Source organism: Parviterribacter multiflagellatus, from assembly GCF_056863265.1.
This window is the reverse complement of the sequence record NZ_JBXPIZ010000012.1, coordinates 220,291-273,386: the sequence shown is the minus strand read 5'-3', so window position 1 is coordinate 273,386 and position 53,096 is coordinate 220,291. Positions and strand designations below refer to the sequence as shown.

General features: G+C 74.1%; 59 protein-coding genes (2 of these 59 only partly in view). 29 read left to right on the top strand and 30 right to left on the bottom strand.

From position 1 onward, the window contains the following. The 3 genes in view from AC1UE5_RS25020 to htpX are tightly spaced (at most 9 nt apart) and all read right to left on the bottom strand, a layout consistent with a single transcriptional unit that may run on beyond the window. Positions 1-233, bottom strand: partial view of a nucleotidyltransferase domain-containing protein gene (locus AC1UE5_RS25020; RefSeq protein WP_482928657.1) — the start only. It extends 520 nt beyond the left edge of the window; only the first 233 of its 753 coding nucleotides appear in the window; it begins with the start codon at positions 231-233; its stop codon lies off the left edge, out of view. Beyond that, complete coding sequence (gene pspAB, locus AC1UE5_RS25015) at positions 215-790, bottom strand: PspA-associated protein PspAB (protein WP_482928656.1); 576 nt, start codon at positions 788-790, stop codon at positions 215-217. Before pspAB ends, AC1UE5_RS25020 begins: the two co-directional genes overlap by 19 nt. A gap of 9 nt (positions 791-799) precedes the next feature. Further along, the gene (htpX, locus tag AC1UE5_RS25010; RefSeq protein WP_482928655.1) at positions 800-1,696 is read right to left on the bottom strand and encodes a zinc metalloprotease HtpX; all 897 of its coding nucleotides are present in this window, start codon (positions 1,694-1,696) and stop codon (positions 800-802) included. A 143-nt stretch (positions 1,697-1,839) separates the two neighbouring features. On the opposite strand from htpX, the gene AC1UE5_RS25005 reads away from it, so the two are divergent. Both AC1UE5_RS25005 and AC1UE5_RS25000 read left to right on the top strand, forming a co-directional pair. Further along, complete coding sequence (locus AC1UE5_RS25005) at positions 1,840-2,970, top strand: murein hydrolase activator EnvC family protein (protein WP_482928654.1); 1,131 nt, start codon at positions 1,840-1,842, stop codon at positions 2,968-2,970. A 25-nt stretch (positions 2,971-2,995) separates the two neighbouring features. Continuing rightward, positions 2,996-3,766, top strand: coding sequence for a prolipoprotein diacylglyceryl transferase (locus AC1UE5_RS25000; protein WP_482928653.1), 771 nt, complete (start codon positions 2,996-2,998; stop codon positions 3,764-3,766). Here the strand turns inward: AC1UE5_RS25000 and AC1UE5_RS24995 are convergent. From AC1UE5_RS24995 to AC1UE5_RS24985, 3 genes are read right to left on the bottom strand one after another with little or no spacing between them, the layout of a single operon-like run. Beyond that, positions 3,752-4,579 (bottom strand): metal ABC transporter permease, encoded by an 828-nt coding sequence (locus AC1UE5_RS24995; protein ID WP_482928652.1) that lies wholly within the window; start codon positions 4,577-4,579, stop codon positions 3,752-3,754. The genes AC1UE5_RS25000 and AC1UE5_RS24995 overlap by 15 nt on opposite strands. Then, positions 4,576-5,349, bottom strand: coding sequence for a metal ABC transporter ATP-binding protein (locus tag AC1UE5_RS24990; RefSeq protein ID WP_482928651.1), 774 nt, complete (start codon positions 5,347-5,349; stop codon positions 4,576-4,578). The genes AC1UE5_RS24995 and AC1UE5_RS24990 overlap by 4 nt, the downstream gene beginning before the upstream one ends. Beyond that, the gene (locus AC1UE5_RS24985; protein ID WP_482928650.1) at positions 5,346-6,125 is read right to left on the bottom strand and encodes a metal ABC transporter permease; all 780 of its coding nucleotides are present in this window, start codon (positions 6,123-6,125) and stop codon (positions 5,346-5,348) included. Before AC1UE5_RS24985 ends, AC1UE5_RS24990 begins: the two co-directional genes overlap by 4 nt. 125 nt (positions 6,126-6,250) lie before the next feature. Between AC1UE5_RS24985 and AC1UE5_RS24980 the strand changes: the two genes are divergently transcribed. Further along, positions 6,251-6,838: a transposase gene (locus AC1UE5_RS24980; RefSeq protein WP_482928649.1), complete on the top strand. Its 588-nt coding sequence runs from the start codon at positions 6,251-6,253 to the stop codon at positions 6,836-6,838. On the opposite strand, the gene AC1UE5_RS24975 is transcribed toward AC1UE5_RS24980, so the two are convergent. Next, a complete protein-coding gene (locus AC1UE5_RS24975; RefSeq protein ID WP_482928648.1) occupies positions 6,801-7,283 on the bottom strand; it encodes a GNAT family N-acetyltransferase in 483 nt (160 codons plus the stop codon). The two genes, AC1UE5_RS24980 and AC1UE5_RS24975, sit on opposite strands and share 38 nt — an antisense overlap. Positions 7,284-7,340: 57 nt before the next feature. Between AC1UE5_RS24975 and AC1UE5_RS24970 the strand changes: the two genes are divergently transcribed. Further along, positions 7,341-7,589 carry a hypothetical protein gene (locus tag AC1UE5_RS24970; RefSeq protein ID WP_482928647.1) on the top strand — a complete coding sequence of 83 codons (249 nt, stop codon included), beginning with the start codon at positions 7,341-7,343 and terminating at the stop codon, positions 7,587-7,589. Here AC1UE5_RS24970 and AC1UE5_RS24965 read toward each other — a convergent pair. After that, entirely contained in the window at positions 7,586-8,068 is a 483-nt protein-coding gene (locus AC1UE5_RS24965) for a universal stress protein (RefSeq protein ID WP_482928646.1), read from the bottom strand. The genes AC1UE5_RS24970 and AC1UE5_RS24965 overlap by 4 nt on opposite strands. Positions 8,069-8,092: 24 nt before the next feature. Beyond that, on the bottom strand, positions 8,093-8,797 hold the full coding sequence (locus AC1UE5_RS24960; RefSeq protein ID WP_482928645.1) for an alpha/beta hydrolase family protein: 705 nt from the start codon (positions 8,795-8,797) through the stop codon (positions 8,093-8,095). A gap of 25 nt (positions 8,798-8,822) precedes the next feature. Between AC1UE5_RS24960 and lysA the strand changes: the two genes are divergently transcribed. Genes lysA through thrC form a run of 3 tightly spaced genes read left to right on the top strand, consistent with a single transcriptional unit; the run spans position 8,823 to position 12,334 of the window. Continuing rightward, complete coding sequence (gene lysA, locus AC1UE5_RS24955) at positions 8,823-10,091, top strand: diaminopimelate decarboxylase (RefSeq protein ID WP_482928644.1); 1,269 nt, start codon at positions 8,823-8,825, stop codon at positions 10,089-10,091. Next, positions 10,088-11,314 (top strand): homoserine dehydrogenase, encoded by a 1,227-nt coding sequence (locus AC1UE5_RS24950; protein ID WP_482928643.1) that lies wholly within the window; start codon positions 10,088-10,090, stop codon positions 11,312-11,314. Before lysA ends, AC1UE5_RS24950 begins: the two co-directional genes overlap by 4 nt. A gap of 15 nt (positions 11,315-11,329) precedes the next feature. Next, entirely contained in the window at positions 11,330-12,334 is a 1,005-nt protein-coding gene (gene thrC, locus AC1UE5_RS24945) for a threonine synthase (RefSeq protein WP_482928677.1), read from the top strand. Here the strand turns inward: thrC and AC1UE5_RS24940 are convergent. Then, entirely contained in the window at positions 12,331-13,380 is a 1,050-nt protein-coding gene (locus tag AC1UE5_RS24940; RefSeq protein WP_482928642.1) for a WD40 repeat domain-containing protein, read from the bottom strand. The genes thrC and AC1UE5_RS24940 overlap by 4 nt on opposite strands. Before the next feature lie 5 nt (positions 13,381-13,385). Next, a complete protein-coding gene (locus AC1UE5_RS24935) occupies positions 13,386-14,459 on the bottom strand; it encodes a WD40 repeat domain-containing protein (RefSeq protein WP_482928641.1) in 1,074 nt (357 codons plus the stop codon). A 60-nt stretch (positions 14,460-14,519) separates the two neighbouring features. Between AC1UE5_RS24935 and thrB the strand changes: the two genes are divergently transcribed. Then, positions 14,520-15,371 (top strand): homoserine kinase, encoded by an 852-nt coding sequence (gene thrB / locus AC1UE5_RS24930; RefSeq protein WP_482928640.1) that lies wholly within the window; start codon positions 14,520-14,522, stop codon positions 15,369-15,371. A 10-nt stretch (positions 15,372-15,381) separates the two neighbouring features. On the opposite strand, the gene AC1UE5_RS24925 is transcribed toward thrB, so the two are convergent. Continuing rightward, positions 15,382-16,035 (bottom strand): hypothetical protein, encoded by a 654-nt coding sequence (locus tag AC1UE5_RS24925; RefSeq protein WP_482928639.1) that lies wholly within the window; start codon positions 16,033-16,035, stop codon positions 15,382-15,384. A gap of 129 nt (positions 16,036-16,164) precedes the next feature. On the opposite strand from AC1UE5_RS24925, the gene AC1UE5_RS24920 reads away from it, so the two are divergent. The 3 genes from AC1UE5_RS24920 (at position 16,165) to AC1UE5_RS24910 (ending at position 18,592) form a co-directional block, all read left to right on the top strand. Beyond that, a complete protein-coding gene (locus AC1UE5_RS24920) occupies positions 16,165-17,847 on the top strand; it encodes a hypothetical protein (protein WP_482928638.1) in 1,683 nt (560 codons plus the stop codon). 120 nt (positions 17,848-17,967) lie between these two features. After that, positions 17,968-18,255, top strand: a complete 288-nt coding sequence (locus AC1UE5_RS24915; protein ID WP_482928637.1) for a nuclear transport factor 2 family protein — start codon at positions 17,968-17,970, stop codon at positions 18,253-18,255. A 37-nt stretch (positions 18,256-18,292) separates the two neighbouring features. Next, positions 18,293-18,592: a DUF192 domain-containing protein gene (locus tag AC1UE5_RS24910; protein ID WP_482928636.1), complete on the top strand. Its 300-nt coding sequence runs from the start codon at positions 18,293-18,295 to the stop codon at positions 18,590-18,592. Here AC1UE5_RS24910 and AC1UE5_RS24905 read toward each other — a convergent pair. The 3 genes from AC1UE5_RS24905 to AC1UE5_RS24895 are packed head-to-tail and all read right to left on the bottom strand — an operon-like array spanning position 18,582 to position 20,832. Then, positions 18,582-19,415: a L,D-transpeptidase family protein gene (locus AC1UE5_RS24905; RefSeq protein ID WP_482928635.1), complete on the bottom strand. Its 834-nt coding sequence runs from the start codon at positions 19,413-19,415 to the stop codon at positions 18,582-18,584. The two genes, AC1UE5_RS24910 and AC1UE5_RS24905, sit on opposite strands and share 11 nt — an antisense overlap. Before the next feature lie 3 nt (positions 19,416-19,418). Next, positions 19,419-20,201: a ParA family protein gene (locus AC1UE5_RS24900; protein ID WP_482928634.1), complete on the bottom strand. Its 783-nt coding sequence runs from the start codon at positions 20,199-20,201 to the stop codon at positions 19,419-19,421. Positions 20,202-20,253: 52 nt separating this feature from the next. After that, positions 20,254-20,832, bottom strand: a complete 579-nt coding sequence (locus tag AC1UE5_RS24895) for an FHA domain-containing protein (RefSeq protein WP_482928633.1) — start codon at positions 20,830-20,832, stop codon at positions 20,254-20,256. Positions 20,833-20,993: 161 nt separating this feature from the next. On the opposite strand from AC1UE5_RS24895, the gene AC1UE5_RS24890 reads away from it, so the two are divergent. Genes AC1UE5_RS24890 through AC1UE5_RS24880 form a run of 3 tightly spaced genes read left to right on the top strand, consistent with a single transcriptional unit; the run spans position 20,994 to position 22,433 of the window. Further along, positions 20,994-21,254: a hypothetical protein gene (locus AC1UE5_RS24890; protein WP_482928632.1), complete on the top strand. Its 261-nt coding sequence runs from the start codon at positions 20,994-20,996 to the stop codon at positions 21,252-21,254. A gap of 50 nt (positions 21,255-21,304) precedes the next feature. Next, positions 21,305-21,832: an SRPBCC family protein gene (locus AC1UE5_RS24885; protein WP_482928631.1), complete on the top strand. Its 528-nt coding sequence runs from the start codon at positions 21,305-21,307 to the stop codon at positions 21,830-21,832. Between the two features lie 13 nt (positions 21,833-21,845). Next, on the top strand, positions 21,846-22,433 hold the full coding sequence (locus AC1UE5_RS24880; RefSeq protein ID WP_482928630.1) for a hypothetical protein: 588 nt from the start codon (positions 21,846-21,848) through the stop codon (positions 22,431-22,433). Here the strand turns inward: AC1UE5_RS24880 and AC1UE5_RS24875 are convergent. Continuing rightward, on the bottom strand, positions 22,417-24,084 hold the full coding sequence (locus AC1UE5_RS24875; RefSeq protein WP_482928629.1) for a penicillin-binding transpeptidase domain-containing protein: 1,668 nt from the start codon (positions 24,082-24,084) through the stop codon (positions 22,417-22,419). The genes AC1UE5_RS24880 and AC1UE5_RS24875 overlap by 17 nt on opposite strands. 58 nt (positions 24,085-24,142) lie before the next feature. Between AC1UE5_RS24875 and AC1UE5_RS24870 the strand changes: the two genes are divergently transcribed. Both AC1UE5_RS24870 and AC1UE5_RS24865 read left to right on the top strand, forming a co-directional pair. Next, positions 24,143-25,291 (top strand): MarP family serine protease, encoded by a 1,149-nt coding sequence (locus AC1UE5_RS24870; protein WP_482928628.1) that lies wholly within the window; start codon positions 24,143-24,145, stop codon positions 25,289-25,291. A gap of 49 nt (positions 25,292-25,340) precedes the next feature. Continuing rightward, positions 25,341-27,581 carry a type IA DNA topoisomerase gene (locus AC1UE5_RS24865; RefSeq protein WP_482928627.1) on the top strand — a complete coding sequence of 747 codons (2,241 nt, stop codon included), beginning with the start codon at positions 25,341-25,343 and terminating at the stop codon, positions 27,579-27,581. 9 nt (positions 27,582-27,590) lie between these two features. Here AC1UE5_RS24865 and AC1UE5_RS24860 read toward each other — a convergent pair whose 3' ends face one another. Next, the gene (locus tag AC1UE5_RS24860; RefSeq protein WP_482928626.1) at positions 27,591-28,082 is read right to left on the bottom strand and encodes a DUF4190 domain-containing protein; all 492 of its coding nucleotides are present in this window, start codon (positions 28,080-28,082) and stop codon (positions 27,591-27,593) included. A gap of 47 nt (positions 28,083-28,129) precedes the next feature. Continuing rightward, complete coding sequence (locus AC1UE5_RS24855) at positions 28,130-28,435, bottom strand: DUF4190 domain-containing protein (RefSeq protein WP_482928625.1); 306 nt, start codon at positions 28,433-28,435, stop codon at positions 28,130-28,132. Between the two features lie 71 nt (positions 28,436-28,506). Between AC1UE5_RS24855 and AC1UE5_RS24850 the strand changes: the two genes are divergently transcribed. Beyond that, positions 28,507-28,809: a DUF2752 domain-containing protein gene (locus AC1UE5_RS24850; protein ID WP_482928624.1), complete on the top strand. Its 303-nt coding sequence runs from the start codon at positions 28,507-28,509 to the stop codon at positions 28,807-28,809. Here the strand turns inward: AC1UE5_RS24850 and uvsE are convergent. Continuing rightward, positions 28,806-29,759 (bottom strand): UV DNA damage repair endonuclease UvsE, encoded by a 954-nt coding sequence (gene uvsE, locus AC1UE5_RS24845; protein WP_482928623.1) that lies wholly within the window; start codon positions 29,757-29,759, stop codon positions 28,806-28,808. The genes AC1UE5_RS24850 and uvsE overlap by 4 nt on opposite strands. Before the next feature lie 53 nt (positions 29,760-29,812). On the opposite strand from uvsE, the gene AC1UE5_RS24840 reads away from it, so the two are divergent. Both AC1UE5_RS24840 and AC1UE5_RS24835 read left to right on the top strand, forming a co-directional pair. Beyond that, positions 29,813-32,875 carry a PD-(D/E)XK nuclease family protein gene (locus tag AC1UE5_RS24840; protein WP_482928622.1) on the top strand — a complete coding sequence of 1,021 codons (3,063 nt, stop codon included), beginning with the start codon at positions 29,813-29,815 and terminating at the stop codon, positions 32,873-32,875. Beyond that, positions 32,872-36,489, top strand: coding sequence for a UvrD-helicase domain-containing protein (locus AC1UE5_RS24835; RefSeq protein ID WP_482928621.1), 3,618 nt, complete (start codon positions 32,872-32,874; stop codon positions 36,487-36,489). The genes AC1UE5_RS24840 and AC1UE5_RS24835 overlap by 4 nt, the downstream gene beginning before the upstream one ends. Here the strand turns inward: AC1UE5_RS24835 and AC1UE5_RS24830 are convergent. Then, positions 36,486-37,508, bottom strand: a complete 1,023-nt coding sequence (locus tag AC1UE5_RS24830) for a YihY/virulence factor BrkB family protein (RefSeq protein ID WP_482928620.1) — start codon at positions 37,506-37,508, stop codon at positions 36,486-36,488. The two genes, AC1UE5_RS24835 and AC1UE5_RS24830, sit on opposite strands and share 4 nt — an antisense overlap. A 21-nt stretch (positions 37,509-37,529) precedes the next feature. Then, the gene (locus AC1UE5_RS24825; protein WP_482928619.1) at positions 37,530-38,126 is read right to left on the bottom strand and encodes an ANTAR domain-containing response regulator; all 597 of its coding nucleotides are present in this window, start codon (positions 38,124-38,126) and stop codon (positions 37,530-37,532) included. 132 nt (positions 38,127-38,258) lie between these two features. Here AC1UE5_RS24825 and AC1UE5_RS24820 point away from each other — a divergent pair, with 132 nt between their 5' ends. Genes AC1UE5_RS24820 through AC1UE5_RS24805 form a run of 4 tightly spaced genes read left to right on the top strand, consistent with a single transcriptional unit; the run spans position 38,259 to position 40,137 of the window. Continuing rightward, the gene (locus tag AC1UE5_RS24820; protein WP_482928618.1) at positions 38,259-39,059 is read left to right on the top strand and encodes a SigB/SigF/SigG family RNA polymerase sigma factor; all 801 of its coding nucleotides are present in this window, start codon (positions 38,259-38,261) and stop codon (positions 39,057-39,059) included. Between the two features lie 29 nt (positions 39,060-39,088). Then, the gene (locus tag AC1UE5_RS24815) at positions 39,089-39,742 is read left to right on the top strand and encodes an HAD family hydrolase (RefSeq protein WP_482928617.1); all 654 of its coding nucleotides are present in this window, start codon (positions 39,089-39,091) and stop codon (positions 39,740-39,742) included. A gap of 9 nt (positions 39,743-39,751) precedes the next feature. After that, positions 39,752-39,940: a hypothetical protein gene (locus tag AC1UE5_RS24810; protein WP_482928616.1), complete on the top strand. Its 189-nt coding sequence runs from the start codon at positions 39,752-39,754 to the stop codon at positions 39,938-39,940. A gap of 2 nt (positions 39,941-39,942) precedes the next feature. Next, positions 39,943-40,137 (top strand): hypothetical protein, encoded by a 195-nt coding sequence (locus tag AC1UE5_RS24805; protein WP_482928615.1) that lies wholly within the window; start codon positions 39,943-39,945, stop codon positions 40,135-40,137. Positions 40,138-40,163: 26 nt separating this feature from the next. On the opposite strand, the gene AC1UE5_RS24800 is transcribed toward AC1UE5_RS24805, so the two are convergent. Continuing rightward, positions 40,164-40,682, bottom strand: coding sequence for a ferritin-like domain-containing protein (locus AC1UE5_RS24800; RefSeq protein ID WP_482928614.1), 519 nt, complete (start codon positions 40,680-40,682; stop codon positions 40,164-40,166). 88 nt (positions 40,683-40,770) lie between these two features. After that, positions 40,771-41,724, bottom strand: coding sequence for a GlxA family transcriptional regulator (locus AC1UE5_RS24795; RefSeq protein WP_482928613.1), 954 nt, complete (start codon positions 41,722-41,724; stop codon positions 40,771-40,773). 63 nt (positions 41,725-41,787) lie between these two features. On the opposite strand from AC1UE5_RS24795, the gene AC1UE5_RS24790 reads away from it, so the two are divergent. Together AC1UE5_RS24790 and AC1UE5_RS24785 are read left to right on the top strand one after the other, a co-directional pair. After that, positions 41,788-42,387, top strand: coding sequence for a DJ-1/PfpI family protein (locus AC1UE5_RS24790; RefSeq protein WP_482928612.1), 600 nt, complete (start codon positions 41,788-41,790; stop codon positions 42,385-42,387). Next, positions 42,380-42,988 carry a type 1 glutamine amidotransferase domain-containing protein gene (locus AC1UE5_RS24785; RefSeq protein ID WP_482928611.1) on the top strand — a complete coding sequence of 203 codons (609 nt, stop codon included), beginning with the start codon at positions 42,380-42,382 and terminating at the stop codon, positions 42,986-42,988. Before AC1UE5_RS24790 ends, AC1UE5_RS24785 begins: the two co-directional genes overlap by 8 nt. On the opposite strand, the gene AC1UE5_RS24780 is transcribed toward AC1UE5_RS24785, so the two are convergent. Further along, the gene (locus tag AC1UE5_RS24780) at positions 42,978-44,387 is read right to left on the bottom strand and encodes a calcium-binding protein (protein ID WP_482928610.1); all 1,410 of its coding nucleotides are present in this window, start codon (positions 44,385-44,387) and stop codon (positions 42,978-42,980) included. The genes AC1UE5_RS24785 and AC1UE5_RS24780 overlap by 11 nt on opposite strands. Further along, positions 44,384-45,790, bottom strand: coding sequence for a calcium-binding protein (locus tag AC1UE5_RS24775; protein WP_482928609.1), 1,407 nt, complete (start codon positions 45,788-45,790; stop codon positions 44,384-44,386). The genes AC1UE5_RS24780 and AC1UE5_RS24775 overlap by 4 nt, the downstream gene beginning before the upstream one ends. Before the next feature lie 83 nt (positions 45,791-45,873). Between AC1UE5_RS24775 and ku the strand changes: the two genes are divergently transcribed. The 3 genes from ku to AC1UE5_RS24760 all read left to right on the top strand — a co-directional run bounded on the left by ku (position 45,874) and on the right by AC1UE5_RS24760 (position 48,171). Beyond that, positions 45,874-46,740 (top strand): non-homologous end joining protein Ku, encoded by an 867-nt coding sequence (gene ku, locus AC1UE5_RS24770; protein WP_482928608.1) that lies wholly within the window; start codon positions 45,874-45,876, stop codon positions 46,738-46,740. A gap of 9 nt (positions 46,741-46,749) precedes the next feature. Then, entirely contained in the window at positions 46,750-47,826 is a 1,077-nt protein-coding gene (locus tag AC1UE5_RS24765; RefSeq protein WP_482928607.1) for a DNA topoisomerase IB, read from the top strand. Between the two features lie 87 nt (positions 47,827-47,913). Continuing rightward, positions 47,914-48,171 carry a hypothetical protein gene (locus tag AC1UE5_RS24760; protein WP_482928606.1) on the top strand — a complete coding sequence of 86 codons (258 nt, stop codon included), beginning with the start codon at positions 47,914-47,916 and terminating at the stop codon, positions 48,169-48,171. Here AC1UE5_RS24760 and AC1UE5_RS24755 read toward each other — a convergent pair. From AC1UE5_RS24755 to AC1UE5_RS24735, 5 genes are read right to left on the bottom strand one after another with little or no spacing between them, the layout of a single operon-like run. Continuing rightward, on the bottom strand, positions 48,168-48,800 hold the full coding sequence (locus tag AC1UE5_RS24755) for an FkbM family methyltransferase (protein ID WP_482928605.1): 633 nt from the start codon (positions 48,798-48,800) through the stop codon (positions 48,168-48,170). The two genes, AC1UE5_RS24760 and AC1UE5_RS24755, sit on opposite strands and share 4 nt — an antisense overlap. A 23-nt stretch (positions 48,801-48,823) precedes the next feature. Next, positions 48,824-49,186, bottom strand: a complete 363-nt coding sequence (locus AC1UE5_RS24750) for an STAS domain-containing protein (RefSeq protein ID WP_482928604.1) — start codon at positions 49,184-49,186, stop codon at positions 48,824-48,826. 9 nt (positions 49,187-49,195) lie between these two features. Further along, positions 49,196-49,615 carry a VOC family protein gene (locus AC1UE5_RS24745; RefSeq protein ID WP_482928603.1) on the bottom strand — a complete coding sequence of 140 codons (420 nt, stop codon included), beginning with the start codon at positions 49,613-49,615 and terminating at the stop codon, positions 49,196-49,198. Between the two features lie 13 nt (positions 49,616-49,628). Next, a complete protein-coding gene (locus tag AC1UE5_RS24740; RefSeq protein WP_482928602.1) occupies positions 49,629-50,030 on the bottom strand; it encodes a hypothetical protein in 402 nt (133 codons plus the stop codon). Further along, complete coding sequence (locus tag AC1UE5_RS24735) at positions 50,027-50,404, bottom strand: ATP-binding protein (protein ID WP_482928601.1); 378 nt, start codon at positions 50,402-50,404, stop codon at positions 50,027-50,029. Before AC1UE5_RS24735 ends, AC1UE5_RS24740 begins: the two co-directional genes overlap by 4 nt. 342 nt (positions 50,405-50,746) lie before the next feature. Between AC1UE5_RS24735 and gltB the strand changes: the two genes are divergently transcribed. Next, a protein-coding gene (gene gltB, locus AC1UE5_RS24730; protein WP_482928600.1) for a glutamate synthase large subunit crosses the window boundary here: on the top strand, positions 50,747-53,096 show its 5' portion. The gene runs 2,213 nt beyond the window's last position; only the first 2,350 of its 4,563 coding nucleotides appear in the window; the start codon lies at positions 50,747-50,749; its stop codon lies beyond the right edge, outside the window.

Sequence of the window (53,096 nt, the reverse complement as noted above, 5' to 3'; positions counted from 1 at the left end):
TGCGAGCACGTGTCGACGACCGCGTCCCAGTCGCTGACGGTCAGCGGCTTGTCGACGATCACGATCACGTCGAGGTCGCTGCGACCGGGCTCGTACGAGCCCATCGCGTAGGAGCCGATCACCGCGGCGCACATGAGCCGCTCGCCGAGGCTCTCGGCCAGCCGCTCGCCCAGCTCCTCGAGGTAGGCGGTCGCCTCGGGGTCGGTGGAAGGCGTTACAGCGGGACGCCCCACAGCGGGAACCAGCGCTCCAGCTCGGGCTCGATCGGCAGCTCGCCGCCCAGCTGGGCCTTGAGCTGCAGCTCGCGCTCGTTGTCGCGCGCCTGGTCGCCCGGCGCCGGCACGAACGGGTACCAGCTGCCGCGCTTGACGTTGTAGATGAAGTAGACCGACTTGCCGCGCTCGTCCTTGAAGCCGAACACGGCGGCGAGCACCCGGTCGCCGTAGCCGCTCGTGTCGAGCGCGTCCTTGACGGCGTTGATGCCGACCACGAGGTCCTCGACGTCCGGGTCCTGCAGGACCGCCCAGCGGTAGCCGAACTTGTCCTCGGTGGTCTCCACGAGCGTCCCGGTCTCCTCACCGGTCGCGCGCAGGACCTCCTCGGTGTCCTTGACGATCGCGTTGAAGTCGCTCGTCGCCAGCGGCTGGAAGACGATGCCCGCCTTGCCGGCGGTCGTGATCCCGTAGGCGGACTCGAGCGTGACGTACGCGGTCGAGATCGCGAACAGCCGGTCCTTCTTCGCCGGCTTGGCGGTGCGGCTGCGGCCGAGCAGCGAGTCGAGGAACCCCACGTCCCGAGCTTACGCCACGCCCTGCATCTGGCGCTCGAGCTTGGCCAGCTCGGCGATCCGCTTCTCCATCGGCGGGTGCGTCGCGAAGAGCGCGAAGAACGACTGCTTCGTCGGCGGCGCGATGTAGAAGGCGGCCAGCTCGGAGTGCGCGTGCTCGCGCAGGTCGCGCTGCGGGATGCGGTCCATCGTGCCGCTGATCTTCATCAGCGCGGACGCCAGCGCGGACGGGCGGCGCGTGATCTCGGCGGCGCCGCGGTCGGCCGCGAACTCGCGGTAGCGCGACAGCGCCTGCATGAGGAAGAACGAGACGACGTAGACCGCGAGCGACACGAGCAGGACGACCAGGAAGCCCGGGCCCTCGTCGTCGTCGCTCGACCCTCCGAAGAGGAAGCCGAACTGGAGGATCATCGACGCGATCGCGGCGAAGAACGACGCGATGGTCATGATCGCCACGTCGCGGTGGCGGATGTGCGCGAGCTCGTGCGCGATGACGCCCTCGAGCTCGGCGGGGGAGAGGATCTCCATGATCCCGGTCGTCACGCAGACCGTCGCGGACTTCTGGTTGCGGCCCATCGCGAACGCGTTCGGCATCGCGGTCTGGACGATGCCGACCTTCGGCTTGGGGATGTCCGCCTGCACGCAGAGCCGCTCGATCATCGCGTGCAGCTCGGGCGCCTCCTGCGGCGAGACCTCGTGCGCGCCCATCGCGCGCAGCCCGATCTTGTCCGACGCCAGGACCTGGACGACGAACATGATCGCGACGACGAAGATCAGCGGGTAGATCTTCGCGGCGACCAGCACGGCCACGAGCACGACGTAGACGAGGCCGAGCAGGAAGAAGGTCAGCAGCATGCGGGCCTGCAGACCCGCGGGCGCCTTGAGCGCGGAGGTGGACCGGGTGGCCATGGTCCTTCCCATTCTACGGGTCCGGCTGCACCTGTTTTTGCAGGGGAATTGATCTTCGCGTCGTACTCTGCGACGCCGCTGTGCGCCTTCGCGTCCTCCTCGCCTGCGCTGTTCTCCCGTTCGTCCTCTGGGCGCTCCTGCCCATGCCGTCGAACGGTCAGAGCGCGGGTGAGATCCAGCGCAAGATCGAGGCCACGCAGGGCAAGATCGGCAAGAAGAAGGGCACCGAGCGCGTCCTCTCGCGCGACATCGCGAAGTACACGAGCAAGATCCGCCGCCTCGAGGGCCGGATCGGGACGCTCCAGTCGCGGCAGGCCTCGCTCCAGGCCGACCTCGACGCCAAGCGCGCGGTGCTCGTCAAGACCCAGGCCGAGCTGCGCTCCGAGCGCGCCCGCCTGACCCGCCTGCGCGCCCGGCTCGTCACCGCGCGCCGCAAGCTCTCGCAGCGGCTGGTCGAGATGTACAAGGCCGACAAGCCCGATGCCCTGACCGTCGTGCTCAACTCCGACGGGTTCGCCGACCTGCTGGAGCGCGGCGAGTTCATCGCGCGCATCGCGGAGTCGGACCGCAAGATCGTCAAGGTCGTCAAGGACGCCAAGAAGGACGCGACCGAGACGGAGGCCAAGCTCGACCGGCTCGAGCAGCGCCAGCAGCGGGTCACCGCGCAGGTGCTCGCGCGGCGCAACGAGGTCGCGGCGGTCAAGGAGGAGCTGATCGGCACCCGCGTCGGCATGCAGAACACCAAGGCGGGCAAGGAGCGCGCGCTCTCCAAGGTGAAGGTCGACCGCAAGGAGCTGGAGGGCCACCTCGAGTCGCTCGAGGCCGAGCAGGCGAAGATCCAGGCGCGGCTCGCGCAGGTCTCGTCCGGCGGCGGCGCGGTGACGTCCGGCGGGCCGCCCCCGAAGGGCTCGGGTCAGCTGAACTGGCCGGCCAACGGCTCGATCTCCTCGCCGTTCGGCCAGCGCTGGGGCCGCCTGCACGCCGGCATCGACCTGCCGCTCCCGGTCGGCACCGCGCTCCACGCCGCGGACGGCGGGCGCGTCGCGCTCGCGGGCTGGACCGGTGGCTACGGCAACTACACCTGCATCCAGCACACCGGCTCGCTCTCCACGTGCTACGCGCACCAGTCGTCGATCGGCGTCTCGGTCGGCCAGAGCGTCTCGCAGGGCCAGGTCATCGGCCGCTCGGGCAACACGGGCAACTCCACGGGCCCGCACCTCCACTTCGAGGTGCGCGTCAACGGCAACCCCGTGGACCCCATGGGCTACCTGTAGCCCGCCCCCGAGTAGCCTGGCCGGCGTGCTCGAGTCGATCGACCTCTTCGGCCTGGACCTCAAGACGTTCGGCCTCTTCTTCGCGCTGAACTTCGTCGCCTGGGGCGCGATCGTGTCGGTGCGCCTGCGGGAGCTGGGCAAGCCCGTCGACTGGGCGTGGGAGATGGTGTTCGTCGGGCTGGCCGGCGGGTACGTCGGCGCGCGGCTGTACTGGGTGATCCAGAACGGCGGCGGGCTGAGCCTCGGCGACCTGTTCAGCGGCTCCGGCCTCATCTGGTACGGCGGCCTGCTGGGCGGGACACTCGCGATGGGCGTGTGGGCGAAGTGGCGCGGGTTCCTGTCGCCGCACCTGCTCGACCTCGCCGCCATCGGCCTGCCGATCGGGTACGCGATCGGGCGCATCGGCTGCCAGGTCTCCGGCGACGGCGACTACGGCGAGCCGTGGGACGGGCCGTGGGCGATGGCCTTCCCGGACGGCGTCGTGCCGACCGACCAGGACGTCCACCCGGCCCCGCTCTACGAGACGATGACGATGGGCACGGTGGGGCTCGTGCTGTGGCACCTGCGCGACCGCGTGCAGCCGGGCGGCCTCTTCCCGCTCTACCTCATCTGCGCGGGCATCGAGCGGTTCCTCGTCGAGTTCATCCGCCGCAACGAGGACGCGGCGCTCGGGCTCACCGCGGCGCAGCTGTGGAGCGTCGCGCTCGTCGCGATCGGCGTCGTGCTGATCGTCGTGTTCCAGCAGCGCGGCGGGCTGTTCAAGCCGCGCGCCGCGACCGCGTCAGCCGCCGCTTAGCGCCTCGATGGGGGAGCGCGCACGGCGCTGCTCCCCACCCGCGCTGCGCAGCACCACCGCCGCCAGCGCCGCGAGCGTCAGCACGAGCGCGACCGAGGCGCCCGCCGCGAGCGAGAGGCGGTCGGAGACCACGACGCCCAGCGCGCCGCCCGCCGCGCCGGTGAGCGAGGCGACGACGAGCTGCGGGCCCAGCCGCCCGGCCAGCCGCTGCGCGACGACCGGCGGCGCCACGAGTACCGCGACGACGAGCAGGTTCCCCAGCCCCTGCACCGCGACGACCATCGCGGCCGCGAGCGCGACGAGCAGGAGCGCCTGCACGCGTGCGGGGTTCGTGCCGAGCGCGCGGGCGGCGGCGGGGTCGTGGACGGCGGCGACGAGCCCGCGGTGGCCGGCGGCCAGGCCGAGGACGACGACGGCCGTGAGGACCGCGGCCGCGATGAGGTCCGCGTCGGTGACGCCGAGCAGGTCGCCGAACAGCAGGTCGGCGAGCTTCGGCGGCGCCTCGGGCGTGCTCGCCAGCAGGACGCCGGCGCCGAAGACGGTCGTGACGGTGACCGCGACCGCGAGGTCCGCGCCGATGCGCCGGTCGCGCGCGGCGAGCGCGATGACGACCGCCGCGACGACGATGCCGCCCGCCGCGCCGAGCAGCAGCGGCGCGCCCGCGATGGCCGCGAGCGCGAGGCCGGGGAGCATCGCGTGCGAGAGCGACTCGGCCGCGTAGGACTGGCGGAACGCGAGGATCCACAGGCCGAGCGGCCCGCACGCGGCGCCGATCAGGACGGCCTCCAGGAGCGCGCGCTGGAAGATCGTCATGCGTGGTCGTGCTCGCCGCAGTCGTGGTGCGGGGCGCAGATCGTCTCCGCCTCGCCCTCGCCGTCGCCGATCACGACGAGCTCCGCGCCGTACGTCTCGCGCAGGATCGGCGCGGTGAGCGTCGTCGCCGGCGGCCCGAACGCGACCTGGCGCCCGTTGAGGCACAGCACGCGGTCCCACCGCCGGGCCTGCTCGACGTCGTGCGTGGCGATGAGCAGCGCGCGACCCTCGCCGACCAGCTCGTCGAGGACCTGGAGGATGCGGTCCTCGCTCGCGCGGTCGACGCCGGCGAACGGCTCGTCGAGGAGGAGGACACGGGCGTCCTGGAGGAGGGCGCGGGCGATCAGGACGCGACGCCGCTGGCCGCCGGAGAGCGTGCCGTAGCGGGCGCCGGCGCGGTCGGCGAGCCCCACGCGCTCGAGCGCCGCGTGCGCGCGCCGGCGGTCGTCGCCGGCGATCCGCTTCCACCACGGCGTGCGCGCGTACGCGCCCATCAGCGTCACGTCGAGCGCGCTGACCGGGAAGTCGAGCCGCGCGTGGTCGCCCTGCGGCACCACGGCGACGCGCTCGCGGATCGCGACGGTGCCGGCGCGCGGCTCCAGCTCGCGCAGCAGCGTGCGGAAGAGCGTCGTCTTGCCGCCGCCGTTCGGGGCGAGGACGCCGACGGACTGGCCGGCGTCGACGGCGAAGCGCAGGTCGCGCAGGACGTCGACGCCCGGGACGTAGCCGGCGCGGACGTCGCTGACGCGGAGCAGCTCGGCGGCGCTCATCGCCGCACCACCGCCGCGAGGGCGTACGCGCCGCCGCCGAGAAGGGCGATCGCGGGGCCGGGCGGCAGGTCGTTGTAGTAGGCGATCAGCAGGCCGCCGACGCCCTCGGCGACGGCGAGGCCGACCGCGAGGAGCTGGAGGCGGCGCAGGTCGTCGGTGAGCAGGCGGGCGGTGGCGGCGGGCACGACCAGGAGTGTGCCCACCAGGAGCGCGCCGACCGCGGGGAGCGCCGCGACGACGGTCAGCGCGAGCAGCGTGAGCAGCAGCGCGTCGCCCCGGCCGGTGCGCACGCCGAGCGCAGGCGCGGCCTGCGGGTCGAACCCGGTGGCGAGCCACGTGCGGCCGAGCGTGGCGGTCGCGGCGAGGGCGACGAGCGCGACCGCGGCGGAGAGCGCGAGGTCCCCGTCGTCGAGCCCGAGCAGGGTGCCGAACAGGAGCCGGTCGACGCCGACGCCCGCGGGGTACGCATCGCTGGCGAGGATCGTGCCGCCCGCGAGGGCGAGGACCAGCAGGAGCGCGGTCGCGGCGTCGGGGGCGACGTGGCGCTTGCGCACCAGCCGCTCCAGCCCACCGGCGTAGAGGAGGCCCGCGCCGAGCGCGGCGAGCTGCGCGGGGATGCCCCACGGCGTGGCGACCACGAGGCCGGGGAACGTCGCGCTGCCCGCGGCATGGGTGAAGAAGGCGAGGCGGCGCAGCACGATCCACGTGCCGAGCAGCCCGCCGGCGACGGCGAGCAGCACGACCTCGATGAGCGCGCGGACCATGAACTCGGGCATCTGAGACCCATTCTCACAGACGCGCCACCGGGCAACCCGGCACACCTTCGACTCCACCATGGAGTCGAAGGTGTGCCGACGTGCAGTGGGGGCGAGCGTGCGGCCGGCGTCGGCTCCGGCGGAGCATGACGACTCGCTCCTCCCACGCGACCGCGCACGCCGCGGCCGGCGGCACGCTCGTCCGCGACCACCACGACCGCCGCGCGCTCCTCGCGGCGCTCGCGCGCACCGCCCGGGTGCGGCGGTGGTCGTGCCTGGCGTGGTGCGTGCTCGACACGCACGTCCACCTGCTCGTCACCGCGCCCGCAGGCGACCTCGACACGGGCCTCGCGGAGGTCCGCGCCGCGTACGAGCGGCACTTCCGCGCGCGGCACGGGTTCGGGCGCGAGCGCTTCTCCGTGCCGTTCACCGCGAAGCCGGTGCGGTCCGACGCACATCTGCTGGCGACGATCCGCCACGTCGCGCTCAACCCGGTCGCGGCCGGGGTGGTGCGGGAGCCGGCGCAGTGGCCCTGGTCGCACCACCGCGCGGGGGTCGGCGTCGCGGCGGACGGCCTGACCGACGCGCCGGCGCTCCACGCGCGCTTCGCCGCGTGGGGGACGGACGGCCGCGAGGGGTACGCGAGCTACGTCGCGGAGGGCGTCGAGGACGCGCGGGAGCGGGCGCGCGACCTCCTCACGACGGCCCGCGCCGCGCAGCTGCGGATGCCGTGACGGGCTTGCGGTAGTAGACCCGGCGGAAGCCGCTGGGGGACACGCCGCGGTGGGTCTCGACCCAGCCGAGGTGCGGGTAGATCGCCTGGTTCTCGGTCATCTTCTCGTTCGTCGACAGGCGCAGCTCGGCGATCCCGCGCGCGGCGGCCTGCGCCTCGGCGAACGCGAGCAGGCGGCGCCCGAGGCCGCGGCCGTGCAGCGCGGGCTCCACCGCGACGTCGTCGACCTCGAGCCAGCCGTCGCGCTCCTCCAGCACGACGCAGCCGGCGACGACCCCCGCGCCACCGTCGAGCACCCACAGCCTCCCGGCGCGGACGTGGCCGGCGTAGTCGGCGTCCATCGGCCCGGGGCGGCGGCCGATGCGCTCCACGTACCGCTCGAACGCGCGCGCCACGAGCGCGGTCACGGCGGGCACGTCGGCGGCGGTGGCGAGGCGGATCTCCATGGACGGACGATCGTGGCAGAGGGGCGAGCCGCGCCGCCCGCGGGCCTCGACGCGGGCATGCCACCGACGACCTTCCCGATGGGCTACTACGAGACCGGCGACGGCACGACCCGCGAGGTCCGGCTCGCCCGCTACGCCACCGCGCACGGCGCCTGGGCGCTGCTCGACGCGATCGCGGCCACCGACGCCGACACGCGCGTCATCACCCACCGCCTCGCGGACGTCGAGGAGGCGACGGACGCCGCCGAGGACTACCTCGACCTCGCCCGCACGCTCATGCGCCCGGTCGACGAGCTCTGGAGCTAGACGAGCAGCACCGGCCGGTGGTCGGCGTTCACGACGTCGCGCGAGACGCTGCCGAGGATCGCGCTCTTCAGCCCGCCGTGGCCGCGCTGGCCCATGACGATCGCGGGCGCGTCGACCTCCTCGGCCGTCGCCGCGATGATCTGCGCCGTCGGCCCGTCGGCCACGACCAGTCGCGCGTCGACGGTGAACCCCGCCGATCGCGCCAGCGTCGCGCCCGCCTCGAGCACGTCGTGCGCCTCCGGCTCGGACGACACCGGCGCGTCGATCCGCCCGCCGGTCATCGCCTGCGCGACCCCGAGCCCGCGCTCGGTCGGCTTGTAGACGTACAGCAGGACGGCCTCCCGGCCCTCCTCGACGAGCGCGCCCGCCGCCTCGATCGCGTGCCGGGCCTGCTCCGAGCCGTCGAAGGCGAGCAGGAGCGGCCCGGCGTTCCCGTTTCCAACCACCATGCCGCGCACGGTCGCAACGGGCGGGGTCACCACGCCTCACCCTCACCGGGTGAGTCAGGGTGAGGCGAGCGCCGCGCGGTGCAGCTCGCCCTGCAGGAAGCGGGCGGCGAGCGCCTGCAGCTCCGGGTCGTGCTGGATCGAGCGATGGTGGCCGCCGGGCGTCTCGACGTAGCGGGAGCCGGCCGCGGCGGCGTGCAGCGTGCGGGAGACCTCGACCGGCACCGTCTCGTCGCCCTCGGCGTGGAGCAGCATGAGCCGCGGGCCGAGCTCCGCCGCGATCCCCTCGAGCGCGCCGACGCGCGCGGCGCAGGACTCGAACCCGTCGGCGTCGCGCGCGAACGCGAACCGCCCGGGCTCGCGCAGCGCGCGGACGAGGTGCTGCGTCGGCGCCGGGCAGATCGCGACGACCGCCGCGGCGTCGACCCGCGGCGCCGCCGCGAGCGCCAGCCACCCGCCCATGGACGAGCCGCGCAGCGCGACCGGGCCGTCGGGCAGCACGGACGCGACGGACGCCACGTCCTCCACCGCGCCGGCGCCGAAGACGCCCCCGCTCTCGCCGTGGCCGCGGGCGTCGAAGCACACGGCCGCGACGCCCTGCGCACGGAGCAGCCGCGCGAAGTCGAAGTGGCTCTCCTTGCAGGAATCCGCCCCGTGCATGACGACCACGCCACCGGCGGCAGCCCCGGCGGGAAGGAACAACGCGTAGGCGAGCCCGTCGACGGTGCCGAGCGACGGAGGGTCCGGAGAGACGGTGCGCATCGCTCTTGCATACCCTCCCTCGCCGATGGCCGTCGCCTCCCAGCAGCTCTCCCACGTCTACCCGCGCGGCTCGTTCCTCGACGAGCGGGGCCGCCTCCACGTCGGGGGCTGCGACGTCCTCGACCTCGCGCGCGACTTCGGCACGCCCGCGTACATCGTCGCCGAGGACGACCTGCGCAGCCGCGCCCGCGAGATGCGCGACGCGTTCGCCCAGCTCCACCCGGGCCCGTCGCAGCTCGTGTTCGCCACCAAGGCGTTCCCCTGCACCGCCGTCCTGCGCCTCTTCGCGGAGGAGGGGCTGGGGTGCGACGTCGCGTCCGGCGGGGAGCTCGCGCTCGCGCTCAAGGCGGGCGTCGACCCGAAGAAGATCCACCTCCACGGCAACGCGAAGTCCGAGGACGAGCTGCGCGAGGCCATCGAGGCCGGCATCGGCGACGTCGTGCTCGACAACTTCGACGACCTGGCGAAGCTCGAGCGGGTCGTTCCCGAGGGCCGCAAGCAGGCCGTGCAGGTCCGCATCACGCCTGACGTCGCCGGCGACACGCACGCCGCGATCTCCACCGGCCAGGCCGACTCGAAGTTCGGGTTCGGGCTCGACGAGGCGCGCGACGCGCTGGACCGCATCGCCGCGTCCGACAAGGTCGAGCTGACCGGCCTGCACGCGCACATCGGCTCGCAGCTCCTCGCGCTCGCGCCCTTCCGGCTCGCCGTCGCCGCGATGGCCTCGCTCGGCCACTTCACGACCGTCAACCTCGGCGGCGGCCTCGGCGTCGCCTACACGCGCGAGCAGGAGCCGCCCCGCATCGCCGACTACGCCCGCGCGAAGGTCGAGGCGGTCCACGAGCACTTCGGCACCGACATCACGATCATGGACGAGCCGGGCCGCGCGCTGGTCGCCAACGGCGCGGTGACGGTGTACACGGTCCAGTCGGTCAAGCGCAACGTCTCCACCTGGGTCGGCGTCGACGGCGGCATGTCCGACAACCTGCGCCCGATGCTCTACGGCGCGCGGTACGAGGCCGAGGTCGCGGACCGCTTCGGCCACGGCACGCACTGCCACCTGGTCGGCAAGCACTGCGAGTCCGGAGACGTGATCATCTCTGCCGCCGACCTCAAGGATCCCCGGCCCGGTGACGTCGTGGTCACCCCGGCGACCGGCGGCTACGGCTACTCCATGGCGAACAACTACAACGGCCAGCCCCGCGCGCCCGTCGTCTTCGTGAAGGACGGCGACGCCCGGCTCGTGGTGCGGCGCGAGACCTACGACGACCTCCTGGCGCGCGACGTCGGATGACCCAAGACACCTTCCGGATCGGCCTGCTCGGCCACGGCACGGTCGGCAGCGCCTTCGCGGAGCTGCTGCCTGCCCGCGCCGACCACATCGCTCACACCACGGGCTCCAGGCCCGAGATCGTCGGGACGCTGACACGCTCCCGCGGCGACTTCGAGGAGATCCTCGCCAGCTCCGACCTCATCGTCGAGGTCATGGGCGGGACCGACCCGACGCGCGACTACGTGCTCCGCGCGATGCGCGCCGGCAAGCACGTCGTCACGGCCAACAAGCAGCTGCTCGCGCAGTACGGCGAGGAGCTGTGGGCGTGCGCGCGGGAGAACGGCGTGCAGCTGCGCTTCGAGGCCGCCGTCGCCGGCGTCGTGCCGGTGATCCGCGTCGTGCAGGAGTCGCTCGCGGCCGCGCACGTCGACCGCGTGCACGGCATCGTCAACGGCACCACGAACTACATCCTCAGCCAGATGGCCGCGACCGGCGCGTCCTACGCGGACGCGCTCGCCGACGCGCAGCGGCTGGGGTACGCCGAGGCCGACCCGACCGACGACGTCACCGGCCGCGACGCGGCGGCCAAGATGGCGATCCTCGCGCGGCTGGCGTTCGACACGCCGGTGCACCTCGACGACGTCCCGTACGAGGGGATCGAGCACATCACCGCCGACGACCTCGCCTACGCGCGGGATCTCGGGCTGGGGCTGAAGCTGATCGGGACCGCCGAGCGCGTGGACGGGAAGCTGTCCGTGCGCGTGCACCCGGCGTTCCTCTACGCGGGCCATCCGCTCGCCGGCGTGCATGGGCCGTACAACGCGGTGACGGTCGAGTCCGAGGCGATCACGGAGATCACGATGTCCGGCCCGGGCGCCGGCGGTCCGCAGACCGCGTCGGCCGTGCTCGGCGACGTGATCAGCGCGATGATCCCGCCGGCCTCGACGCCCGCGACGAGCCAGCAGCTGGAGATCGCCGACGACGTCGAGTCCGCGTTCTACCTGCACCTGGAGGTCGCCGACCGGCCGGGCGTGCTCGCGCAGGTCGCCCAGATCCTCGGGATGCAGGGCGCGTCGATCAAGTCGGTGGTCCAGAAGGGGCTGGGGGAGAAGGCGCGGCTGACGATGGTCGTGCACCCGCTGCTCGAGTCGCGGTTCTTCGCGGCCCGCGACCTCATCGCGCGGCTGGACTTCGTGCGGTCGACCCCCCGGGCCATCCGCGTGATCGAAGAGGAGTACAGCTAAGCCGTGCCCGGCCTGATGGAGCGGTACGCCGACCGGCTGCCGTTCGCCCCCGACGACCCGCGCATCTCGCTCAACGAGGGCTCCACGCCGCTCGTGCCCGCGCCGTACCTGTCGGAGCAGGTGGGGGCCGAGGTCTGGCTCAAGATCGAGGGCGCGAACCCCACCGGCTCGTTCAAGGACCGCGGCATGACCTGCGCGGTGTCCGCCGCCGTCCGCGAGGGCGCCGAGGCGGTCATCTGCGCGTCGACCGGCAACACCGCGGCGTCGCTGGCAGCGTACGCGGCGCGGGCCGGGCTCACCGGCGCGGTGATCGTGCCGGAGGGCAAGATCGCGACCGGCAAGCTCGCGCAGGCGCTGATGCACGGCGCGCGCGTGATCGCGCTGCGGGGCAACTTCGACGTCGCGCTCAAGCTCGTCCGCGAGCTGGCGGACAACCACCCGATCGCGCTGGTGAACTCCGTCAACGACTTCCGGCTCGAGGGCCAGAAGACCGCGGCGTTCGAGCTGGTCGAGGACCTCGACGACCGCGGCCCGGACGCGCTCTGCATCCCGGTCGGCAACGCCGGCAACGTGACCGCGTACTGGAAGGGCTTCAAGGAGGTCGGCGCGTCGCCGCGGCTCTTCGGCTTCCAGGCCGCAGGCGCCGCGCCGCTCGTGAGCGGTGCGCCGGTCGAGAACCCGGAGACGGTCGCTTCCGCCATCCGCATCGGGAACCCTGCGCGGTGGGAGGAGGCGATGGCCGCCTTCACCGAGTCGCGCGGGATGGTCCGCGCGGTCACCGACGACGAGATCCTCGGGGCCTACCGCCTGCTCGCCTCGCGCGAGGGCGTCTTCTGCGAGCCCGCCTCCGCGGCCTCCGTCGCTGGCATGCTCAAGTACGGCGTCGACGGCGCCGAGCGCGTCGCCTGCGTCCTGACCGGCCACGGCCTCAAGGACCCCCAGACCGCGCTCGAGCGCGCGGGCGCGGTGGTCCCCTGCGAGCCGGTCATGGACCAGCTCGAGGCCGCCGTCCTCGGCTAGGGCTCGCGCCCGTACGCGATCAGGCGCCCGTCGGGAGACCACGCGAGCGGCATCGCGCGGCCGTCCGCGATGGGCGCCAGGACCCGCGCCGGGGCGCCGGCGCGGGCGGCGACGACCATCAGGCCGCTGTCACCGCCGCCGTCCGCGATGGTGAACGCGATCTGCGTCCCGTCGGGCGACCAGGTCAGCTCGGAGCCGCCGAGCGCGGGCCGCGTGTCGATCGTCGTGACGCGCCGGCTCGTGGCGTCGAGCAGCAGGATCCGCGGCGTGCCGAGCGCGTCGATCGCCAGGACGTCCGCCTTCGGGGAGAAGGCGACCGGCTGGTGGCGAGACGCCTGCGCCGGGACGCGGAGCGTGCGGATCCGCCCCGACGCGACGTGCATCAGCCGGATGTGGCGATCGTTCTCGCCGGCCCACGGCAGCGCCAGCGTCCGGCCGTCGTGCGAGAACGCGGCCGGGCCGAGCGCACCGAGGCCGGCGCGGCGCGGCGGGACGTAGCGGCGGATCACGCGCCCGGTCGTCGCGTCGAGGACGCGCACCGTGTCCGGGCGGCCCCACTCGGGCGCCCGGATCGCGAACCGCGTCTCGTCGGGCGACCACGCGATGTCGAGCTCGTCCATGACGCCCGGGATCGGCAGTCGGAAGAGCTCCAGGCCGTCGGCGTCGCGGACGACGATCCCGCCCCAGCGGCGCGGGTGCCCGTCGAGCACGTCGTGCAGCTCGATGAGCCGGCCGCAGCTCGGCGCGAGCTCCGCGTCGGAGAGCCACGGGCCGCGCCGCAGGACGGTCGTGGCGAGGCCGGGCGCGACCGCGAGCAGCTCGGTCGTCGCCGGCGCGCCGCCGCCCGAGACGACCATCTCGAGTCCGCGCAGGCCCCAGCACGGGCGGGAGCCGCTCACCGTGGTGACCGGGACGGCGACCCCGGTGTTCGCGTCGACCAGGCTCACCCCCTCCGCGGCGTGGGCGGCGGGGGCGAGGGTGGCGGGCGCGAGCGTGGCGGTGGCGATCGCCGCGAGCGCGGCGGCCAAGCAGGAGCGGAGGCGCATGCGGGCTACCGGCGGACGACGAGGACGGAGCGGCTGTCGGGGGTCCACATCAGACGGGAGAGCAGCTCGGTCCAGGCCGGCAGGCGGGACGTGCGCGGGCGCGCGTCCGTGGCGGCTGCGATCACGCCGATGGCCTTCCGTGACTCGTCGGAGCCGTAGAGCGTGGTCGCGATGGACCGGCCGTCGGGCGACCACACGGGGCCGCCGAGCCCGGCGCTCGCGTCGGAGAACGGCTCGAGCGGCTGCCCGGCGCCGGTGAGCGGATCGAGCAGGTGGAGCTGCGTCTCGGCGTGGAGGGCCGCGATGCGCGACCCGTCCGGCGACCACGCCGGCACGTCCCACTTGCCCTCGTACAGGCGAGCGTCCGGCTCGTCGGCGCGCAGGACGCGGACCTCGCCGGTCGCGACGTCCAGGATCCGCAGGCCTCCCGCTTCGCCGGTCCCGTAGACGACCTGCGTCCCGTCGGGCGAGAACGCCTGGGAGGTGACCTGGGGCGCGAACGGGCGCGACGCATCGGCGGCGCGGGCCAGCTCCCGACCGGTCGCCACCTCCACCACCACGAGCTCGCCGCGGGGGAAGGGGCTGGTGGGGTCCTTCTCCTGCACCGTCGCGACGCGCGTGCCGTCCCTCGACCAGGCCGACGGCACCTGCGGGACGTCCGGTCCCAGCCGGAGCCCGGCGGGCGTCCGCAGCCCGAACGGCCCGTCGCTCCCGCCGCTGCCGCGGACCGGCCACTCGGCCGCCCCGGCGCAACCGGCGGTGAGCTCGGTGTAGCGCAGACGGCGCGTGCCGGCGTGGAGCGGCAGCAGCGCTCCGCTCGCGGTGCGGCGGACGTATCGGACCGCGTCGCGACGCGGCCCGAGGGCCAGCTGCAGCCGCCCGTCCGCGCCGAGGCACCAGCTCATCCCGGTGTTCGGGAGCCGGCCGAGCTTCGCGATGCGGCCATCGGCGGCGGTGAGGCGCAGCAGCGCGAGCGGCGGCTGCTCGCGCGGGGCGGCGGAGGCGGGCGCGGACGCGGTGAGGGCGAGGGTGGCGGGGAGGACGGCGAGGGCGAGGACGGCGGCGGCGAGGCGGGGCATCGAGGTTCCTTGTCGGCGCGCGCGACGCGACCCTTGATGGGCGTCTAGGCTCCTCCGCCGATGAACCGCCGCCGCCTCGTCAGGGTCCCCGCCTCGTCCGCCAACCTCGGGCCGGGGTTCGACGCGTTCGCGGCCGCGCTGGCGCTGCACCTGGAGGTCGAGGTGGAGGAGACCGGGACGTTCGCGGTCGAGACCGACCTCGACGTGCCGAAGGACAAGTCGAACCTGCTCGTGCGGTCGTTCGAGACGCTGCACAGCGCCGACGGGTTCACGTTCCGCGTGACGTCGAAGGTGCCGATGAGCGGCGGGATGGGGTCGAGCGCGTCGGCGATCGTCGCCGGGCTCGTCGCGGCCGACCACCTGTTCGAGCTGGACGCCGACGTCTTCGCGCTGGCGAGCGAGATCGAGGGGCACCCCGACAACATCGGCGCGGCGCTGCACGGCGGCATCGTCGTGTGCGCGGACGGGCAGGTGACGCGGATCGAGCCGCCGCCGAACCTCGAGGCGGTCATCGTCGTGCCGTACGAGCCGGTGCGGACCGAGCTGGCGCGTGCCGCGCTCCCGCGCGAGGTGCCGATGGCCGACGCGGTCTACAACACCGCCCACGCGGCGCTGCTCATGCTCGGGCTCGCGCAGGGCGACCTCGACCTGCTCGCCCGCGGGCTCGGCGACCGGCTCCACCAGCCGCACCGCGCGCACCTGTTCCCGCGCAGCGCGGAGCTCGTCGCGGACGCGCGCGACCTCGGCGCGATCGGCGCGACGATCTCCGGCGCGGGGCCGACCGTCCTCGTGTGGTGCCACTACGAGCGCACGGGCGGCGTCGTCGACCAGCTCCGCCGCCGCTGCGAGGGGTGGGCCGACGTCCTGCGCGCGCCGTTCGAGCCGACCGGCGCCGACGTCCGCGAGCTCTGAGCGGCGCTCGTCAGGCGCCCTGCGTCGTGCTCGCGCCGGGCTGCCGTGCGCACGTGTCGTCGCGCCACGCGCCGTCCTCGCGCACGTAGTAGTAGTCCGAGAAGCCCATCTCCTTCGGCGCGCTGACCTTCGCGACGCCCTTGCCGCTCGCGGTGACGACCCAGCCGTCCGGCGTCGAGAGCTTCTCGAGGATCGACTTCAGCCGCTTCTGGTCGGCCTTCTTGGTCATCATCTCGAAGGCGGCGGCCATCTGCTCGACCGACGCCTTCGTCACCTGCTTGCCGCACCGCTCGGTGACCAGCCGCTTGACGGTCGGGTAGTCGCCCTCGAGCTGGGCGCGCAGGCTCGCCGCGGCGGCCTCGGCGGCGCCGTCGAGGCTGCTGTCCGTGCCCGCGGCCCCGGCCTCGGCGGGCTTCTCGGCCTCCGGCTCCTGCTGCTCCGCGGGCGCCTGCTCCTCCGTGGTCTCCGCGGGCGGGGCCTGCTCCTCGGCCGGCGGCGCCTGCTCCTCGGCGGCAGGTGGCGTCGTCGTGGCGGCCGGTGGCGCCGTCGTCGCGGGCGCGGCCGCACGGTCTTCGCCGTCATCCCCGCATCCGGCGAGGAGCAGGGCGGCGAGCAGCGGCACGGCGGAGGCACGAACGGCGGGACGGGACAGGACTCTGAGCATCCGGACACTCTGATGTACCTGGCAGTGCCGGTCAAGTCCGGTTCACCGGTGAGGCCGGTCGCTCCGAGGCCCGCCGAACCTGGCGTGTTCGGACTGCGAAGTGGGACGGGAGCGGTCGACATATCGGGCGTGCGCCGTTCCACCGCCTTCCTGACCGTCGCCGCGCTCGCGGCCGCGCTGTCCGCCCCGAGCCCCGCTGCCGCCGCGTCCCCGACCGAGCCGCAGCTGACGATCTACGCCGGCAACGGCACGAAGGGGATCCCGGTCCCCGGCCCCGCGCTCGCCTCGCCGCGGAACACGACCTCCGCGCTGGACGTGACCTCCGACGGCACGCTCTACGCGCTCGACTCCGTCAACGGCGTCGTCGAGCGGATCACCACCGACGGGCAGGTCTCGATCGTCGCCGGCAACGGCACCGCGGACCCGTTCACGCCCGGCCCGGCGACAAGCTCCGGCCTCGGCGGGCAGAGCTTCGACCTCGCGGCGCGGGACGACGGCACGCTCTACATCGCCGACTGGATCACGGGCCGGATCGCCAAGGTCGCGCCCGACGGCCAGCTGTCGCTGTTCGCCGGCAACGGCACGAACGCGTTCCCGGTCGACGGGCCGGCGCTGGCGTCGCCGCTCGGTCGCGTCCTCGGCCTGGACACCGATGCCGCCGGCAACGTCTACTTCGGCCTGCAGGACCTGCGCGTCGTCGTGAAGGTCACGCCGGACGGCCAGCTGACCCGGATCGCCGGCTCGGGCGACGGCGGGCCGATCATCGAGGGGCCGGCGCGGTCGACGGACCTCGTCCCGCGCGGCGGCACCGTGCTGCCCGACGGCACGTACTACGTCACGAACGGCGTCCCGATGGTCGGGCGCATCAAGGACGGGGAGATCGACATCGTCGACACGACGATCTCCACGCCCGTCGGCGCGAGCCACGACGAGGACGGCAACGTCTACATCGCTTCCAACGCCGGCGCGCGCATCACGCGGATCGCCCACGACGGCTCGTCGCCGACGCCGATCGCCGGCGACATGACGAACGGCCTGTTCTCGTTCACGCCGGGCGACCCGCTGCTCAGCAGCTTCTTCTCGACCGTCGTGGCGACCGACCCGAGCGGCGTCTCGTACACCGTCGACTGGTCCGCGCAGATCGGCCGCATCGGGATCGCCGTCCCGAGCCGCCCGCGTGACGTGCAGGTCACCGACGTCGGCGGCGCCACGACGGTCACGTTCCGGCCGCCGTCCAACCCCGGCCTGACGCCGATCACCGGCTACGAGGTCAGCACGGATGGGGGAGCGACGTGGAGCGCGTTCGAGACGACCGCCGTCGCCGGCGGCCGTCGCTCAGGGACCGTCCGGGGCCTCGCGGTCGGCCGGCACGACGTCCTCGTCCGCGCGGTCAACGGCGCGGGCTCCGGGCTGACGCCGGTGGCCCCGCAGGCGGTGACCGTGACGCCCGCCGCGACGCCGCAGACCGGCACCGCCACGGCGGGCACGACGACCGCGACGGCGGGCACCCCGGCGGCCGCGCCGCGCACGTGCCGCTCGATCCGCCGCGTCAGGCTCAGCTGGCGCGTCCCGGCCCGGACGCGCGTGCGTTCGATCGCGGTCACCGTCGACGGCAAGCGCGTCCGGACCCTCCGCGGCGCCACGCGCTCGGCCACCGTCGCGCTCGCCCCGCGCATCCCGCGCCGCTCCAAGGTCCGCATCGTCGCGACGACGGCGAACGGCAGGAAGCTCGCGGCGACGCGCACCTACCGCCTGTGCGCGCCGCGGGCCGCGAAGGCGCTGCGCACGACCGCGCTGAAGCGCGTCCGGTAGCCCGCGGCAGCGGCGCGCCTAGCCTCGGGCGCATGACCGACGTGCATCCCGCCCTGCTCGCGCACCTGCGCGCCGTCACCGAGGACGTCCCGCGCCTGGGACGTGTGGGCGCCCGACGGCGTGCTCGAGTTCCCCTACGCGACGCCGGACATGACCGGGCGGATCGACGGGGTCGAGGCGCTGGTGGCGTTCTTCGACGGGCCGCGCCGGTGGGGCGGCTGGCGGTTCGAGGTCGGCCGCGCCGTGGTCGACGAGGTCCAGCGCCTGCACGTCGCCGAGATCCACGCCGAGGCGGTGTGGGTCGAGACGGGACGCCCGTACGTGCAGGACTACGTGGTCTGGATGCAGCTCGACGCCGCCGGGCGCATCGTCCTCTGGCGCGAGTACTGGGACAAGTCGCGCGTGTGAGGGGCGAGGCGGCGCCGGCGCGGGGCTGCGGGGCGGCATGGAGATCTCGATCCGCCTCGCCGTCACGCCTTTCGCCCGCCTGCGCGGGCTGCTCGGCCACGGCGCGCCCCCGTCGCACGGGCTGCTGATCGCGCCCGCGCGCAGCGTCCACACGTTCGGGATGCGGTTCCCGATCGACGTCGTCCTGCTCGACCGCGACCTCACCGTCCTGCGCGTCGCCCGCGCGGTGCCGCCGCGGCGGGTGGTCGGGGCGCGCGGGGCGCGGGCGGTGCTGGAGCTGCCCGCGGGCGCTGCCGCCGGCCTGCGGGCCGGCGCGCGGCTGGCCGTCAGGCCTTGACGGTGACGCGGGTCCCGAGGTGGATCCGCTTGATGAGCCGCTTCATCATCGTGTCGCGCACGGTCATGCAGCCGGTCGTCGTGCGGATGCCGACCCGCCACGAGGGGCCGCCGTGGAACGCGATGCGGTCGCCGCCGGCCCAGCCCTGCGGCAGGTTCGGCTGGCGCGCGGTGATCGCGAGGATGCAGCAGCCGTAGGGGCCGAAGCCCTTCAGCGAGTCGGTGATCGCGAACCGGCCGACCGGCGTCTTGTGGTCCGGTCGGCCGACGCCGACCTGGAACTGCGTCACGACCTTGCCGTCCTTCAGCACGGTCGCGCGCAGCTTCGCGCGGTTGACGACGATCTCGTACGGCCGCTTCTCGAGCCGCGCGTCGTCCTCGTGGATCCACCCGGCCTTGCCGTCCGCGACCGACTGGTGGAGCACGCCGAGCCACTCGCCCTTGCGCGCCACGACCGCCAGCTCCTGCTTGGAGCCGAACTTCGTCCGCGTCCGCAGCATCGTCACGACCTTGCCGTTCTCCGACGGGGTGCGGCGCAGCTCGGTCCGCTTCAGGACGACCGCGCCGAGCCGCCGCACGGGGGTGACGGCGTCCGGGGCGGCGTCGGGCGGCGTGGCACCAGTCGTCTCCGTGCCCGTGTCCGTGCCCGTGGTGTCCGCGCCGTCCGCGCCCGGCGGCGTCGCGCTCAGGACGCTCGTCACCTTCGCGACGTCGACCGATGGCAGCGCGGCCTTCGACGCGTCGTCGTCGCCCGCCGTCGCCGCGAGCACCAGCACGACCGTGGCGAGCACGGCCCCGGCGGCTCCGATGATCCAGGCGCGCATGGCCTACGCGGCGCCGCGCAGCGGCTTGAGCTTGCGCCGGACGTCGTTGCGCCCGAGCCGGCGGAGGACCTCGTCGGCGAGCGCGACGTAGTCCTCACCCAGGTCGGGCCGGTGGTCGAGGATCGAGACCGCGCGCTCGGCGGACTCGGCGTACGCGATCGAGGAGCGGATCGTCGCCTCGAACAGCTTGTCGCCGAACTCCTCCTGCAGCGTCTTGTACGCGTCGCGCGAGTGCACGGTGCGCATGTCGGCGATGTTGAAGACGACGCCGAGCCACTTCAGGTCGGGGTTGAGGCTGTCCTTGGCGAGCTCGATGACCTCGAGCGCCTGCTCGACGCCCTGCATCGCGAAGTACTGCGCCTCGGCCGTCAGCATCGCCCAGTCGGCGGCCACGAGCGCGTTCACCGTCAGCAGCCCGAGCGTGGGCGGGCAGTCGAGCAGCACGACGTCGTAGTCGCCCTTCACGTCCTTGAGGGCGCGCTTGAGCGTCAGCTCACGGCCCATCTTGCCGGCGAGCGCCAGCTCGGCCTCGGCGAGCGAGAGGTTCGCGGGGAGGACCCCGCCGTGGACGGCCTTCTTCGCCTTCGCCCGCCCGGTGAGCACGTCGCCGACGGTCGGCGTTGCCTCGGGATCGACGTCGAAGTAGTCCGACAGGTTGCCCTGCGGATCGAGGTCGACCGCGAGCACGCGAAGCCCGACGCGCTGGAACACGTCCGTGAGGGTGCGCACGGTCGTCGTCTTGCCCGTGCCGCCCTTCTGCGAGAGGACTGCGATCGTCTCGGCCACGCGGCGACCGGACTCTACCGGGCGCCGCGGACCGACACGACGTGACCGTCTCTCAGCTCGCGGCCTCGTAGGTGGCGGTGATGCGCTCGGCATCCTCCGCCCCGACGGCGACGAACGCGAGCCTGTACCGGCCGACGACGATCTCATCGCCGTCGTGCAGCTCACGCCACTCGACGCGCTCGCCGTTGACGAACACGCCGTTGAGCGACCGGTCGTCGAGCACGCGGACCCCGTCCGCCTGCCGGACGATCAGCGCATGGCGGCGGGAGACGGTGGGATCGTCGAACCGGACGTCCGCCGCGAGGCTCCGTCCGACCCGCGTCCACTCGCGCTCCAGCGCGATCGACTCCGTGCCGCCGTCACGCTCGAAGACCAGGTACTGACCGGGCTCGCCGAGTCCCTCTCGCGCCTCGGCCAGCCAGGCTTCCCGTTCCTCGGGCGTGCGTTCGTCCCCAGCGCTGCCGCGGTGGAACCGCGGTCCGCTGAAGAGGGAGGCCCGCGCGTAGTTGCGACTGCCGCAGCTCGGGCACTCCGGGAGCGCGTCCGCCGCGGCCAGGGTGACCACGTACCCGCACTCCTCGCATCGGAACGAGCCCGTCCCCGCGAGCGTTCCCGACGTCAGTGACTCCATCCCCTTCAATGCTCCTCTCGGCACCGCCGTGCCTCCGGATGCTCCCGGTCGGGCACGATACCAGTGTCACGAAGTCCCGCCAGGGGTCTGGACGGTTCGGCGGCGCTGGTTTCGAACCGTCAGCAGGGAGGACGTCGCGAACCGCTCGCGAACCTCCCTCCATGCCCCGCGTGCTGCCCACCCTGCTCCCGTCGGATCTCGAGAAGCGGCTCCTCCGCAAGGGCGTCGGCGCCCTGGCGACCGAGCGCGAGACGTGCTCGGACTGCGGCCGCACGCCGCTGTACGGCGAGCACCTGCACCGCTACGGGGCCAAGCCCGTCTGCGAGCTGTGCAGCGCGCTGCGCCGCGAGCTCCCGGACGCCGTCGAGCGCGTCCACCACTGCGAGCACGGCCACACCGTCAAGATCCTCCGCGCGGCCTAGCGACCCACCGCGCCGCGCCTCGCGCGCGTGCGGCCTACCATGGGGGTGCCTTGGATCCTGTCACCTCCACCGTCACGATCGACCGGCCCGCGACCGAGGTCTACGACTACCTCTACGACGTCGCGAACCACGCCGAGTTCACCGATCACTACCTGAAGGACTTCCGCCTCACGCGGGAGGACACCCTCGGGGTCGGCGCGGGCGCGCGCTTCCGCGTCGACGCGCCGCTGCACCGCTTCAGCTGGGCCGACGTCACGACCGTCGAGGCCGTCCGTCCGCGCCGCATCGTCCAGCGCGGCCGCACCGGCAAGTTCAACCGCAACCGCGTGGTCACGACGTACACGATCGAGTCGCTCGGCCATGGCTCCACGAGCGTGAAGCTGGCGACGGAGACCGAGACGCCGAAGCTGCCGTCGGACCGCCTGCTCGGGCTGATCGCCCGCGGGTGGTACAAGCGCAACCAGAAGAAGGCCCTCCGCCGCCTGCGCTCGATCCTCGAGGAGAACCGCAAGCGCGGCGCTCGCGCGACGATCGCCGCCGGCGGCGCGCGGAAGCCTGCTTCCCAGTTCAGGTTGTAGGGTTCGCCGCCGCATGAAGTCCTCACGCATCCCTGTCGCCCTGCTCAGCGCTGTCGCCGCGCTCACGCTCGCGGCGTGCGGCAACAAGCACGATCCCGACGAGGTCACCGGTCAGCGCATCAGCGGTGCGGAGACCGAGGGCATCTACATCGACGTCGACGCGCTCAAGTACCAGGTCCAGAACTCCAAGCAGCTCAACCCCGGCATCCCCGAGGACGAGGACTACCTGGAGGGCGTCGCGCCGCTCGATCTCCAGCTGGCCGACGACGAGGTCTGGTTCGCGGTGATGATGCGCGTCGAGAACGACGATCCGGACCGCGCTCCCGTCATGAGCACCGACGACTTCGAGATCGTCGACTCGCAGGAGAACCGGTACGAGCCGATCGAGCTCGAGGATTCGAACAACTTCGCGTACCGCGCGGCCGAGGTGCCGGGCGGCGACACGTACCCGCTGATCAACAGCACCCCGGGCGAGCGTCCGCCGTACGGCTCGCTCATCCTCTTCAAGCTGAAGCGCGAGTCGCTGGGCAACCGCCCGCTCGAGCTCCACGTGAAGAGCGAGATCTCCGAGCAGGAAGGCGAGATCAACCTCGACGTCTGAGCGCGGCCTCGAGCACGGTGCGCGCCGCAGGCGCCGCCGTCTCGCCGCCCGCGCCGGACTCGACGAGCAGCACGCCCACGGCGGTCCGCGGATCGCCGGCGGGCGCGTAGCTCGCGAACCACGCGTCGGTGTTGCGGGGGTCGTACTCGGGAGCGGGTGCGACCTCCTGCCCCTCGGTCCCGGGCAACGGCTCCGGGGCCACCGTCGAGCGCAGCTCCGCCGTCCCGGTCTTGCCGGCCACGGCCACGCCCGGGATCGCGGCCGCGCCGCCCGTCCCGTCCTTGACGACCTGCCGCATCGCGCGGCCCACCGTCTTCGCCGTCCGCTCGGGCATGACGCGCTTGCGCGCGCCCTGGTCGCCGGCCAGCATCGTCGGCGTGACGCGCACGCCGCGCTCGGCCACCGTCGCCGCGACGATCGCCATCTGCAGCGCGGTCGCCTGCACGCGGCCCTGACCGATCGCGGACGAGCCGACCGCGAGGTCGTCGCCGATCTCGTCGGGCTTGGGGATCGTGCTCGTCGCCGCACCGTCGATGCCGGGCGGCTGGTTGAACCCGAACTCCTCCGCCGCCGCTACCAGGCGCTTGGCGCCCATCTGCGCGCCCAGCGGTGCGAACACGCTGTTGCACGAGTGGGCGAACGAGGCCATCAGCGTCCCGCCGCACGACTCGCCGTTGGCGTTCTCGATCTTGACGCCCTCGAGCGTCGTGAACGTCTCGACCGGATAGCCCTTGCTCGGGGAGGTGATCTTCTCCTCCAGCGCGCCGGTCAGCGTGATGATCTTGAACGTGGAGCCGGGCGGCTGGAGGCCGCTGAGCCCGATGCCCGCGGCCGCCTCGACCTCGCCGGTGCGCGGATCCATCGCGACGACGCCGCCGACCCGCCCGGCGATGGCCTGCACGGCGGCGCGCTGGACGCGCGGGACGATCGAGGAGCGCACGGCCTCGGCGCGGCGCGGGGCCGCGACGGCCAGGACGCGCGAGCCGGCGCGCAGCTCGCCGCCGGGCTTGCCGCGCAGCTCATCGTCGAGCGCGCGCTCCAGCCCGCTGACGCCCACCTGGGCGTCGGCCGGGACGCCCTCGCGACGCAGCTCGAGCTTGCGCTCCTCCGGGATCGGGCCCAGGTCGCCGCGGATCGACGCGGCCAGCTCGGCGTCCTCGGGCGTGCGGTCGTCGCCCTTGGCGAGCACGGTCCCGTCGGCGGCGAGCAGCGTCGCGCGGGTGGGCAGACGAGTCGAGCGCTCCAGCGCCTCGCCCTCGCGGACGCCGGGGAAGGCCAGGTTCGGCTCCCAGTCGACGCGCGCCTCGCCGTCCTCCTCGACGAACGGCACGTCGAGCGTCGTCGTGACCGGGCCGAAGACGCGGGTCTCGACGCGCATCGGGACGGCGACCACGTCGTCCTGCGGCTCGCGCGCCTCGCCCGTGGCGCGCACGCGCTGCGCCGTCGCGGTGGCGGCCGCCTTGGTGTGGGCGTCGCGGAACGCGCCGAGGCTCGTCTCGGACTTGGCTGCGTCGCTCAGCATCCCGTACATCGCGGCGTAGTCGCCGCGCTGCCAGGCCGCCGCGTACCGCTCCGCCGCCTGCTGCTCGGCGGGCCGGTGGCCGGCGCCCACCACCACGCCGCCGCCGAACGCGACGCCCGCCGCGACCATGAGCGGAAGACCGTGGCGCTGGAGCGCACGGCGCCTGGGGGAGTACCTTGCCCCCCGCGTGACGGGCCTCGACTGGATCATCCTCGCGTTCGTTGCTCTGCTTGCGCTCTACGGGTACGGACAGGGGTTCGTCGTCGGCGCGCTGTCCCTTGCAGGATTCGCGCTCGGCGGACTGATCGGCAGTCGTGTCGGTCCCCTGGTCCTGGAAGAAGGGTCGCGCTCACCCTACGCACCGCTGACCGCGCTCATCGGCGCGGTGCTCGGAGGGACGCTGCTGGCGATCGGGCTGGAGGGCATCGGGCGGCGGGTGCGGCGGTGGCTCGACGTCCCCGTGCTGGGGACGCTCGACGGGGTGCTGGGCGCGCTGCTGAGCGGGGCGGTCGGGCTGGGGCTGGCGTGGCTGATCGGGGCGGTGGCGCTGCAGATGCCGGGGACCCGCGAGCTGCGTGGCGAGATCCAGCGCTCGGAGATCCTCTCCCGGCTGAACGACGTGCTGCCGCCGAGCGGCCCGGTCCTCAACGCGCTCGCGCGGTTCGATCCGTTCCCCTCCATCGCCGGGCCGGACGCCGACGTGGCCCCGCCCCGAGCGGCGATCGCGCGCGACCCGCAGGTCGCCGCCGCGGCCGCCAGCGTCGTGCGGATCCAGGGTACGGCCTGCGGCCTGGGCGTGGAAGGTTCAGGGTGGGTCGTCGCGCCAGGCGTGGTGGTGACCAACGCGCACGTCGTCGCCGGACAGGACGACACGATCGTGCAGGAGCGCGGCGAGGGGGAAGAGCTGCACGGCGTCGCGGTGGCGTTCGACCCGCGCAACGACGTCGCCGTCCTGCGCGTGGAGGGCCTCGACGCACCGGCCTTGCGCGTGGTGGACACGCCCGAGTCGGGGACCGCCGGCGCGATCCTCGGCTTCCCCGAGAACGGGCCGTACGACGTCCGCGCGGCCCGCATCGGCGCGACCCGCACCGTCCTGTCGCAGGACGCCTACGGCAACGGCCCGCTCCAGCGCTCCATGACCTCGCTGCGCGGCCTCGTCCGGCCCGGCAACTCCGGCGGCCCGGTCGTCGACGGCTCCGGCCGCGTGCTCACCACCGTCTTCGCCGCCAAGACCTCCGCGGGCCCCCGCGGCGGCTACGGGGTGCCGAACGAGGTCGTCACCGACGCGGTCGAGGGCGCCGTGGGGCCGGTGAGCACCGGCCCGTGCGCGGGTTGAGGCAGCCCGTCGCGAAGGCGTCGCAGGGCCCCCGCTAGGCTCCGCCTTCATGGCCAAGACCCTCGTGATCGCCGAGAAGCCCTCCGTCGGGCGTGATCTCTCGCGCGTCCTTCCCGGACCGTTCGAGAAGCACGAGGGCTACCTCGAGGGGCCCGACCACGTCCTCACGTGGGCGGTCGGCCATCTCGTGCAGCTCGCCGAGCCCGAGCAGTACGACCCCAAGTTCAAGAAGTGGCGGATGGCCGACCTGCCGATCGTGCCGGACAAGTTCAAGCTGGTCGTCCGGGACGAGCGCTCCAAGAAGCAGATGGCGGTCGTCACCAAGCAGCTCAAGCGCGACGACGTCGCCACCGCGATCAACGCGTGCGACGCCGGCCGCGAGGGCGAGCTGATCTTCGCGTACCTGTACGAGAAGGCCGGCGCGAAGAAGCCGGTCGAGCGGCTGTGGCTCTCGTCGATGACCGACGCGGCGATGCGCGACGCCTTCACCCGTCTGCGCCCCGCGGCGGAGCTCAAGCAGCTCGAGGAGGCCGCGCGCTCGCGCTCGGAGGCCGACTGGGTCGTCGGCATGAACGCCACGCGCGCCGCGACGATCCGCCTGCGCAGCAGCTTCGACGGCGCCGTCTCGCTCGGCCGCGTCCAGACGCCGACGCTCGCGATCCTCGCCCGCCGCGAGGAGGAGATCCGGGCGTTCAAGCCCGAGCCGTACTGGCTGGTCGACGCGACGTTCGAGGCCGACGGCGCGCGGCGCTACGAGGGCCGCTTCCACGCCGGCGCCAACCCGCGGATCACCACCGCCGACGAGGCGAAGGCGATCGTCGACGCGGTCAAGGGCCAGCGCGGCACGATCACCAAGCTCGACAAGACGAAGCGCAAGGAGAAGGCGCCGCTCCTCTACGACCTGACGTCGCTGCAGCGGGACGCCAACACGCGCTTCGGCTTCTCCGCGCGCCGCACGCTCGCGGCCGCGCAGCGGCTCTACGAGGAGCACAAGGCGCTCACGTACCCGCGCACGAGCTCGCGCTTCCTGAGCACCGACATGGTCGACGAGCTCAAGCCGATCGCGCAGCTCGTCGGCGGCAACCGCGAGTACACGAAGGCCGCGCAGTACGTCACCGGGCTGGACGTCCTGCCGCTCAGCCGCGTGATCAACGACGAGAAGGTCACCGACCACCACGCGATCATCCCGACGAAGGCCGAGCACCGCGTCGACAAGATGAACTCGGACGACCAGCGCGTGTACGACCTGGTCGTGCGCCGGTACCTCGCCGCGTTCCACCCCGACGCCGAGTTCGAGAACACGCGGGTCGAGACCACCGTCGCCGAGTACGTCTTCCGCACGCGCGGCAAGGTCCTGCTCGTCCCCGGCTGGCGCGGCGTCTACGGCGAGCTGGCCGACGACGGCGGCGCCGACACCGAGGACGAGGGGCGCGACCAGACGCTGCCCAAGCTCGAGAAGGGCGAGGACGTCGACACGAAGACGGTCGAGTCGCTCGAGCGCGAGACCAAGCCGCCACGCCGTTACTCCGACGCGTCGCTGCTGGGCGCGATGGAGACCGCCGGCAAGCTCGTCGACGACGACGAGCTGCGTGAGGCGATGAAGGACTCGGGCATCGGCACCCCGGCCACGCGCGCGGCGATCATCGAGCGCCTGATCGACGTCGGCTACGTCGAGCGCGAGGCGCGGGCGCTGGTCGTGACCGAGAAGGGCCTCAACGTCGTCAAGTTCCTCGGCGAGCACCCGCTCACGTCCCCGTCGCTGACGGGCGACTGGGAGGCGCGGCTGGCCAAGATCGAGACGGGCGAGGACTCGCGGCGCAAGTTCATGAGCGACATCGCGGCGTTCGCCGGCGCCACGGTGCAGGAGCTCGACGCGAAGCTCAAGGACGTCAAGATCCCGCGCGCGACGCTGGGCCCGTGCCCGGTCTGCGGCCGCACGATCAACGAGAACCGCAAGGGCTACTCGTGCTGGTCGCGCGAGGACCCGGGCTGCGGGTTCGTGATCTGGAAGGCCAAGGCGGGCAAGCAGCTGCCGGTCGCGGTCGCCAAGGAGCTGATCGCCACCGGCCGCACCGAGAAGCCGGTGACCGGCTTCAAGGGCCGCTCGGGCAAGACGTTCCGCGCGCGCCTGGCGCTGCAGCAGGGCGAGGACGGCAAGTGGCGGGTCGAGTTCGATGAGCCCTGGGCCCGCGAGGGGGCCAAGCCGCCGGACGAGGAGACCGCCGCCGAGCAGCAGGCCGGTACGGGGACGGCCGAGGAGCAGGCCGCGACGGAGACCGCCGCGGCCTGAGCCGGCCGGCTACTCCGGCAGGATCGGCACGCCGGCGATGGCGAGCCCGATCACCACGAGCCCCAGCACGAACCCGACCCACCCGAGGTTGACGCCCCAGTTCGCCTGCCCGCGGTTGCCGTAGCGGGCCGGCTGGGCGTCCATGTCGCTCTGCGCCTGCTTGCCGAGCACGATCCCGGCGACGCTGAAGACGACGGGGCAGAGGAACAGGCCGACGACGCTCAGGGCGAGCGACGCGGTCGCCTTGCCGTGGCTCTCCCCGCCGCCCCCGCCGCCGTACGGCACCGGCGGAGCGGCCTGGCCCGGCCACGGGGACGTCCCCTTGGCGGGCGGCGCGGCGGGCTGCGGCGGGTATGGGTCCGCCGGCGGCGGCGTGTAGCTCGCGTCGCTGGGCGGGAGCCAGCCGTCGGGGGCGGCCGCCGGGGGCCGAACCGGCTCGTCGCCGCCGGTCGGGGGCAGCCAGCCGCCGGGGGCGGGGTCGTCGGGGCGCTCGTCGGGCACGGGCGGAAGGTACCGCGCCGTGCCCGGTGCGCGCCGAGGCGGTGGCGTCAGGCCGCGGCGGCGATGACCACCAAGAGGACGAAGAGCGCGGTCAGGCCGAGGCTGACCCAGCCGAGGACCGCGCCGGCCTTCGCGAGCCCCGCGCCGGACATGCCCGGGTGCGCGGCGATCTCGTCCTGCGCCCGCCGGCCGAGCACGACCGCGGCGATCGGCGCGATGATCGGGATCAGCACGAGGCCGAGGATGCCTAGGACCAGCGACGCGGTCGCCTTGCCGGAAGACGCGCCGGCGCCGTCGCCGGCGGCTGCAGTGGGTGCGGGACGGCCAGGGAACTCGGGTGAGGCGGTGCTCATGCGAAGGGTCTCCTTTCCGGTGGCTCGAAAGCGGAGTTCCCCGCTCGCTGGCGCGCTTACACTCCGACTTCGTGCCCGACCTGATCTGCCCGTTCCGGGCGGCGACCGGCCTCCCGTGCCCGCTGTGCGGCTCGACCCGCGCCGTCGTCCTCGCGGTGCAGGGCGACCCGGGGTTCGTCCGCTACAACGCGGTGGCGGTGGTCGTGCTCGCGGTGGTCGCGGTGTGGCTCGCCGTGCGGGGCGTCGCGGCGTGGCGGGGCGTCGCCGTGCCGCTCCCGCTGCCCCGGGGCCGGCCGCTGGCGGCGGTGGTCGTCGCCGTCGCGGCGCTCGCCTGGGCGTGGGCGCTGGCGCACCGGGACACGATCGTCACCTAGGCCGCCGTCGCGAGCGGGACGCCGCGGGCGGCGAGCTGCTCGCGCAGGCGCAGCAGCGCGAGGTCCTTGCCCTTCGCCTCCAGCATCACGTCGAAGTCGCGCAGCCCCGCGGCCGTCTCGCGGAGGAAGTGCTCGAACCCGATCGGGTCGATGAGGTCGGCGTGGGCGCCCAGCTGGGGGAGGACCGGGACGCGCTCCGTCCTTCTCCCGACCTTGCGCACCTTCTCCTCCAGCGCGGTCTTGGGCGTCGAGTAGTGGATCTTGGGCGTGACCTCGTCCGGCCAGGTGGCGAGCGCGAGCCCGAGCGCCTCGCGATCGGGGATGCGGTGCGGATCGTGGCAGTGGTGGTGCAGGACGTCCCATGCGACCGGGCGGCCGATCCGCTGGCTCAGGTCCAGGACGTCCGTGAGCGCGAACGTGCGGTCGTCGTTCTCGATGACGAGCCGCCGCTGCGCGGCGTCCGACAGCAGCGCGAACCCGCGCTCGAACCGCTCCAACGCCGCCTCCGTGCCGCCCGCGCCGCCGCCGACGTGCAGGATCACCACCGACTCGGGGCCCAGCCCCATCGCGTCCATCAGCTCAGCCTGGACCTCCAGCTCCACCGCCGCCAGCCGCCGCACCTCGGGGTCCTCGGAGTTGAGGACCGTGTACTGGCCGGGGTGGGTGGTGAGCCGGATGCCGCGCTCGCGGGCGAGCGCCCCGACCTGCGCCAGCTCGGCCGCGAACCGCCGCGGCTGGTCGCGGAACCGCGTGTGCTCGGGGTGGCTCGCGTAGGGCGCCAGCGCGGTCGCCATCCGGTAGAAGCTCAGGTCGTGGTCGTCGCAGTAGCCGAGGATCGCGCGGAGGTGCTCGAGCGAGACGCCGAGGCTGGGATCGGACTGCCAGCGGCGCGTGTCGTGGGAGGGAAGTCCGCCGGCCCCGAGGACCTTGACGGCGAAGCCGAGACGCATCCGTGCGCGACTACCCGGAACGCGTCCGCCGTCCGCGCCACGATGGAGGGCCCGTGTCGCTGACCCTCGTCACCGGACCCGCGAACGCCGAGAAGGCCGGCGTCGTCCTCGGCCGCCTGCGCGAGCTGCTGGAGCGCGAGCCGATCCTCGTCGTGCCCACGGCGCCGGACGTCGACCGCTACCGGCATGAGCTGGCGGGCGAGGGGCTGGTGTTCGGCGCGCGGGTCGAGACGTTCGACCGGCTGCTGCGGGAGATCGGGCGCCGCGCGGGCGTCGGCGGCTCCCCGCTGGGCCGGCTGGCGCGCGAGCGCGTGGCGCTGGCGGCGGCGGCCGACGCGAAGCTCGAGCTGCTCGCCGGGTCGGCGACGACGCCGGGGTTCGCGGCTGCGGCCTGCGCGCTGTTCGACGAGCTGGAGGCCGAGCGCATCACGCCGCAGCGGCTCGTGACGGCGCTGCGCGCCTGGGCGGCGGAGGACACCGCGCGCGGGCCCTACGGCGAGGAGCTCGGGCGCCTGTACTCCGCGTACCGCAACCGGCTGGAGCGGCTGGAGCGGCGCGACCCCACGCTGCAGCACGTCGCGGCGCTCGACGCGCTGCGCGAGGACGGCGCGCGCTGGGGCGCCACGCCGGTCCTCCTCTACGGCTTCGACGACCTCTCGGCGCTCCAGCGCGACGCGGTGCTGACGCTCGCCGGAACGGGCGCGGAGGTTGTGGTGTCGCTCACCTACGAGCCCGGACGGCACGCGTTCGCGGCCCGCGGCGCGACCGTCAACGCGCTGGCGCCGGTCGCCGACGACACGGTCGTCCTGGAGCCGAACGCCGCGCACTACGCGCCCGCGTCGCGCGAGGTGCTGCACCACCTGGAGCGGCGCCTGTTCGAGGAGCTGCCCGAGGACGTGGTGGCGCCGGAGATCGCGGCGCCCGCGCCGGCGGCGGACGAGCCGCTGACGCTGTTCGACGACCTCGCCATGCGGACCGGGGTGGAGGACCCGCCCGGGAGCGCCATCGCGCTGTCGCGCAGCGCCGCCGGCGCGGCCGCGGAGCCGGTGGCCGCCGCGCGCGTCGACCCCGGCGAGGCGGTGACGTTCCTCGAGGGCGGCGGCGAGCGCGCGGAGCTGGAGCTGGTGGCGGTCGAGGTCGCGCGGCTGCTGCGCGAGGGCGTCCCCGCCGAGGAGATCGCCGTCGTCCTCCGCCAGCCCGACGAGGCGGCGGCGCTCGTGGCGCAGGTCTTCGAGGCGTACGGCGTGCCGGTCGCGCTCCAGCAGCGCACGCAGCTCGGCCACACCGCGCTCGGCCGCGGCCTCGTCGCGCTGCTGCGCGCGGCCACCGGCGGCACCGCGCAGGACCTGCTCGCGTTCCTGCGCACGCCCGGCCGGGTGCGCAACGAACGGTGGGTCGACGCGCTGGAAGCCGAGATCCGCCGCACCGGCGCGCGCACGGCCGACGCGGCGCGCGCGCTGTGGGAGCGCCGGCACCCCGATCTGCCGCTCGGCGCGCTCGACCGCGTGGCGGGCGCCCACCGGCGCGGGCCCGCGGAGCTGCTGGAGCGGCTCGACGCCGAGCTGGCGACGCTCTTCGCGGCGCCGCACCGGCGCGCCGCGCCGGTCCTCACCGCCCGTGAGGCGGCGAGCGCGCAGGTGCTCGCGGCCGGCAAGCGCGCGCTGGCGGACCTCGCCGACGCTGCCGCGCACGACGCCCGCCTGATCCCGCCGCCCGAAGAGCTGGCGTCGCTGCTCGCCGCCGTCGAGGTGCGCGTCGGCGAGCGCGCGGCCGCGGGCGCCGTCCAGGTCACCGATCCCCAGTCGCTGCGCGCCCGCCGCGTCCGCGCGCTGTTCCTGTGCCGGATGCAGGAGCGCGCGTTCCCCGCGCCCGCGCGGCCCGAGGCGTTCCTCGGCGACGACGAGCGGCGGGCGATCAACGCGGCGTCTGGTCTGCGGCTGGCCGCCCACGAGGACGTGCTCGGGGTCGAGCGCTACCTCCTCTACGCGACGGTCTCGCGGCCGGAGGAGCGGCTCTACGTCTCCTGGCACGCGGCCGACGACGAGGGCGACCCCGAGGTGCGCTCGGCGTTCGTCGACGACATCGCGCTGCTGCTCGACCCGCGCGCGATGGACGAGCGCCGCCGGCGCGACCTCGGCGCCGTCGGGTGGGGCGTGGACGCCGCTCCCACCGATCGCGAGCGGCTGCGGGCTGCCGCGGCTGCCGAGCCGCCGGTGCGCGAGGCGGTCGCCCAGCCGCTGCGACACCCCGCGATCCTCGAGGCGCTGCGGGCGCGCGACACGTGGTCGGCGTCGGCGCTGGAGGCGTGGGCGTCCTGCCCGGTCAAGTGGTTCGTCGAGCGGTGGCTGGCGCCGGGCGGGCTGGAGCCCGACCCCGAGGCGATGGTCCGCGGCGACCTGGCCCACCGGGTGCTGGAGGAGGCGCTGCGGCGGCTCACCGACGCGGGCGCGCTGACGCCCGCGCGGCTGCCCGAGGCGCGCGAGGCGGTGACGACCGCGCTGGACCGGTTCGCCGACCGCTTCCCGATGTCGGTCGACCCGTCCCGGCGCCGCGCGATGCGGCGGCGGCTGGAGGCCGACCTGCTCCGCTACGTGGAGGCCGCCGCGTACAGCCGTACGGCGTTCGTGCCGCGCCACTTCGAGCAGGAGTTCGAGGTGCAGGCGGCGCCCGGGGTGCGGCTGCGCGGGCGGATCGACCGCGTCGACGTGCAGGAGCGCGGCGGCCGCGCGGACGCCGCGATCGTCTACGACTACAAGGGCAAGTCGGCCTACTCCGCCAAGAAGTGGGAGGAGGAGGGGCGCTTCCAGCTCGCGGTCTACGCGCTCGCGGCGCGGGAGCTGCTCGGGCTGGAGCCCGTCGGCGCGCTCTACCAGCCGCTCGGGGCGGAGGACCTGCGGCCGCGCGGCGCGATCCGCGACGACGCCGACGAGCAGCTGCCGGTCTACCGGGACGACCGGCTCTCAGCCGAGGAGCTCACTGCGGTCCTGGACGGGGCGCTCGAGCTGGCGGTGCAGGCCGCGGGCGAGGCGAAGTCCGGCGCGCTGGAGCCCAAGCCCGAGCGGTGCGCGTGGGGCGGCGGCTGCGCGTACCCGACGATCTGCCGGTGCGAGGGATGAGCACGGCCCCGTCGATCGAGGTGCACGGGCCGGGCGGCCGGCCGTTCACCGACGAGCAGGCCCGGGCGGTCCTGCAGCGCGACGGCGACCTGCTGCTCAGCGCGGCGGCGGGCTCCGGCAAGACCTCGGTGCTGGTGGAGCGGTTCGTCCGGCTCGTCACCGAGGACGGGTTCACGCCCGGCCAGGTGCTCGCGATCACGTTCACCGAGAAGGCGGCGGGCGAGCTGCGCCACCGTGTGCGCGAGCGGCTGCTGGAGCTGGGCGAGCGCGACCTCGCGCGCGAGGCCGAGGGCGCGTGGATCTCGACCATCCACGGGTTCTGCGCGCGGCTCCTGCGCGGCCATGCGGTGGCGGCCGGGCTCGATCCGGCGTTCACGGTGCTCGACGAGACCGTGTCGCGCGGGCTGCGCCAGCAGGCGTGGGACCGCGCGTTCGCGGCGTGGCTGTCCGAGCGCGGGGACGCCGCGCTGGATCTCGCCGCTGCCTTCACCGCCGACCGGCTGCGCGAGGCGATCGAGGAGGTCTACGGCGTCCTGCGCTCGGAGGGCCACACGCGCCCGCGCCTGCCGGTGCCGCCGCCCGCGCCGCTGCCGGCGTCGGAGGCGCTGCTGGCCGCGCGGGAGGTCGCGCTGCGGTCGCTCGATCCGGACGACACGCGCGCCACGGTGCTCAAGGCGCTGCGCGCGCTGGAGCGGTGCCGCGAGGTGTTCGCGCTGCTCGGGCCCGACGCGGTGCCCGAGCCGGGGCTGCTGGACCAGGCGTGCTTCAAGCCGGGGTCCACCAAGGCGCTGAAGACCGACGAGATCGCGGGCTACCTCGCGGCGCACGCCGAGTACGCGGGCGCGTGCGCGGCGTACCGGGCGTCGCGGGCGGCGGCGGAGCTGGACGCGCTGCTCGACGGCTACGCGACCGCCTACGCCGACGCCAAGCGGGCGATCTCGGGGCTCGACTTCGACGACCTGGAGCTGCTCGCGCGCGACCTGATGGTCGACTCGCCGGCGGTGCGGCGGGCGACGCAGGAGCGGTTCGCGCGGGTGATGGTCGACGAGTTCCAGGACTCCTCGCCGCGGCAGGTCGTGCTGTTCGACCTCGTCGCCTCGGGCAACCTCTTCGTCGTCGGCGACGAGCTGCAGTCGATCTACGGCTTCCGCCACGCGGACGTCGAGGTCTTCCGCAAGCGGCGCGCCGACTTGGCGACCACCGACCGCGCCGCGCTGCTGACGCGCAACTTCCGCTCCCGCGCGCCGGTGCTGGAGGCGGTCAACACGGCGTTCGCGGACCGGTTCGGGGCGGGCTTCTCGCCGCTCGTGCCCGGGCGCAGCGACGCCTGGGACGGCGCGCCGGAGGTCGAGGTGCTCGTGACCGGCGCGGACGGGTGGGACGACGTCGACCTCGGCGGCCTCCCGCGCGCGCAGGCGTGGCGGCACGCCGAGGCGCGGCTGCTCGCGCAGCGGCTGGCGGAGCTGGTGCGCGACGGCACGCCGCCGGAGGACGTCGTGGTGCTCCTGCGCTCCGCGACCGACCTGCCGGTGTACGAGCGGGCGCTGGAGGAGGCCGGGCTGCAGACGCTCGCCGCGGGCGGCCGCGGCTACTGGGGCCGCCAGGTCGTCCGCGACCTCTGCGCGTGGCTCGCCGCGCTCGCCAACCCCGCCGACGAGGAGCAGCTCTACGGCGTCCTCGCCTCGCCGCTGGTCGGGCTCTCCACCGACGCCCTCGCGCTGGTCGCCGGCGCGGGGGAGGGGTACGTCTGGCCCGTCATCGACGCCGCGTTCGGCGGTGCCCCCGTGCCGCCGCCCGCCGCCGGAGCGCCCTCCTCCGCGGGCGCTTCGGAGGAGGACGCCTCCGCCCCTCCCGCGGACCCTGCGCGCGAGCGCGAGATGCGGATGTTCCTCCGGGCGCGGCAGGCGGCCCAGACCCTGCCCGACCTGCTCCCCGACGCCGACCGCGAGCGCCTCGCCGCCTTCCGCGCGCGGTTCGCCCACGAGCGCCGCGCGCTCCCGACGCTTCCGATGGACGCGGTGCTGCGGCGGGCGATCGAGGCGAGCGACTACGACCTGCACGTGCTGCGGCTGCCCGGCGGTGCACGGCGGCTCGCGAACGTCCACAAGCTCCTGCGCCTCACCGCCGACCACGAGCGCGTCCACGGCCGCGACGTGCGCGGGCTGGTCGACCGGGCGAACGAGGAGCTCGAGGCCGACGCGCGCGAGACCGACGCGCCCGTCGAGCTGGGCGACGCGAAGGCCGTGCGGCTCATGACGATGCACGCCGCGAAGGGGCTGGAGTTCCCGGTCGTCGCGGTGGCGGACCTCGGGCGCGGCGCGCGCGGGCAGGATCCGGCGGTGCTCGTCGGCAAGGAGCGTCTGGGCATCCGGCTGCCCTCCATTGGCGGCGGCCGCGAGCAGGGCCTGGACTACGCCGAGCTGCGCGACGAGCGCCGCGCGGCGGAGGCGGCCGAGGAGGATCGCGTCCTCTACGTCGCGCTCACCCGCGCCCGCGAGCGGCTCATCGTCAGCGGGGCGCTCAAGCTCGACCCGTGGCCCGACCCGGGCCGCCCGAACGTCGCGCCGATCGCCTGGCTCGCGCCCGCGCTGGCCGGCGGCGTCGCGCCGATCGTCGAGTCGATCGGTGACGGGCCGCTCGTCACACCTCGCGCGCGGCTGCTCGTGTCGACACCCGAGACGGTCGGCACGGTGCTCCGCCACGAGTCGCTCGCGCCCGCCGGCCAGGACCTCCCGCTCGCCCCGCCGCCGCCCGCGCGCGAGCCCGCCGCGTTGCCGGAAGGCCCGCCGCCGCAGCCGCGCTCGCTCTCGTACACCGCGCTCTCGCTGTGGCGCAAGTGCGGCTACCGCTTCTACCTCCAGCGCATCCTGCGGCTCCCCGAGGAGGAGGACGCGCGGCCGCCCGCGCGGGAGGCCGGCGGGCGCCTCGATCCCCGCACGCGCGGCTCGATCGCGCACGCCGCGCTGGAGCGCGAGGGCGAGACGCGCGCGCTCGTCACCGAGGCCGCCGCGCGGTTCGGGGTGGAGCTGACGCCGGAGGAGCTCGACGACATCGCCGGCCTGGTCGACGCGTTCGGGCAGACGCCGTACGCCGATCGCGTCGCCGCGGCCGACCGCATCCGGCGCGAGCACACGTTCAGCTTCCCGCTCGGCGGCACGATGCTCAACGGCGTCGTCGACCTCCTCGCGCACGAGGAGGACGGCACCGCGCTGGTGCTCGACTACAAGACCGACCGCATCGCGCCCGACGACACCCCGCAGGCGCTCGTCGACCGCGACTACGACATCCAGCAGCGCCTCTACGCGCTCGCGGTCCTCACGTCGGGCGCCCCCGGCGTCGAGGTCGCCTACGTCTTCCTCGAGCGCCCGCACGAGCCGGTCAGCGCGACGTTCACCCAGGCCGACCGCCCGCGCCTCGAGCACGAGCTCCACGCGCTCGCCAAGGGTCCACTCACCGGCCACTTCCCCGTCGCCCCCGAGCCGCACCTCGGCCTCTGCGCCGGCTGCCCCGGCCGCCGCGCCCTCTGCATCCACCCCGAGGAGCTCACCGGCCGCGAGCTCCCAACCGCCCCCTCCGAGCTCGACCCCGACGCGAGCGCCAGCGGTCGCGCCTAGCGTCCGCCCGGGCCCTTCTCCGTCACGTCGTCCGTGTCCCGCGCCGCGGGCGGTGCGGGGATCGTGCCTGTCGGGTCGGCGGGGGTGGGTGGGGGCGAGGGTGGCGGTGGGCCGCCGCGGCCGGCGAGCTGCGCGCGTTCGATCTCGCCGTTGAGCTCGCCGCCGAGGAGGAACGCGAGCGAGGTCAGGTAGAGCCAGAGGAGCAGGACGATCGCGCCCGCGAAGGCGCCGTAGGTCGCGCCGTAGTTGCCGAAGTTCGAGACGTAGAAGAAGAAGGCGCCGGACGCGAGGATCCAGATCACCACGCCGAGGACCGCGCCGGGCGAGATCCACTGGAAGCGGCGGTGCTCGAGGTCGGGCGCGTACGCGTAGATGATCGCGAACACGAGCATCATCGCCGCCAGGGCCACGACCCAGCGGGCGTAGAGCCAGATCGCCGCGCCGGTGGAGCCGAGGCCGATCGTGCCGAACAGGTCCTCCGCGATCCCGCCGCCGAGGAACACGCACACGAGCGCGACGATCGCGAGCACGATCACCACGCCCGTCCACGCGATGTCCTGCAGCTTCTTGCGCGCGAACCCGCGGTCGTCGTCCACGCCGTAGACCTTGTTCATCGCCCGGCCCGCCGCGCCGAACGCGCCCGACGCGCCGTTCACACCCAGCACGAGGCCGACGACCAGGCCGAAGCCCACCTTCGCGCCGCTCGACTCGATCAGGCTCTGCAGCGACGCCTCGACGGCGTCGATGACGTCGTCCGGCGCGCCCGCGTCCTCGAGGTACTGCACCGAGTCGGTGACGAGCGACTGCTGCCCGAACAGGCCGAGCAGCGACACCGCCACCAGCAGCCCGGGGAAGAGCGACATCACCAGGTAGTACGTCATCGACGCGCCCCAGTCGGTCATCCCGTGCGCCTGGAACATCTTCACGGCCCGCTTGAGCGAGCCGAGCAGCGCCGGGCGCGGCGCCGGCTCGACGTACGCCTCGCGCGCGGGGCCGACCGGGCCGGGGGTCGTCGTCATCGGCGATCAGCCTCCCCGCCGCTACGCCGCGCCAATCGGCGGCGCCTTGCCCTCCACGACCGCCTGCGCGGTGTCGACGACGGTCTGGTTGTGGCCGCGCGCGTGGGCCCGCAGCCGCTCGAACGCCGCCCGCTCGTCGAGCCCGTGGCGCTCCATCAGGATGCCCTTGGCGCGTTCGATCACCGCGCGGCGCGCGAACGCGCCCTCCAGCCGGTCGACCCGATCGGTCAGCCGCTCGAGGTCCGCGCGCCGGCGCAGCGCCACGGCGATCGCGGACTCCAGGTCCTCGGGCGATCCCTTGCGCGCGTACGCGTCCACGCCCCGCTCGGCGGCCGCGCGGACGAACTCCGGCTCGGCCTCGTCGATCAGCGCGACCACCGGGCCGCTCGCGTAGGCGGCGATCTCGGCGATGAGGTCGAGCGCGTGCTGGTCGTCGCTGTGGACGACCACGACGGCGAGGTCGGGATCCTCGGCCACCACCTGCTCGGCGGCCCCGGCGACGTCGACGGCCAGCGATGTCACGGTGTGCCCCAGCTCCTCCAGCTGGGCGGCGGTGCGGCGCAGGGCCACCTCGTCCTCGTCGGCAGCGAGCACCCGCAGCGGGGCGTCGTCTTCCATGACCACGGCGGATATCATGACGCCCCCTGGTACCCGGATGGCGCTTGCGCAACCCGGGTGCCACGGTTCAGATCGAGCGCCCCACGCCCCCGGTGCTTACCGACCCACGCCAGAGGGAAGAGGCAGGGCTACGTGCGGCGTACGCAGACGACGAGCGGTCCAGAGCGGGAGGCCGAGGACCGCGAGCTGTTCCTGAAGCTGAAGGCGGGTGACACGAGCGCCAGGGACCAGCTCGCCGAGCGCTTCCTCCCGCTCGCCAGGCAGTTGGCGCGCCGCTACCAGCGGGCGGACGAGCCGCTGGACGACCTCGTGCAGGTCGCGTCGCTCGGCCTCATCAAGGCGATCGACCGGTTCGACCCCGCGCGCGAGGTCGCGTTCAGCAGCTACGCGGTGCCGACGATCCTCGGCGAGCTCAAGCGCCACTTCCGCGACCGCACCTGGTCGGTCCGCGTCCCGCGCGACCTGCAGGAGCTGGCGCTGAAGGTCGACAAGGCCGTGGCGAACCTCTCCCGCGACCTGCGCCGCCAGCCGAGCGTCACCGAGATCGGCGAGGTCGTCGGGGCGAACGAGGAGCAGGTGCTGGAGGCGCTCGAGGCCGCCGGCGCCTACCGCGCGACGTCGTTCGACGCCCCGCGCTCCAACGACGACGACGCGGGCGACAGCCTGGCCGACGCGTTCGGGGACGTCGAGCTGGGCTTCGGCCTGGCGGAGGACCGCGCGACGCTGGAGCGGCTGATGGCCGCGATCACGCCCCGCGAGCGCGAGGTGCTGCGCCTCCGCTTCGCGGAGGATCTCACGCAGGCCGAGATCGGCGCGCGCATCGGGGTCTCGCAGATGCAGGTCAGCCGCCTCATCCGCCAGTCGCTGGCGCGCCTGCGCACCGCCGCGCTCGCCGCCGAGCGCCAGGCCCTGCGCGACCGCAGCGAGGACTAACGCGCCAGCGCGCGGGTAGGCCGCGCGGCATGCCTCGCGCCGCCATCCTCGACATCGACGGGACCCTCTGCGACACGAACTACCAGCACGCCCTGGCGTGGTACCGGGCGTTCCGGCAGTCGGAGCTCATCGTGCCCATCTGGAAGATCCACCGCGCGATCGGCATGGGAGGCGACCAGCTCGTCGCGCACCTCGTGGGGGAGGAGAAGGACGAGGAGCTGGGCGACGACATCCGGGCGGCGGAGAAGGCGCTCTACCTCGCGATGATCGAGGAGGTCGAGCCGCTGGAGGGCGCGCGCGAGCTGATCGTCGACCTCAAGGAGCGCGGCTCCTCCGTCATCCTCGCCAGCTCGGCGAAGGCCAACGAGCTCGACCACTACCTCGACCTGCTCGACGTGCGCGACATCGTCGACGACTGGACCTCGTCGGCGGACGTGGAGAAGACCAAGCCCGAGCCCGACCTCGTGCTGGCCGCGCTGGAGAAGGCCGGCACGCGCGACGAGGCGGTCATGGTCGGCGACACGCCGTGGGACGTGCAGGCCGCGCGCAACGCCGGGATCGACACGATCGCCGTGCTCACCGGAGGGTTCGGGGAGGACGAGCTGCGCGACGCGGGCGCGCTCGCGGTGTTCGACTCGATCGTCGCGCTGCGCGAGGGGATGTCCGGGACGCCGCTCGGGTAGGCGACCCGTATGAGCATCACCGACAAGATCACAGGCCGCTTCAAGAAGGCCGCCGGCGACGTGATGGACGACGCCTCGCTGCGCCAGCAGGGGCGCAAGGAGGAGCGCAAGGGCGAGGCGAAGGACGAGGCCGCCCGCGCCGAGGAGAAGGCGCAGGCCAAGGCCGAGGAGGCCGCGCGCCTGGACCGGCAGACCTGACGTTGCCCGCGACCCTCGAAGTCCCGCAGCCGGTCGAGCCGGCGCAGCCGGTCGTCCCGCAGCCGCCGACGATCCCGACGGAGCCGGTCGAGCCCGGCACGCCGACCGAGCCCGTCACCCCGGCTGTGCCGGAGGAGCCGACGGTGCCCAGCGAGCCGCCGCCGGAGCCTGAGGTCGCGCCCGACCCCGCGCAGTAGTCAGCGCGGGGTCGGCGCGGGCCGGCTCACGCCAATCCCTCAGCCTCGTACTCGCGGAGGAAGCCCTCGAACAGGCGCCGGTGGCCCTCCTCGTCGTGGAGGATCGCGATGACCATGTCGTTGGTCACGGGGTCGATCCCCTCCGTCAGCTCGATCAGCTGGTTGTAGTGGTCGATCGCGCCGTTCTCCGCCTCGATCACGCCCTTGATGACGTGCACGATGTCCGTCTGCTCGGTCGGCGGCTGCAGGTAGGACTGCTCGGGCTTGAAGGCGAGCGAGCCCGGGACGACGCCGTAGAGGTCCTTGATGCGCCGCGCGAACTGCTCCGCGTGGCCGAGCTCCTCCTGGATGTCGGCCTTCAGCGACTCGATGATCTCCTGGGCGCGAACGCCGTCGGGGTTGACCGAGTTGGTGATGTAGTTGATCACCGTCTCGATCTCCATCCAGTAGGCCTTCTGGAGCATCGCGATGATCTGCTCGCGCTGCTCGGTCTTGTCCTCGGCGAGGATGCCGTGCGTGGCGCTGCGAGCGGGGGTGGTGGCCATTGCGTCCTCCTGTGACTTTCGCTGTCGGGAACAGGTTCTACCGCTGCTGCTCCTCCCCGGCCAGGGCGGCTCCCAACCTTCGGCGCGCCTAACCGGCGAAGGCCCTCCGGTAGGCCGTCGGGGTCGTCTTCGTCGCCCGCCGGAAGTGGTCGCGCAGCGACACCGCGGTGCCGAAGCCGCAGCGCGTCGCGACGGCCTCGATCGGCAGGTCGGTCCGCTCCAGCAGACGGCGCGCCTCGTCGACCCGGCGGTCGTGCAGCCAGCGCAGCGGGGTGGTGCCCGTCTCGGCGCGGAAGCGGCGCATGAACGTCCGCTCGCTGACGTGCGCGTGGCTGGCGAGCTCGGCGACGGTGAGCGGGCGGTCGAGGTGCCGGAGCGCCCATGCTCGGGTGGCTTCGAGCCCTGCCGCGGGCGTGTCCGGGAGCGGCCGGTCGACGTACTGCGCCTGGCCGCCCTCGCGGTGCGGCGGGACGACCAGCCGGCGCGCGATCGCGTTCGCCCGCTCGGCGCCGTGGTCGCGGCGGACGAGGTGCAGGCACAGGTCGAGCCCGGCCGCGACGCCCGCGCTCGTCAGGACCTGGCCCTCGTCCACGTACAGCACGTCCGGGTCGAGCCGCACGTGGGGGAACCGGGCGGCGAACGCCGCGGCGTCCTTCCAGTGGGTCGTCGCGCGCCGGCCGTCGAGGAGCCCCGCGGCGGCGAGCACGAACGCGCCGGTGCAGATCGAGACGACCCGCGCGCCGCGCGCGTGCGCCCCGCGCAGCGCGTCGAGCACCGCGTCGTCGTAGGCGCGGTCGGCGTCCCAGTGGCCGGGCACGACGACGGTGTCGGCCCGCTCCAGCTCCTCGAGCCCGGCGTCCAGCGCCAGCGCGAAGCCGGTCGACGTCTCGATCCGGCCGGGCGCGGCGCCGCACACCGCGAACGCGTACCGATCCCGCTCGGTGCGGTGGCCGAAGACCTGCGCGGGGACGGAGAGGTCGAACGCGACGACGTCCTGGAGGGCGAGCGCGACGACGTGGTGCGGCGGCGGGCCTGGCGGCATCTCTACGAAGAGTGGCATTCCTGCCACTGGCGCGCAACCCCGGCGGCGAGGAGCATCGACCCCATGCAGAACATCGACATCGTGCTGTTCGACGGCTTCGACGAGGTCGACGCGATCGCGCCCTTCGAGGTCCTGGTCAACGGCGGGTTCGACGTGCGGCTGGTGACGCTCGACGGCCAGGAGGGGCGCGAGGTGCGCGGCTCCCACGGCGCCGTGGTGCGGGCGGAGGGGGCGCTGTCGGAGGACGCCGACCTCGTGCTCGTCCCCGGCGGCGGGTGGAACGACCGCAGCCCGCAGGGCGCCTACGCGGAGGCGCAGCGCGGCGACCTCCCGCGGCGGCTGGCGGAGCTCCACGCGGCCGGCACCTCGCTCGCCAGCGTCTGCACCGGCGGGATGCTCCTCGCCGCCGCGGGCGTGCTCGAGGGGCGCCGCGCGACGACCCACCAGGGCTCGATCGACGAGCTGCGCGCCACGCCCGGCGTCACGGTGGTGGACGAGCGCGTGGTCGACGACGGCGACGTGCTCACGTGCGGCGGCGTGACCTCCGGCATCGACCTCGCGCTGTGGCTGGTCGAGCGGGAGAAGGGCGAGGCGGCCGCCGCGGCGGTCGCGCAGGAGATGGAGCACGAGCGGCGCGGGCGGGTAAGGCAGGTGCATGGCTGACAAGAAGCTCGAAGGGAAGACCATCGCGATCCTCGCCACCGACGGGGTCGAGCAGGTCGAGCTGACCGAGCCGCGCAAGGCGCTCGAGGCGGCCGGGGCGAAGACGGACCTGATCGCGCTCGACACCGAGCCGATCCAGGCGTTCAACCACCTCGACCACGGCGACACGTTCCCGGTCGACAAGAAGGTGTCGGACGTCACCGCCGGCAGCTACGACGCGCTGCTGATCCCGGGCGGCGTGGCGAACGGCGACTTCCTGCGTGCCGACGCGGACGCGTGCACGTTCGTCGCCGCGTTCGCCAGCGCCAAGAAGCCGATCGCCTCGATCTGCCACGGCCCGTGGATCCTCGTCGAGACCGGCATCGTCAAGGGCCGCACGATCACGTCGTGGCCGTCGCTCAAGACCGACGTCGAGAACGGCGGCGGCACCTGGGTCGACGAGGAGGTGCACGTCGACTCGGGCCTGACCACCTCCCGCAAGCCGGACGACCTCCCGGCCTTCAACGCGAAGATGATCGAGGAGTTCTGCGAGGGCCCGCACGACGACGCGCCGCAGCCCGAGGGCCGGTTCGCGCGCGAGTCGAGCGCCGCTACGTCGTAGCCGCCAGCGTCACGCGGATGCGCGTCGGGCGCTGCTCGCGCGGCGTCAGGCGCGCGCCGCGCAGGCGCACCTCGATCGCGACGGTGACGCGGGCGCCGGCCGGCTGGGCGAGGGGGAACGTCCTGGACGTCCCGGGCGCGATCTTCCGCGACCTGGTGTGCCGGCCGGAGCGGACCGTGGTGCGGCAGGCCGGCACGCCGCGCGGGCAGGTGAGCCGTAGAGCCAGGCGGCCGCCGGCGCGGCGGATGTCGAGCGTGCCCACCCCGGAGCCGCCGCTGAAGCCGAAGCGCAGGCGCTCGCACGCGCTGAGCCCGAAGCGCGGGCCGACCGCGTCGCCCTCGATGACGAGGTCGTGGCCAGGCCCGCAGCGGGCGGCGGGCCACCCGCCCCAGAGCACGTCGTCGCCCGCGCCGCCGTCGAGCAGCCCTGCGGCTCCCAGCGGTTCGAGGACGTCGTCGCCGTCGCCACCGCGCATGGTCCCGCGGCCCGCGCTGGACCACGTCTCGAGGTGGTCGTCGCCGCCGCGGCCCGCGAGCTCGTCGCTTCCGCCGCGGCCGTCCAGCCGGTTCGGCCCGTCGTCGCCGCGCAGGCGGTCGTCGCCGTCGGTGCCGGTGACGTCCTCGACGCCGGTGACGACGTCGCCCTCGCCCGGCCGCCCCTCCGGCAGCCCATCGGCGAGGTCGACGGCCACCCCGGAGCGCTTGTCGCGCGTCTCGTAGGTGAGCCGGTCGGTGCCCGGGCCACCGTCGACGACGTCCGCGGCCGCAGGGGCCCACCGGGTCGGCGTCCAATCGGGCACGGGGTTCCGGGCGGTCGGCGCGGGCGGCTCGGCGTCGCCCGCGTGGAGGACGTCGTTCCCGGGCCCGCCGAGCAGCGTGTCGCGGCCGCCCCCACCGCGCAGCCGGTCGTCCCCGTCCGTCCCGGAGAGGAGGTCGTCGCCCGGCCCGCCGCTCATCTGCGCCGGCGCCCGGGTGGCGCGCAGCTCGTCGTCGCCCGGGCCGCCGTCCGCGAACCCGGAGCCGGTGAAGCGATCGTCGCCCGCCCCGAGCTGCGCGCTCGTCGCGCCGGTGACGACGTCGTCGCCGTCGCCCGTGAAGACGTCGGCCGTCCGCGCGCCGGTCGTGCAGGCGACCGTCTGCGGGTCGACGGAGACGCACCCCGCGACCGCCGGCGTCAGCGGCGCACCCGCGTCGTGCACGACGAACCGGCCGTCCGGCGTCCAGGCCACGTCGAGGACGTTGCGCTCGCCGGAGGCCGCGGTGACACGCAGCACGGGGTCGCATGACCGCGGCGCCCAGCAGGTGCCGCCGTCGGGCGGGACGTACGTGTCGACGGTCGCGGCCTCGGCGGCGCCGGCGGGGAGCAGGAGCGCGACGACGAGCGCCGCGGCGCGCCTCACGCGCCCGCCCCGATCCACACCGGCACCCGGATGGTGCGCGGCTCGATCGGGCCGCGCGGGTCGAACCGCACCGCGATCCGCACCGACGTCCCGCCCGGCCGCGACGCGGCGCGGGCGGCCGCGCGGGAGAGCGGGACGGCGAACGCGGCGGCGCGGCCGGGCGCGATCCACCGGGGCGCGCTCGCCCGCGTCGCGCCGCGTGCGGTCACCGTGACGCCCGCGCGGCACGTCGGGGCCTGGCGCGGGCAGGTGACGCGGACGCGCAGGCGCTCGCGGTGGGGCGCGCGGGGGAGGAAGAGCGAGGCGGTCCACTCGAGGTCGCCGACGTCGAAGCGGTACTGCTCGCAGTCCACCAGGGCAGGCGTCGCGCTGCCCGACAGCTCGCTGACGACGTCCGCGCCCGGGCCGCAGCGCACCGGCGCCTCGTCGGCCGGCGCGGTGACGACGTCGTCGCCCGCGCCGCCGTCGAGGACGCGCGCGCCGCCGAGCGCCACCACGCGGTCGTCGCCCGCGCCGCCCAGGATCGTCGCGCGCGCGGGGGCGAGCGGCCCCCACAGCGTGTCGTCGCCGCCGCGGCCGTCGAGGACGTCGGTCCCGCCCTGCGCGTCCAGCGCGTTCGGGCCGTCATCTCCGATCAGCCGGTCGACGCCCGGCGTCCCGCGGACGTCCTCCGCTGCCAGCACGACGTCGCCCTCGCCTGGCGCGCCCGCGGGCCCGCCGGCCGCCAGGTCGACCACGACGCCCGCTGCCGGGTCGCTCGCGGAGTAGTCGACGAGGTCGCGTCCCGGGCCGCCGTCGACCGTGTCGGGCGCCGGCGCGGCCGGCGCGTCCGTCGGGTCGAGCCGGTCGTCGCCCCCGCCACCGCGCAGCTCGTCCCGCCCCGCGCCGCCGAGCAGGCCGTCCGTCCCGTCGCCGCCGACCAGCACGTCGTCGCCGTCGCCGCCGGTGAGCGTGCTCCCCTCGCCGCCGCCCCGGAGCTCGTCGTCGCCCGGCCCACCGTCCGCGGAGCCCGGGCCCGCGAACCGGTCGTCGCCGTCGCCGAGCACGGCGGCCGCGACGATCGCGCTCGTCACCACGTCGTCCCCGTCCCCGGTCACGACCCGCGCGCTGTCCCCGACCACGCACGAAGCGGTGTGCTCGTCGACGGCCACGCACGACTCGCCCGCCGCGAGCGGCGCTCCCCCGTCGCGAACGACGAGACGACCGCCCTCCAGCGTCAGCGCGATCCGGTTGACCTCGCCCGGCCCGGCCTCCACGTGGGTCACCGGCGCGTGCGGCGCGCAGCCGGAGCGGTCGCACGCCTCGCCCGGCGGCACGACCGTCCGGACGGTGGCGGCGCCCGCGGGCGCGGCGAGGAGCGTCAGCGCGGCGAGCAACGCCGCGACGAAGGGAGCCCTGCGCATGTACGGCATCCAACGCGACCCTGCCCGCAAAGTTGCGCCCGCATGTCAGCGAGGCGGCAGATCGCGGGTAGGGTGCCGAGACCATGCCGCGATCGATCTGGACGGGCGCGATCTCCTTCGGGCTCGTCAACGTGCCCGTGAAGCTGTACTCCGCCGTCCAGCGCAAGAGCGTCCGGTTCAACCAGCTCGACAGCGAGGGCCACACGCGCATCCAGATGAAGCGCGTCAACCCGGTCACGGGCGAGGAGGTGCCGTACGAGCGCCTCGTCAAGGGCTTCGAGATCGCCCCCGACCGCTACGTCGTGGTCGAGCCGGGCGAGCTCGAGGCGCTGGAGCCGCTGCGGACGAAGACGATCGACATCCTCGACTTCGTCGAGCTCGCGGACATCGATCCGATCTTCTACGACCACCCGTACTACCTCGCGCCCGGCGCGGGCGGCGCGAAGCCCTACCGGCTTCTCCTCGACGCGATGCGCGAGACGGGCAAGGTCGCCATCGCGAAGGTCGTCATCCGCCAGAAGGAGGCGCTCGTCGCTGTCCGTCCCGCCGGCGACCTGCTGCAGATGGACACGCTCATCTACTTCGACGAGATCGTCCCGCAGGACCGCCTCGACGACTTGCCCGGGCCGGACGACGTCGAGGTCAACGAGCGCGAGCTGGCGATCGCCAAGCAGCTCGTGGAGTCGCTGGCGACCGACTGGCAGCCCGAGCAGTACGCCGACGAGTACCGCGAGAAGGTGCTCCAGCTGATCGAGCAGAAAGCGGCGGGTGAGGAGATCGCGGTGCAGCCGGCGGCCGAGGAGGCCGCGCCGGTGCCGGACCTGATGTCCGCGCTGAAGGCGTCGCTCGACGCGGTGAAGGCCGAGGGCGGCGGGAAGAAGCCCGCCGCGCGCAAGGCGCCCGCCAAGAAGCCGCCGGCCAAGCGCAAGAGCGCGGCGAAGTCCGGGTAAGCCCGCGGGGTGCCACCCGCGATCCGCCTCCGCCGCTCCGACACCCGCGAGCCCGGCATCCGCCGCCGGCGCCGCGGCAAGGGGTTCGAGTACCTCAACCCGGACGGTACGAAGGTCGAGGACGCCGAGGTCCTCGGCCGCATCCACGAGCTCGTCATCCCGCCTGCGTGGGAGGACGTGTGGATCTCGCCGTACCCGGGCGGGCACATCCAGGCGACCGGCGTCGACGCCCGCGGCCGCAAGCAGTACCTCTACCACGCCAAGTGGCGCCAGCGACGCGACCAGGAGAAGTTCGACGACATGCTGCGCTTCGCCCGCGCGCTGCCCGGGCTGCGCGAGAAGGTCGAGGCGAGCCTGCACGAGACCGACGAGCTCACGCGCGGGCGCGTCCTCGCGTGCGCCGTGCGGCTGCTCGACAAGGGCTTCTTCCGGATCGGCTCCGAGGACTACGCGGTCGAGAACGAGACGTACGGCCTGGCGACGATGCTCAAGGAGCACGTGACGCTCGTCGACGACGCGACGCTCCTGTTCGACTACCCCGCCAAGCACGGCAAGCGCCGCGTGCAGTCGGTGGTCGACGCCGACGTGGCGGAGATCGTCGCGCGCCTCAAGCGCCGCCGCGGCGGGCTGCCCGAGCTGCTCGCCTACAAGGAGGGCCGCGCGTGGGTCGACGTCCGCTCGCCGGACATCAACCTCTACCTCAAGGACGCGACCGGGCTCGACATCTCCGCCAAGGACTTCCGCACGTGGAACGCGACGGTGCTCGCGGCGGTCGCGCTGAGCGTGTCCGGGCTCAAGCAGGACACGAAGACGGGCCGCAAGCGCGCCGTGGTGCGCGCGATCAAGGAGGTCGCGCACTACCTCGGCAACACCCCGGCCGTCGCGCGGGCCAGCTACATCGACCCGCGCGTGTTCGACCGGTTCAACGACGGCCTCGTCATCGACCCGCTCATCGCCACCCAGGGCGGCGAGGACGAGCCCGCGATCCAGGGCGCGGTCGAGCACGCGGTGCTCGACCTCATCGCCGACGACGAGGACTCGGAGCGGCTCACCGATGCCGACGAGCTCGATGCCCTCGTGGCGTGAGCGCGCCGGTCGGCTCCCGGTTCGCGCGCTGACCCGGCCCCGGCGGGCGCGTTGCCGGCCGCGCCAGGGCGCGCGTAGCGTCGGGCCGTGGTCGCGCAGCTCGCAGCGGTGGTGCTCGGGGGGAGCCTCATGGTGCAGGCCCAGGGCCTTCCGGAGGCGGGCGAGCGCTTCGGCGTCCAGGTCACGGGCGCGCCCCACGTGTGCACCGCCAAGGTCGGCGCTCGCAAGCTCAAGAGCCCCGGCTGCACCTGGCTGATGCCCCGCCGCAGCGCGGGCCAGACGCTCTCCGTCACCGTCCGCGGCGGCGGGCAGGTCTCGCGGATGAGCTGGGTGATCGAGCCCTAGCCGGGCTCGCAGACGAGCCAGCGGTTGTCCGCGGCGCGGTGCTCCTTGAAGCGGGCGCGCTGCGTCAGCACGGTCAGCCGGTAGCCGAGCGGCAGCAGCACGTCCGCCACCTCGGCCTCCGCGGCGGCGCCGTGGGTCTCGATGACCAGCGACGGCCGGCGCGCCAGGATCTCAGGGGCGCCGCGCAGGACCGCGCCCTCCGCGCCCTCGACGTCGATCTTCAGCAGCCCGGGCTGCGCGAAGCCGTGCTCGGCGACGAGCGTGTCGAGGCGGTACGCGCCCGCGGCGGGGTCGTCGCGGTCGCTCAGGTAGGCCTGCTGGACGGTCACGCGCGACGCGACGTCCGGGTTGAGCGCGAGGTTGCGCGTCATCCGCGCGATCCCGGCGGGGTCGAACTCGAACGACACCACGGGCTCGCCGGTCAGCCGCGCCAGCACCATCGCGTAGTACGCGTTGTGGCCGCCGACGTCGAACGCCCGCACGCCGGGACGCGCCAGCCGGCGCAGCGCCGCCGCGATCTCCACCTCGGCGGTGCCGAGGTAGACGTGGACAGGCGCGGCCGGGTCGACCTCCAAGCGCAGGCCGCCGGCGATCCCCACGGGGATGCGCCGCGCCCGGCCCGCGCGCATGAAGGCGGAACGGAGCTGGTGCTTCAGGACGCGGCGCCGTCGAGGGCGCTGACCGCGTCGTCGCGGGTGCCCAGGATGGTGAAGATCTGGTCCAGGCCGGTGATCTCGAACGTCTTGGCGATGTTCGCGTCGGTGTTGACGATCACGAGCTGCCCGTCGCGCGAGCGCAGGCGCTTCACGGCCCCGATGAGCACGCCCAGGGCCGTGGAGTCGAGGAAGGACGTCTCGGAGAGATCGACGACGACGCGCGTGGCGCCGTTCTCGATCGCATCCGCGAGCGTCTTCTTGAGCTCAGGGGCGGTGAACAGGTCGATCTCGCCGCGTACGGCGACGACGTGACGCCCCTCGCCCAGAGACTCCTCGGACAGTGCGAACTCAGCTGGCATGACGACGATTCAATCAGACTCCTTCGCGAGGGCCTCGGTCCCCTCGCGTGCGCCCTCGCCCCGCTCGAAGAAGTCCCACACCTCGACGACGTTCCCCTCCGGGTCCTCCAGGTAGATCGAGCGGTCGCCGCCCGGATGCTCCTCGGGCCCGCGGACGTCGATGCCCAACCCCTTCAGCCGCTCGGTCAGCGCGTCGAGCTCGCCTGGCGACGCGCTGTAGGCGTGGTGCACGTGGCGCCCGCCCTGGTCGCCGAACTCCTTCTCGCCGGGGAGCCACAGCCCGAGCCGGGCGCGCGGCCCGGCCTCCAGCCACACCCGGTCGTCCTCGCGCTTGAGGACGCGCATGCCGAACGCGTCGGTGTAGAACCGCTCGAGCTCCTCGAGGTCCCGGACCTCGAGCGTGAGCTCCACGATGCCGTCGAGGCTCACCGCGATGCGGCGCTCAGGCGCCGAAGCCGAGGCGCACGTAGAGCGTCTCGCCGTCGTCGCCGTCCGTCCGCACCTCGACGTGGTCGGCCACGCGCTCCAGCACGTTGCCGACGCCGGGCAGCTCCGCGTCCTTGAGCAGGGCGGCGGCGCCGCCGGGCTCGAGCGCGCCGATTGTCAGCTCCAGCACCCCGTCGCCGGCGGCGAGGCCGACGCGGACGGTCCCCTCGATCGCGTGGTCGGGGGAGTGGGCCGCGACGGTGTCGGCGACGAGCAGGGCGTCGTCCAGGCGGTCGATCGGGCACTGCGCGCGGGCGGCGAGCATGCCGATCACGCGGGAGAGCACCGGCCCCAGCAGCGGGCCGTTGCGGACGAGCATGGTCGCCTCGTTGCGGGCGAGCGCGGGCGCTTCGGTCATGCGGCCTCGCCCCCGGGCGCCAGGCGGAAGGTCATGCGCACCTCGGTGCGGTCGTCGTCGCCGCGCCCCAGCTCCAGGCTCTCGGCGAGGGTCGCGATCAGGGGCAGCCCGAGCCCGAGGCCGGGGCTGTTGGGACGGGGGAGCATGCCGCGGCCGTCGTCGCGGACGACGATGAAGAGCCGGCCGTCGCGCACGGACGCGGCGATCTCCATCGGGCCGTCGCCGTTCGGGTAGGCGTGGACGACCACGTTCGTGCAGGCCTCCGTCACGGCGAGCTTGACGTCGGCCAGGATCTGGTCGTCGACGTCCAGCGCGTCGCCGAGACCGCCGAAGGCATGGCGGACGACGGCGACGTTCTCGGCTCTGGCGGGCAAGGTGAGGACGAGATCGGGAGCGGCCATCACGTCCGGCGAATCTGAGGCACGTGCCTCCTGTGGTGGGGTGGACCCTTCGTGAGCCATGCTTTGCCCTCGCCGTTGACGTCCCATTCGTCCTTGGCCGAGACGGCCGGGAGCATAGTGATCGCACCAACCGCGCACCCTTTCGGTGGCGCATCCGTTCTGGCCGGGTAGCGCACAGAACGTCTGGGTCTTGGCCGTGGTCAGGTCGGTTGTCCGATCTGGCGAAGTCGGCCTGCGCCTTCTGGACCGAACGGCGATGCTCTACCATCGCCGTTCCGCCTCACGGTGCCCACGCCGTCTCCGGAGCACTCCCAGATGCTTGATTCTCAGCCGAAGGCCGCGGGCCTCTACGACCCCCGATACGAGCACGACGCCTGTGGTGTGGCGTTCGTCGCCCGCCTCGACAACACGCCCACGCACGAGGTGGTCGAGAAGGGGATCCAGGCGCTCGTCAACCTCGAGCACCGCGGCGCCGCAGGCGCCGACCCGAACACGGGTGACGGTGCCGGCATCCTCCTCCAGATCCCTGACGAGTTCTTCCGTCAGGCCGTCGACTTCGAGCTCCCGCCCGTCGGCCAGTACGGCGTCGGCGTGTGCTTCCTGCCGCAGGACGACGCCCGCCGCAAGAAGATCGAAGAGCTCGTCGAGCTGAACGTCCGCGTCGAGGGCCAGCGCCTGCTCGGCTGGCGTGACGTCCCGGTCGACACCGCCCACGTGGGCGAGACCGCGGACCGCACGCGCCCGGTCATGCGCCAGGTCTTCGTCGGCGCCGGCCCGGGGTGGGAGACCGACCCCGACGCGTTCGAGCGCAAGCTCTACGTCATCCGCCGGATCGTCGAGCTGGCGGCCGGCCCCGACTTCTACGCCGCGTCCTTCTCCAGCCGCACGGTCGTCTGGAAGGGCATGCTGATCTCGCACCAGGTCGGCGGCTTCTTCCCGGATCTCAAGCACCCCGCGATGAAGTCCGCGATCGCGCTCGTGCACTCGCGCTTCTCGACGAACACGTTCCCGTCGTGGGAGCTCGCCCACCCGTACCGCGTGATCGCCCACAACGGCGAGATCAACACGCTGATGGGCAACGCGAACTGGATGAAGGCGCGCGAGTCGCAGCTCCAGTCCGAGCTGTTCGGCCGCGACCTGGCGAAGATCACCCCGATCGTGCGCCCGGGCTCGTCGGACTCCGCGACGTTCGACAACGTCCTCGAGCTGCTGATGCTCGCGGGCCGCTCGCTCCCGCACGCGGTGATGATGATGATCCCGGAGGCCTACGCCGACCGGGACGACCTGCCGGACCACCTCAAGGGCTTCTACGCGTTCCACTCCTGCCTGATGGAGCCGTGGGACGGCCCCGCCGCGGTCTGCTTCACCGACGGCCGCGTCATCGGCGCGACGCTCGATCGCAACGGCCTGCGTCCCGGCCGCTGGTGCCAGACCAAGGACGGGCACGTGATCCTCGGCTCGGAGGCCGGCCTGCTCGGCATCCCCGCCGACGAGATCGAGCGCCTCGGCCGCCTGCAGCCCGGCAAGCTCTTCCTGGTCGACCTCGAGGAGGGGCGGATCGTCCCGGACGAGGTCGTCAAGGAGCAGGTCTCCACGCAGCAGCCGTACGGCGAGTGGTTCAAGGAGAACACGGTCCACTTCTCCGACCTGCCGGCGGCGCACGTGACGCTCACCGGCGTCGAGCCCACGCCGACCCGCCAGCTCGCGTTCGGCTACTCGCAGGAGGACCTGCGCGTGCTCATCTCGCCGATGGCGGCGACGGGCGCGGAGCCGATCGGCTCGATGGGCAACGACAACGCCCTCGCGGTGATGTCGGACAAGCAGCCGCCGCTGTACGCGTACTTCAAGCAGCTGTTCGCCCAGGTGACGAACCCGCCGATCGACCCGATCCGCGAGGAGATCGTCATGTCGCTCGGCACCGGTGTCGGCGCCGAGGGCAACCTGCTCGACGAGTCACCCGAGCACGCCCACCAGCTCGTGATGGATCAGCCGATCCTCCGCAACCAGGAGCTGGAGACGCTGCGCAACGTCTCGCACGACATCTTCCGGGCGGAGACGATCGACATCACGTGGCCGGTCGAGCAGGGCCCCGAGGGCCTGCAGCGGCGCATCGCGGAGATCTGCGACCGCGCGTACGACGCGGTCGCGGGCGGCGCGAACATCATCGTGCTGTCGGACCGGCGGATGCGGCAGGACCGCGCCGCGGTTCCGGCGCTGCTGGCCGTCGCCGCGGTCCACCACCACCTCGTGCGTGCGGGCACGCGCCTGCGCGCGGGTCTGGTGCTGGAGTCCGGTGAGCCGCGCGAGGTCCACCACTTCGCGACGCTGATCGGCTACGGCGCGTCCGCGATCAACCCGTACCTGCTCTTCGACACGGTCGACGAGCTGGTGGTCCAGGGCCGCGTCAAGGGCGTCGACGACGTCAACGTCGCTCAGAAGAACGTCGTCAAGGCGATCGGCAAGGGCCTGCTGAAGACCATCTCCAAGATGGGCATCTCGACGATCCAGTCCTACTGCGGGGCGCAGATCTTCGAGGCGGTCGGCCTGGAGAAGGACCTGATCGACAAGCACTTCACCGGCACGGCGTCGCGCATCGGCGGCATCGGCATGGACATCCTCGCGCGGGAGACGCTCGACCGTCACGCACGGGCCTACCCGTCGGCGC

What these genes read in the sequence shown, in the direction of transcription:
- AC1UE5_RS24910 (WP_482928636.1), top strand. Translation starts at nt 18,293, where the DNA reads ATGGAGATCTCGATCCGCCTCGCCGTCACGCCTTTCGCCCGCCTGCGC.
- AC1UE5_RS24815 (WP_482928617.1), top strand. Translation starts at nt 39,089, where the DNA reads ATGCCTCGCGCCGCCATCCTCGACATCGACGGGACCCTCTGCGACACG.
- AC1UE5_RS24980 (WP_482928649.1), top strand. Translation starts at nt 6,251, where the DNA reads ATGACGACTCGCTCCTCCCACGCGACCGCGCACGCCGCGGCCGGCGGC.
- htpX (WP_482928655.1), bottom strand. Translation starts at nt 1,696, where the DNA reads ATGGCCACCCGGTCCACCTCCGCGCTCAAGGCGCCCGCGGGTCTGCAG.
- AC1UE5_RS24995 (WP_482928652.1), bottom strand. Translation starts at nt 4,579, where the DNA reads ATGACGATCTTCCAGCGCGCGCTCCTGGAGGCCGTCCTGATCGGCGCC.
- thrC (WP_482928677.1), top strand. Translation starts at nt 11,330, where the DNA reads ATGGAGCGGTACGCCGACCGGCTGCCGTTCGCCCCCGACGACCCGCGC.
- AC1UE5_RS24750 (WP_482928604.1), bottom strand. Translation starts at nt 49,186, where the DNA reads ATGCCAGCTGAGTTCGCACTGTCCGAGGAGTCTCTGGGCGAGGGGCGT.
- AC1UE5_RS24925 (WP_482928639.1), bottom strand. Translation starts at nt 16,035, where the DNA reads ATGCTCAGAGTCCTGTCCCGTCCCGCCGTTCGTGCCTCCGCCGTGCCG.
- AC1UE5_RS24755 (WP_482928605.1), bottom strand. Translation starts at nt 48,800, where the DNA reads ATGCGCGCGGGCCGGGCGCGGCGCATCCCCGTGGGGATCGCCGGCGGC.
- AC1UE5_RS24800 (WP_482928614.1), bottom strand. Translation starts at nt 40,682, where the DNA reads ATGGCCACCACCCCCGCTCGCAGCGCCACGCACGGCATCCTCGCCGAG.
- AC1UE5_RS24990 (WP_482928651.1), bottom strand. Translation starts at nt 5,349, where the DNA reads ATGAGCGCCGCCGAGCTGCTCCGCGTCAGCGACGTCCGCGCCGGCTAC.
- AC1UE5_RS24785 (WP_482928611.1), top strand. Translation starts at nt 42,380, where the DNA reads ATGGCTGACAAGAAGCTCGAAGGGAAGACCATCGCGATCCTCGCCACC.
- AC1UE5_RS24970 (WP_482928647.1), top strand. Translation starts at nt 7,341, where the DNA reads ATGCCACCGACGACCTTCCCGATGGGCTACTACGAGACCGGCGACGGC.
- AC1UE5_RS25005 (WP_482928654.1), top strand. Translation starts at nt 1,840, where the DNA reads ATGCCGTCGAACGGTCAGAGCGCGGGTGAGATCCAGCGCAAGATCGAG.
- AC1UE5_RS24880 (WP_482928630.1), top strand. Translation starts at nt 21,846, where the DNA reads ATGAAGTCCTCACGCATCCCTGTCGCCCTGCTCAGCGCTGTCGCCGCG.
- AC1UE5_RS24775 (WP_482928609.1), bottom strand. Translation starts at nt 45,790, where the DNA reads ATGCGCAGGGCTCCCTTCGTCGCGGCGTTGCTCGCCGCGCTGACGCTC.
- AC1UE5_RS24935 (WP_482928641.1), bottom strand. Translation starts at nt 14,459, where the DNA reads ATGCCCCGCCTCGCCGCCGCCGTCCTCGCCCTCGCCGTCCTCCCCGCC.
- AC1UE5_RS24950 (WP_482928643.1), top strand. Translation starts at nt 10,088, where the DNA reads ATGACCCAAGACACCTTCCGGATCGGCCTGCTCGGCCACGGCACGGTC.
- ku (WP_482928608.1), top strand. Translation starts at nt 45,874, where the DNA reads ATGCCGCGATCGATCTGGACGGGCGCGATCTCCTTCGGGCTCGTCAAC.
- AC1UE5_RS24855 (WP_482928625.1), bottom strand. Translation starts at nt 28,435, where the DNA reads ATGAGCACCGCCTCACCCGAGTTCCCTGGCCGTCCCGCACCCACTGCA.
- AC1UE5_RS24740 (WP_482928602.1), bottom strand. Translation starts at nt 50,030, where the DNA reads ATGACCGAAGCGCCCGCGCTCGCCCGCAACGAGGCGACCATGCTCGTC.
- AC1UE5_RS24975 (WP_482928648.1), bottom strand. Translation starts at nt 7,283, where the DNA reads ATGGAGATCCGCCTCGCCACCGCCGCCGACGTGCCCGCCGTGACCGCG.
- AC1UE5_RS24890 (WP_482928632.1), top strand. Translation starts at nt 20,994, where the DNA reads ATGCCCCGCGTGCTGCCCACCCTGCTCCCGTCGGATCTCGAGAAGCGG.
- AC1UE5_RS24865 (WP_482928627.1), top strand. Translation starts at nt 25,341, where the DNA reads ATGGCCAAGACCCTCGTGATCGCCGAGAAGCCCTCCGTCGGGCGTGAT.
- AC1UE5_RS24790 (WP_482928612.1), top strand. Translation starts at nt 41,788, where the DNA reads ATGCAGAACATCGACATCGTGCTGTTCGACGGCTTCGACGAGGTCGAC.
- AC1UE5_RS24825 (WP_482928619.1), bottom strand. Translation starts at nt 38,126, where the DNA reads ATGGAAGACGACGCCCCGCTGCGGGTGCTCGCTGCCGACGAGGACGAG.
- uvsE (WP_482928623.1), bottom strand. Translation starts at nt 29,759, where the DNA reads ATGCGTCTCGGCTTCGCCGTCAAGGTCCTCGGGGCCGGCGGACTTCCC.
- AC1UE5_RS24985 (WP_482928650.1), bottom strand. Translation starts at nt 6,125, where the DNA reads ATGCCCGAGTTCATGGTCCGCGCGCTCATCGAGGTCGTGCTGCTCGCC.
- AC1UE5_RS24960 (WP_482928645.1), bottom strand. Translation starts at nt 8,797, where the DNA reads ATGCGCACCGTCTCTCCGGACCCTCCGTCGCTCGGCACCGTCGACGGG.
- AC1UE5_RS24835 (WP_482928621.1), top strand. Translation starts at nt 32,872, where the DNA reads ATGAGCACGGCCCCGTCGATCGAGGTGCACGGGCCGGGCGGCCGGCCG.
- AC1UE5_RS24795 (WP_482928613.1), bottom strand. Translation starts at nt 41,724, where the DNA reads ATGCCGCCAGGCCCGCCGCCGCACCACGTCGTCGCGCTCGCCCTCCAG.
- AC1UE5_RS24830 (WP_482928620.1), bottom strand. Translation starts at nt 37,508, where the DNA reads ATGACGACGACCCCCGGCCCGGTCGGCCCCGCGCGCGAGGCGTACGTC.
- AC1UE5_RS24940 (WP_482928642.1), bottom strand. Translation starts at nt 13,380, where the DNA reads ATGCGCCTCCGCTCCTGCTTGGCCGCCGCGCTCGCGGCGATCGCCACC.
- AC1UE5_RS24905 (WP_482928635.1), bottom strand. Translation starts at nt 19,415, where the DNA reads ATGCGCGCCTGGATCATCGGAGCCGCCGGGGCCGTGCTCGCCACGGTC.
- lysA (WP_482928644.1), top strand. Translation starts at nt 8,823, where the DNA reads ATGGCCGTCGCCTCCCAGCAGCTCTCCCACGTCTACCCGCGCGGCTCG.
- thrB (WP_482928640.1), top strand. Translation starts at nt 14,520, where the DNA reads ATGAACCGCCGCCGCCTCGTCAGGGTCCCCGCCTCGTCCGCCAACCTC.
- AC1UE5_RS24895 (WP_482928633.1), bottom strand. Translation starts at nt 20,832, where the DNA reads ATGGAGTCACTGACGTCGGGAACGCTCGCGGGGACGGGCTCGTTCCGA.
- AC1UE5_RS24810 (WP_482928616.1), top strand. Translation starts at nt 39,752, where the DNA reads ATGAGCATCACCGACAAGATCACAGGCCGCTTCAAGAAGGCCGCCGGC.
- AC1UE5_RS24875 (WP_482928629.1), bottom strand. Translation starts at nt 24,084, where the DNA reads ATGGTCGCGGCGGGCGTCGCGTTCGGCGGCGGCGTGGTGGTGGGCGCC.